The sequence below is a fragment of the Poseidonocella sp. HB161398 genome (assembly GCF_005870025.1).
Lineage (GTDB): Bacteria > Pseudomonadota > Alphaproteobacteria > Rhodobacterales > Rhodobacteraceae > Mangrovicoccus.
Map to the genome: position 1 here is coordinate 1 of NZ_VATA01000043.1, position 56,103 is coordinate 56,103.

At 68.8% G+C, this 56,103-nt stretch carries 50 protein-coding genes and 5 pseudogenes (1 of these 55 only partly in view); 21 read left to right on the forward strand and 34 right to left on the reverse strand.

Going from position 1 to position 56,103, the window contains the following annotated elements; translation table 11 throughout:
* Positions 1–355 precede the first annotated feature (355 nt).
* Positions 356–748, forward strand: coding sequence for a hypothetical protein (locus FGX59_RS25485; RefSeq protein WP_138469949.1), 393 nt, complete (start codon positions 356–358; stop codon positions 746–748).
* 216 nt (positions 749–964) lie between these two features.
* Here the strand turns inward: FGX59_RS25485 and FGX59_RS25490 are convergent, their stop codons facing one another.
* A complete protein-coding gene (locus FGX59_RS25490; RefSeq protein ID WP_240722704.1) occupies positions 965–2,299 on the reverse strand; it encodes a type VI secretion protein ImpB in 1,335 nt (444 codons plus the stop codon).
* A 72-nt stretch (positions 2,300–2,371) separates the two neighbouring features.
* The gene (locus tag FGX59_RS25495; protein WP_138469950.1) at positions 2,372–2,581 is read right to left on the reverse strand and encodes a hypothetical protein; all 210 of its coding nucleotides are present in this window, start codon (positions 2,579–2,581) and stop codon (positions 2,372–2,374) included.
* Positions 2,582–3,582: 1,001 nt separating this feature from the next.
* Here FGX59_RS25495 and FGX59_RS25500 point away from each other — a divergent pair.
* Both FGX59_RS25500 and FGX59_RS39805 read left to right on the forward strand, forming a co-directional pair.
* Positions 3,583–4,757 (forward strand): annotated as a pseudogene (locus FGX59_RS25500) (IS110 family transposase); the annotation flags it as partial.
* Positions 4,758–5,285: 528 nt separating this feature from the next.
* Positions 5,286–6,251 (forward strand): annotated as a pseudogene (locus FGX59_RS39805) (hypothetical protein); the annotation flags it as partial.
* A gap of 543 nt (positions 6,252–6,794) precedes the next feature.
* Here FGX59_RS39805 and FGX59_RS37775 read toward each other — a convergent pair.
* The 7 genes from FGX59_RS37775 to ltnD form a co-directional block, all read right to left on the reverse strand.
* Entirely contained in the window at positions 6,795–7,001 is a 207-nt protein-coding gene (locus tag FGX59_RS37775) for a hypothetical protein (protein WP_171060825.1), read from the reverse strand.
* A 26-nt stretch (positions 7,002–7,027) separates the two neighbouring features.
* Positions 7,028–7,507: a DUF1326 domain-containing protein gene (locus FGX59_RS39810; RefSeq protein ID WP_138469951.1), complete on the reverse strand. Its 480-nt coding sequence runs from the start codon at positions 7,505–7,507 to the stop codon at positions 7,028–7,030.
* A 75-nt stretch (positions 7,508–7,582) separates the two neighbouring features.
* Positions 7,583–8,398 carry a DeoR/GlpR family DNA-binding transcription regulator gene (locus FGX59_RS25515; RefSeq protein ID WP_138469952.1) on the reverse strand — a complete coding sequence of 272 codons (816 nt, stop codon included), beginning with the start codon at positions 8,396–8,398 and terminating at the stop codon, positions 7,583–7,585.
* Positions 8,399–8,401: 3 nt separating this feature from the next.
* Positions 8,402–9,193, reverse strand: coding sequence for a 2-oxo-tetronate isomerase (gene otnI, locus FGX59_RS25520; protein ID WP_138469953.1), 792 nt, complete (start codon positions 9,191–9,193; stop codon positions 8,402–8,404).
* 1 nt (position 9,194) lies between these two features.
* Positions 9,195–9,830 carry an aldolase gene (locus tag FGX59_RS25525; RefSeq protein WP_138469954.1) on the reverse strand — a complete coding sequence of 212 codons (636 nt, stop codon included), beginning with the start codon at positions 9,828–9,830 and terminating at the stop codon, positions 9,195–9,197.
* Positions 9,827–11,128, reverse strand: coding sequence for a 3-oxo-tetronate kinase (gene otnK, locus FGX59_RS25530; RefSeq protein ID WP_138469955.1), 1,302 nt, complete (start codon positions 11,126–11,128; stop codon positions 9,827–9,829). The genes FGX59_RS25525 and otnK overlap by 4 nt, the downstream gene beginning before the upstream one ends.
* Before the next feature lie 4 nt (positions 11,129–11,132).
* A complete protein-coding gene (gene ltnD / locus FGX59_RS25535) occupies positions 11,133–12,038 on the reverse strand; it encodes an L-threonate dehydrogenase (RefSeq protein ID WP_370296297.1) in 906 nt (301 codons plus the stop codon).
* Positions 12,039–12,333: 295 nt separating this feature from the next.
* On the opposite strand from ltnD, the gene FGX59_RS25540 reads away from it, so the two are divergent.
* Positions 12,334–13,275, forward strand: coding sequence for a 2-hydroxyacid dehydrogenase (locus FGX59_RS25540; RefSeq protein ID WP_370296287.1), 942 nt, complete (start codon positions 12,334–12,336; stop codon positions 13,273–13,275).
* Between the two features lie 380 nt (positions 13,276–13,655).
* Here FGX59_RS25540 and FGX59_RS25545 read toward each other — a convergent pair whose 3' ends face one another.
* From FGX59_RS25545 to FGX59_RS25570, 6 genes are read right to left on the reverse strand one after another with little or no spacing between them, the layout of a single operon-like run.
* Positions 13,656–14,393: an SDR family NAD(P)-dependent oxidoreductase gene (locus FGX59_RS25545; protein ID WP_240722706.1), complete on the reverse strand. Its 738-nt coding sequence runs from the start codon at positions 14,391–14,393 to the stop codon at positions 13,656–13,658.
* Positions 14,390–15,538, reverse strand: a complete 1,149-nt coding sequence (locus FGX59_RS25550; protein WP_138469958.1) for a fumarylacetoacetate hydrolase family protein — start codon at positions 15,536–15,538, stop codon at positions 14,390–14,392. Before FGX59_RS25550 ends, FGX59_RS25545 begins: the two co-directional genes overlap by 4 nt.
* Before the next feature lie 10 nt (positions 15,539–15,548).
* Positions 15,549–16,925 (reverse strand): FAD-binding oxidoreductase, encoded by a 1,377-nt coding sequence (locus tag FGX59_RS25555; RefSeq protein ID WP_138469959.1) that lies wholly within the window; start codon positions 16,923–16,925, stop codon positions 15,549–15,551.
* Positions 16,925–17,842, reverse strand: coding sequence for a dihydrodipicolinate synthase family protein (locus FGX59_RS25560; RefSeq protein ID WP_138469960.1), 918 nt, complete (start codon positions 17,840–17,842; stop codon positions 16,925–16,927). Before FGX59_RS25560 ends, FGX59_RS25555 begins: the two co-directional genes overlap by 1 nt.
* Positions 17,839–18,462 carry a LysE family translocator gene (locus tag FGX59_RS25565; RefSeq protein WP_138469961.1) on the reverse strand — a complete coding sequence of 208 codons (624 nt, stop codon included), beginning with the start codon at positions 18,460–18,462 and terminating at the stop codon, positions 17,839–17,841. The genes FGX59_RS25560 and FGX59_RS25565 overlap by 4 nt, the downstream gene beginning before the upstream one ends.
* Complete coding sequence (locus FGX59_RS25570) at positions 18,462–19,493, reverse strand: L-idonate 5-dehydrogenase (protein ID WP_138469962.1); 1,032 nt, start codon at positions 19,491–19,493, stop codon at positions 18,462–18,464. Before FGX59_RS25570 ends, FGX59_RS25565 begins: the two co-directional genes overlap by 1 nt.
* 124 nt (positions 19,494–19,617) lie before the next feature.
* Between FGX59_RS25570 and FGX59_RS25575 the strand changes: the two genes are divergently transcribed.
* Positions 19,618–20,379, forward strand: a complete 762-nt coding sequence (locus FGX59_RS25575; protein ID WP_138469963.1) for an SDR family oxidoreductase — start codon at positions 19,618–19,620, stop codon at positions 20,377–20,379.
* A gap of 22 nt (positions 20,380–20,401) precedes the next feature.
* Positions 20,402–21,325: an NAD(P)-dependent oxidoreductase gene (locus FGX59_RS25580; RefSeq protein WP_138469964.1), complete on the forward strand. Its 924-nt coding sequence runs from the start codon at positions 20,402–20,404 to the stop codon at positions 21,323–21,325.
* 1,745 nt (positions 21,326–23,070) lie between these two features.
* On the opposite strand, the gene FGX59_RS25590 is transcribed toward FGX59_RS25580, so the two are convergent.
* The 3 genes from FGX59_RS25590 to FGX59_RS25600 all read right to left on the reverse strand — a co-directional run bounded on the left by FGX59_RS25590 (position 23,071) and on the right by FGX59_RS25600 (position 25,403).
* A complete protein-coding gene (locus tag FGX59_RS25590; RefSeq protein ID WP_138469966.1) occupies positions 23,071–23,478 on the reverse strand; it encodes a hypothetical protein in 408 nt (135 codons plus the stop codon).
* 370 nt (positions 23,479–23,848) lie between these two features.
* On the reverse strand, positions 23,849–24,694 hold the full coding sequence (locus FGX59_RS25595; RefSeq protein WP_138469967.1) for a fumarylacetoacetate hydrolase family protein: 846 nt from the start codon (positions 24,692–24,694) through the stop codon (positions 23,849–23,851).
* Between the two features lie 46 nt (positions 24,695–24,740).
* On the reverse strand, positions 24,741–25,403 hold the full coding sequence (locus tag FGX59_RS25600; RefSeq protein WP_138469968.1) for a GntR family transcriptional regulator: 663 nt from the start codon (positions 25,401–25,403) through the stop codon (positions 24,741–24,743).
* Positions 25,404–25,592: 189 nt separating this feature from the next.
* On the opposite strand from FGX59_RS25600, the gene FGX59_RS25605 reads away from it, so the two are divergent.
* The 6 genes from FGX59_RS25605 to FGX59_RS25630 all read left to right on the forward strand — a co-directional run bounded on the left by FGX59_RS25605 (position 25,593) and on the right by FGX59_RS25630 (position 32,295).
* Positions 25,593–26,609 carry a TRAP transporter substrate-binding protein gene (locus FGX59_RS25605; RefSeq protein WP_138469969.1) on the forward strand — a complete coding sequence of 339 codons (1,017 nt, stop codon included), beginning with the start codon at positions 25,593–25,595 and terminating at the stop codon, positions 26,607–26,609.
* A 60-nt stretch (positions 26,610–26,669) separates the two neighbouring features.
* A complete protein-coding gene (locus FGX59_RS25610; protein ID WP_138469970.1) occupies positions 26,670–27,479 on the forward strand; it encodes a TRAP transporter small permease subunit in 810 nt (269 codons plus the stop codon).
* 1 nt (position 27,480) lies between these two features.
* A complete protein-coding gene (locus tag FGX59_RS25615; protein ID WP_206078432.1) occupies positions 27,481–29,109 on the forward strand; it encodes a TRAP transporter large permease subunit in 1,629 nt (542 codons plus the stop codon).
* 66 nt (positions 29,110–29,175) lie between these two features.
* A complete protein-coding gene (locus tag FGX59_RS25620; RefSeq protein ID WP_138469971.1) occupies positions 29,176–30,666 on the forward strand; it encodes a UxaA family hydrolase in 1,491 nt (496 codons plus the stop codon).
* A gap of 10 nt (positions 30,667–30,676) precedes the next feature.
* A complete protein-coding gene (locus FGX59_RS25625; protein ID WP_138469972.1) occupies positions 30,677–31,402 on the forward strand; it encodes an SDR family oxidoreductase in 726 nt (241 codons plus the stop codon).
* Positions 31,399–32,295, forward strand: a complete 897-nt coding sequence (locus FGX59_RS25630; protein ID WP_240722708.1) for a DMT family transporter — start codon at positions 31,399–31,401, stop codon at positions 32,293–32,295. The genes FGX59_RS25625 and FGX59_RS25630 overlap by 4 nt, the downstream gene beginning before the upstream one ends.
* 33 nt (positions 32,296–32,328) lie before the next feature.
* Here the strand turns inward: FGX59_RS25630 and FGX59_RS25635 are convergent, their stop codons facing one another.
* Entirely contained in the window at positions 32,329–33,063 is a 735-nt protein-coding gene (locus FGX59_RS25635) for an SDR family oxidoreductase (protein WP_138469973.1), read from the reverse strand.
* Positions 33,064–33,073: 10 nt separating this feature from the next.
* Entirely contained in the window at positions 33,074–34,855 is a 1,782-nt protein-coding gene (locus FGX59_RS25640) for an IlvD/Edd family dehydratase (protein ID WP_138469974.1), read from the reverse strand.
* Positions 34,856–34,990: 135 nt separating this feature from the next.
* On the opposite strand from FGX59_RS25640, the gene FGX59_RS25645 reads away from it, so the two are divergent.
* Positions 34,991–35,719: an AzlC family ABC transporter permease gene (locus FGX59_RS25645; RefSeq protein ID WP_138469975.1), complete on the forward strand. Its 729-nt coding sequence runs from the start codon at positions 34,991–34,993 to the stop codon at positions 35,717–35,719.
* Positions 35,716–36,045, forward strand: a complete 330-nt coding sequence (locus FGX59_RS25650; RefSeq protein ID WP_138469976.1) for an AzlD domain-containing protein — start codon at positions 35,716–35,718, stop codon at positions 36,043–36,045. Before FGX59_RS25645 ends, FGX59_RS25650 begins: the two co-directional genes overlap by 4 nt.
* 115 nt (positions 36,046–36,160) lie before the next feature.
* On the opposite strand, the pseudogene FGX59_RS38880 reads toward FGX59_RS25650, so the two are convergent.
* Positions 36,161–36,436: pseudogene (locus FGX59_RS38880) on the reverse strand (IS5/IS1182 family transposase); the annotation flags it as partial.
* 134 nt (positions 36,437–36,570) lie between these two features.
* Positions 36,571–36,954 carry a hypothetical protein gene (locus tag FGX59_RS25655; RefSeq protein WP_138469977.1) on the reverse strand — a complete coding sequence of 128 codons (384 nt, stop codon included), beginning with the start codon at positions 36,952–36,954 and terminating at the stop codon, positions 36,571–36,573.
* A gap of 283 nt (positions 36,955–37,237) precedes the next feature.
* Here FGX59_RS25655 and FGX59_RS25660 point away from each other — a divergent pair, with 283 nt between their 5' ends.
* Entirely contained in the window at positions 37,238–38,251 is a 1,014-nt protein-coding gene (locus tag FGX59_RS25660; protein WP_240722710.1) for a YcjF family protein, read from the forward strand.
* Positions 38,238–39,806 carry a GTPase gene (locus FGX59_RS39475; protein WP_171060828.1) on the forward strand — a complete coding sequence of 523 codons (1,569 nt, stop codon included), beginning with the start codon at positions 38,238–38,240 and terminating at the stop codon, positions 39,804–39,806. Before FGX59_RS25660 ends, FGX59_RS39475 begins: the two co-directional genes overlap by 14 nt.
* Positions 39,807–40,327: 521 nt before the next feature.
* On the opposite strand, the pseudogene FGX59_RS39815 reads toward FGX59_RS39475, so the two are convergent.
* From FGX59_RS39815 to FGX59_RS25720, 12 genes and pseudogenes are all read right to left on the reverse strand, one after another.
* A pseudogene (locus FGX59_RS39815) lies at positions 40,328–41,239 on the reverse strand (ATP-binding protein); the annotation flags it as partial.
* Positions 41,240–41,426: 187 nt separating this feature from the next.
* Positions 41,427–41,904 (reverse strand): annotated as a pseudogene (locus tag FGX59_RS25675) (IS21 family transposase); the annotation flags it as partial.
* A gap of 160 nt (positions 41,905–42,064) precedes the next feature.
* A complete protein-coding gene (locus tag FGX59_RS25680; protein WP_138469980.1) occupies positions 42,065–42,466 on the reverse strand; it encodes a hypothetical protein in 402 nt (133 codons plus the stop codon).
* A 192-nt stretch (positions 42,467–42,658) separates the two neighbouring features.
* On the reverse strand, positions 42,659–42,811 hold the full coding sequence (locus tag FGX59_RS37785; RefSeq protein ID WP_171060829.1) for a hypothetical protein: 153 nt from the start codon (positions 42,809–42,811) through the stop codon (positions 42,659–42,661).
* Between the two features lie 403 nt (positions 42,812–43,214).
* Complete coding sequence (locus FGX59_RS25685; RefSeq protein WP_138469981.1) at positions 43,215–43,916, reverse strand: GntR family transcriptional regulator; 702 nt, start codon at positions 43,914–43,916, stop codon at positions 43,215–43,217.
* Between the two features lie 46 nt (positions 43,917–43,962).
* Positions 43,963–44,796 (reverse strand): alpha/beta fold hydrolase, encoded by an 834-nt coding sequence (locus FGX59_RS25690; protein ID WP_171060830.1) that lies wholly within the window; start codon positions 44,794–44,796, stop codon positions 43,963–43,965.
* A complete protein-coding gene (locus FGX59_RS25695; RefSeq protein WP_138469983.1) occupies positions 44,793–46,073 on the reverse strand; it encodes an LLM class flavin-dependent oxidoreductase in 1,281 nt (426 codons plus the stop codon). The genes FGX59_RS25690 and FGX59_RS25695 overlap by 4 nt, the downstream gene beginning before the upstream one ends.
* Positions 46,070–46,843 (reverse strand): class II aldolase/adducin family protein, encoded by a 774-nt coding sequence (locus tag FGX59_RS25700; RefSeq protein WP_138469984.1) that lies wholly within the window; start codon positions 46,841–46,843, stop codon positions 46,070–46,072. Before FGX59_RS25700 ends, FGX59_RS25695 begins: the two co-directional genes overlap by 4 nt.
* A 33-nt stretch (positions 46,844–46,876) precedes the next feature.
* Positions 46,877–47,716, reverse strand: a complete 840-nt coding sequence (locus FGX59_RS25705; protein WP_138469985.1) for a carbohydrate ABC transporter permease — start codon at positions 47,714–47,716, stop codon at positions 46,877–46,879.
* Positions 47,716–48,645 (reverse strand): carbohydrate ABC transporter permease, encoded by a 930-nt coding sequence (locus tag FGX59_RS25710; RefSeq protein WP_138469986.1) that lies wholly within the window; start codon positions 48,643–48,645, stop codon positions 47,716–47,718. Before FGX59_RS25710 ends, FGX59_RS25705 begins: the two co-directional genes overlap by 1 nt.
* Positions 48,646–48,702: 57 nt before the next feature.
* Positions 48,703–49,998 carry an extracellular solute-binding protein gene (locus tag FGX59_RS25715; RefSeq protein ID WP_138469987.1) on the reverse strand — a complete coding sequence of 432 codons (1,296 nt, stop codon included), beginning with the start codon at positions 49,996–49,998 and terminating at the stop codon, positions 48,703–48,705.
* 37 nt (positions 49,999–50,035) lie between these two features.
* On the reverse strand, positions 50,036–51,103 hold the full coding sequence (locus tag FGX59_RS25720; protein WP_138469988.1) for an ABC transporter ATP-binding protein: 1,068 nt from the start codon (positions 51,101–51,103) through the stop codon (positions 50,036–50,038).
* Between the two features lie 337 nt (positions 51,104–51,440).
* On the opposite strand from FGX59_RS25720, the gene FGX59_RS25725 reads away from it, so the two are divergent.
* The 5 genes in view from FGX59_RS25725 to FGX59_RS25745 are tightly spaced (at most 11 nt apart) and all read left to right on the forward strand, a layout consistent with a single transcriptional unit that may run on beyond the window.
* Complete coding sequence (locus FGX59_RS25725) at positions 51,441–52,223, forward strand: SDR family oxidoreductase (protein ID WP_138469989.1); 783 nt, start codon at positions 51,441–51,443, stop codon at positions 52,221–52,223.
* Positions 52,223–53,347 carry a pyridoxal phosphate-dependent aminotransferase gene (locus tag FGX59_RS25730; RefSeq protein WP_138469990.1) on the forward strand — a complete coding sequence of 375 codons (1,125 nt, stop codon included), beginning with the start codon at positions 52,223–52,225 and terminating at the stop codon, positions 53,345–53,347. Before FGX59_RS25725 ends, FGX59_RS25730 begins: the two co-directional genes overlap by 1 nt.
* Positions 53,348–53,358: 11 nt before the next feature.
* A complete protein-coding gene (locus FGX59_RS25735; protein ID WP_138469991.1) occupies positions 53,359–54,237 on the forward strand; it encodes an alpha/beta fold hydrolase in 879 nt (292 codons plus the stop codon).
* 3 nt (positions 54,238–54,240) lie between these two features.
* Entirely contained in the window at positions 54,241–55,497 is a 1,257-nt protein-coding gene (locus FGX59_RS25740; RefSeq protein ID WP_138469992.1) for a hydantoinase/carbamoylase family amidase, read from the forward strand.
* Positions 55,494–56,103: the 5' portion of a cupin domain-containing protein gene (locus tag FGX59_RS25745; protein ID WP_171060831.1), read on the forward strand. It continues 317 nt past the right edge of the window; 610 of the gene's 927 nt are visible here — the first part of the coding sequence; the start codon lies at positions 55,494–55,496; the stop codon falls past the right edge of the window. Before FGX59_RS25740 ends, FGX59_RS25745 begins: the two co-directional genes overlap by 4 nt.

Below are 56,103 nucleotides of genomic sequence, written 5' to 3' on the forward strand. Positions count from 1 at the left end.
GTTCCCTGAGGTCGAGCTCGACATGCGCCATCTGGCAATCTCCTGTTTTCACGAAGAATAGTGGAGATGTCGCAAGCCAGGATAGAATGTACCGCTGCCTTGAGATGCACCTTGATATAGAAAGTTATGGGCAACCGAGGTCGCCATGAGCCTTTCCGACAAGCGGAGTTCCCAAGCGGCCCCGCCAGTGACCACGCAGCCGGAGCAGGTCGAGGGGGCCTGCTACGGCGCTCGAAGCCCGTCCTGGCAGGGCCGCCAGGCTGCTTCTGCAGGCCTCCGGCCAGAAGGCCGTGCTGGCGGCCCTGGCTGCGCCCAGTGATTTCGGGCCCTTGCATCGCTGCTCAATTCGGCGCCGGTGCCGGACGACGTCCTGGCGCTCGATCCGCTTGCCGGGCCGATGCCCCGCGCCATCGCGCACAGGCGGGAAATATGCGAGGCCGCGGGCGAAAGGCCGAGCAGCGGACAGCTCGAGGAGCTGCTCGGCATCAGCCGGCAGGGGATCGACAAGCGCCGCAGAGCCAGCCGGGTCCTCGGGATCAGGACCGTCCCGGACGGGATCTGTCCCGCCCTGCAGTTCCTGGACGGCCAGGTCCCCGCGCTTCTGGGGGACCGTCTCCGGGCCCATGCCGGGGACGATCCCTGGCACGTCCTCGACGCTCTCATGGCCAGGCACGGCACCTTCGGCGGGAGGAGCCTTCTCGACCTCGCCAGGGAGGAGGGCCGATCGGGCGCTCCTTCGCGCAGCTGAACGCAGACGGCTTTGCCTGGGGCGGACAACCGGCGCTGCAGATGCGCCGCCATTGCCTTCACTGCGCCGGAAAGCGCCCGTGATCAGCGGCGACAGGCAGGGTCTGTCTCCGAGCCCGGGCTCTCGAGCACCCGCAAGCGACCGGCCCCCGGGGACGCCCCCGCCCCTTTCGGGCGATGCCCGACGGCAGCCTCTCTCGGAGGCGCAGTTCCGCCGTCAATGCGAGAGGAACCTGGTGTCCCCGTCCGCCACCGGCGTTTCGGTGAAATCCTCCTCCTCCGGGATCCGCCCAAAGGCGATCTTGGCGCCGACATAGCCGCCCGGAATGTCCTCCTGCAGGCCGAAGGACAGCGCCTTCGCGCCATGCGTCCGGCGCAGGCCGTCGAGCAGCTCGCTGACCCGTTCCCATTTCGCGCGGGTCGCGTCATCCTCGCCTCCCGGACCGACCGCGCCGCCGAACAGGTCGCCGGTGATCTCGCGCTCCGCCTTCAGTCCGTGGATCACGACGCCGACGGCGCGCGGCGCGAACCGCGCCTCCCGGCGCGCCGCCGACAGCCCCTCGGCCAGCGACCGCAGGAAGGTGCGGTCGTCGCGCGCCGGCGGGAAGGCGCCCTCCCAGCTCCAGGCCTGACCGCCCCCATCGCGCGGGCCGTCGCCGCGCAGCGACAGGGTCAGCCTGGTCGCGCGGAGGCCCTCCCGCCGCAGCCTGCGCGCGGCGCTGAGCGCCAGCTGCCGGGCGCAGGCCGCGACCCGGTCGGGCGTGCGCCAGTCCCGCGGCAGGTTCCGGCTGTGGCCGAACATGCTCTTCGCGGCTTCGGGGCGCTCCGAGGGGTGGCCGTGGAGCCCGTTCCAGAACCGCTCGCCCTCGACACTGCCCCAGATCGCGCGGGCCTGCTTGGGCGCGAGCCGCCAGAGCGCCGTGAAATCCGCAACCCCGGCCGCGGCAAGCCGGGCCTGCATGCCCTTCGAGATGCCCGGCAGCGCGGCGAGGTCCAGCCCCGCCAGCCGCTCCGGCAGCTCGGCGCTCCGGATCAGCGCGATGCCGTCGGGCTTGTTCATCTCGGCCCCGATCTTCGCCAGGAGCTCGGTCGGGGCCATGCCGATCGAGCAGGTCAGGCCGGGGCTGAAGGCCTCCGCCAGCCCCGCCTTGATCCGCAGCGCCAGCGCCTCGCCCTGCCGCGCCTCCTCGGGCAGCAGCGCGCAGACCATCTCGTCGATCGAGCGGACCTGGGCGACCGGCAGGATGGTGTCGATCACCGCGAGGATGCGCTTGTGCAGGCGGACATAGACGTCGTGGCGCGCCAGAACGAAGACCATGTCCGGGATGACCTGCCGCGCGGCGCGGACCGAGAAGCCGGACTTCACGCCGCGCGCCTTGGCCTCCCGGCTGACGGCGATGCAGCTGGTATGGGGCGAGTCGAGCGGCACGACGCCCACCGGCCTGCCCCGGAGCGACGGGTTGAAATGCTGCTCGGCCGAGGCGAAGAAGCTGTCGAAATCCAGGTAGAGACGTTCGATCCCCGGGGACTTGTCCTCGTCGATGGGTGTCACGACCTTCCTCCGGAAACTGCTGGTCCGCTCAATATAGAGCGAGAGGGTCCGGGCCGCATCCCGGTCGGCCGATTACCTTGGACGGCAATAGCCCGGCATGTCGCCGGGATAGCGACCAGCTTGCTTCTGCGCGGGAACATAGTGCCCTTGGGCATCATAGCGCGCGCAGCGGCCGCAATAGCCTTCGGCGATCAGGATTTCGGCAATGTCGCGGCCGTCCGGAAGGAAGCAGCGGCCGACATGGCGGTCATAAGTCGTGTCGCCGGTCAGGCTGCAGGTCAAGTGCCGCTTGCCGACGATGTCTCAAAGCCTCGCTGTCGCCCGGTCGCTCATCCTGCTGCCCCGCTCGTCACAGGTCAGACCGCCTAGGCGGACCGGCACGCCGCCGACGACGGGCGTATCTCCGTCCCTGAGCCGCACCGCACCGGAGATCTTGGACGGTCCTGCGGCAAGGGCCGGAGAAGTAGCCGTTGCCAGGACAAGAGCAACGATCGGCAGCAGGTTCAATCGCAGGCGCATCCGGCCCCCTTGTGGCAGCTCTTGTCCCGCGAAATGCAGCTGTCTCCGCAGGCCTTTCCCGTCTTGCACCGCTTGCAGCAGGCAGCCGCGACCTCGACCCCGCCGGGCATCAGCGCATGGATGCGGTCGAGAATGGCCGCGGACCCGGCTGCAGCGGGTGCGACCGGACCGGCAGGCCAGGTGCCTCCCGTGCCGGACAGCTGCGGCGCTGGCGATGCCGCCGACGCCAGAACGAGAAAAAGACCCGCGGATAGCGGTGCGAACTTGGCAAAATGCATTCGGAAATCCCCCACTGGCGGACTGCGTAGCTGGAGCGGTTCACCCCGGCAACCGCTTTCCCGGGAATACCAGTCCGCCCCCCTGCGAATGCCCGGAGATAGCCGCATGCTCCCGTGCCTGGACCGCCACGGCAAGCGCGGGAACTGCCCTTCCGGCCGGGACGCCGCAGCAGCCGGTTCCCGGAAGACCGGATTGCGGCTAGACTGAGCGATGCCACGCCCCGCGGACTGTGCCGGTTCACGAATGGAGACCATGATGCCAATCGACCCGATCGCCATCGCAGGCGCCGCACTTGCCGGCGTCGCGCTGGTCCTTGGCTGAGCGGGCCGAAGGGCCGCGCAGAAAGCGGAAGCCGAGGCTGAGAGCCGCAGTTTCGCCGGGCTCGGCGAGGCCCTGGCGGATCCGGGGCCCTGATCCGGTCCCCGCCCCCCGACGGCATCACTGTGCCAAGGCGGGATCGCGACAATCCGAATTGGGAGGCGGTCATGCCGGAGATTGGCACGGTCGGGCTCGATCCGCTGGCCGAAAGGCGAAGAATGCGTTCCAGGTCCATGACGCTGAGGCCAGGGGCGCAACGGTCCTGCGCAGGAAGCTCCGACGGGCCGAGGTGCCGGAGGTCTTCGCGAGGCTGCCGGCCTGTCTGGTGGCGATGGAAGCCTGCGGCGGCGCGCGTTTCCGGGGCCGCGACCTGTCCGGGCTCGGCCACGATGCCAGGCTCATACCGCCCGCCTACGTCAAGCCCTTCGTAAAGCGGCAGAGTGAGGCGGGGTCCGGAACAGTCCGGGGGACTGTTCCGCCGCCGAACGGATGCGGCCGACGCGGAGGCGATCTGCGAGGGTCCGAAGCCGCTCGCGCAGCGATCCGGCGATCCGGGGATCGATGGATGGCGGAAGCCGCAGCGGCCCGGCACGCGCTTCGTTCCGGTGAAGAGCGGGGAAACACAGGGGGCGGCGAGCGTCTTCCGGGTCCGGGAGCTGCTGATCCGGCAGCGCACCCAGGCGATCAATGCGCTGCGCGGTCACCTGGGCGAGTGCGGCTGGGTCGTGCCGCAGGGGGCTGCGAATGTCCGGCGCCTGGTTGCGGTCGTCGCCGACGAAGACTTGGACCTGCCAGAAGCGGCACGAGCCTCCCTGCAGGTCCTGACTGCAACGCTCGCGCAACTCGACGGGCAGATCGAGACCCTGGATGCCGGGATCGACCGGCGCGCCAGGGAAAATAAGGTCGCCCGCCGCCTGATGGGCTCCGCCCGTCGGTGCCTCAAAACCTCCACCGGAGGATTTGCCGCTGGCGCGGACCGTCCCGAACTCCCCGGCATCGGCCCGCTGACTGCCACGGCCATCGCCACGCTTGCGCCGCCGCCTGGACTTTTCCGCAAGGGCCGGGACTTCGCGGCGGCGTGACGCTTGGCCTCGCGCCAAGGCAGCACTCGACAGGCGGCAAGCGAGGGCCCGGCGCCACGACGACCCTCTCGGGACATTGCGTTCGGCAATGCCCTGCCGGGCAGCGGATGGGCGAGCGCTCTTTGCGGCTGCTGCTGATCATCGGCGCCAGCAGTGTCATCATCAAGCAGCACTGCCATGCATCTGCACGTCCGGGCACCTGGCTGGCCGGGATGCTGGAGCGCAGACCGCCGACGCTGGTCCGCGTGGCCCTTGCGAACAGCGAGCGGTGACGCGCCACCGGTCCGAGCGCATCGCGAGCGGCGCGCGTTCGCCCGCTCACGCGAACCATGGCGTTCGCGGGCTCGCTCTGGGCGCTGATGGAGAGTGCAGAGACCTGCCGGGCTCCGGCCATGGCGGCGCAAGCCCGGCCATCGGCCGCGAGACGTCGGAGCGCAAGGGGGCAAGGAGAAGTTTGGCGCAACGGTCGCGAGACGGGATCGGCAGACCCAGAGTGCAGCAATGTGCCTGCGAGCACGCGGCTTCGATCTGGACGTTCGGCATCTCTCTCGGACCGTCGCCCATCGGGCTCGAACCAATGGCGCCACGATGAGCAACCGTTCGATGCCTCGCTCCGCGAACACCATGCGGGCCCGCGGCATTCCATGGCCGCACCATGAGGCCGGATGCATGTCAGCCCCCGACAGCGCACCAAATTGCTCCACCCCCCCTAGCGCAAGGGGCGGTTATACATGTTGCGCAAAGGCTCCGGGATTCATCTCGGGACTCCAATGTAGTCGCCGGAAGGCATGAGCAGGCCTCCGAAGCCGGCCTGCAAGACCGCCCACTGGCATGCGTATGATCAGCCGCTGACGCAGCGCGGATCGCTGACGGCCTGGTTCGATCCCTCCCTGCAGCCGGCACGCGATGCCGTCCGGACGGCGTGGCCGCCAGCGGGCCCTTAGCAGGATGCTGAAAAAGCATTTCAGCGTGTCGTCGTGGAGGAAATCGTTCCGCATATGGTCAGGGCCACTCCCTGATTTAAGCAGATCGGGCCATCCTCAGGACAATTTTCCCAATTTTACTGCCAATTTTCACGGCCGAAGGGACTTTTTCAGCATCTTGTTAGTGGATGAGGCGGATCAGGAAACCGTCCGGGGGTCAGGTTCCCGTGACGAACGTGGCGGTCCGGGCGGCCGAGGTCGCCTCCGGCATTGTCGGCGATGTCGAGCCGGTGAACGCTACCGGTCCGGACGAGCCGGCGAGGGCTGCTGCCGGCCTGCCGGTGCAGATCCCGGCGGGCGAGGAAATCACCACCGTCACGGCCGAGTTGCCGCCGGTTCGAGCACCGCCGGCGACGCCCATGACACGCGCGCCTGCCACGATGTCTTCGCTGCCCGCGGTGCGGTGGCGGTCCGTCCGGCAAAAGGGCCCCCGGACCTCTTGCTCGTCCTCCTTGCTTCCGCCCCGCCGCAAGGCCAGGCCATGGAAGCCGCATAGCGCCGGAGCCCGGGCGCGCGGCGAGACCCTGCGGGCCTCGAAGCACCTTGGGCGGCGACCCTGGCGGAACTGGAGCGGCGACCACCGCGGCAGAAGGGTCGAAACGAAAATGACCTGCATGAAGCTGCCCTGACATCGGCTGATGGCGGGTCGGCCTCGGACCGATGGCGGCGCGATGCCTCGCCTTCGACCGCCAAGTGGCAGGGGTCCAGATCCGCGTAGCAGTTCCGAACCGCTTCCCGGCCCTTGGCATCCCGGTCACCGGGGCCCTGGGAGAACTGCGGCCGGGGAAAGCGGGACTGCGGCCGCCCGCTGATCTTCGCGACAATGGCCTTGAGACCGGAGAACCCGAACAGTCCCGCTGCGGCGAAAACCACGGCGCCGACCGCCCTGCCGGTGAAGACCAGCCACTCGATCCGCCTCGCGCCAGAAGCCAGAGCCAGAGCCAGACCGGCCAGATGCCGAAGCCGAGCCACGCCGCGAGGCATCCCGGGATGTCCGACGCCATCAGCGGGCCCCGGCCGCTCAATGCGCGGGTCCTGCAGGCATCGACCTGGAGGATCGGCAGGGCCGCGGGAACCATCATCGCGCCCGGCATGAGGACGCAGCCCCCGGCATGCAGGCCCATCGGACCAGGCGCCCCATGGCACCGCGGAGCGGATCGACCCCATCGGGCCGATCCGGGTCCGGCCCCCGTGATCCAGGCACCGCCCATGCGGGCTCTGCGCCGGGGCAGGAGCCACGCCAGGGCGGACAAGCCCGGCCCGAGCGCCAGGACCACGCGGCGGTGCGTTCCCCTGTCCATCCGCCAGCCCCGGTCAGGCGCGCCGGAAACGGAAGCCTGCATGGATCACGTTGTGCGCATCGATGGCGACATCGAGCCTGATGCCGTCATCCTTCCGCTTGACGCATTCCGCCTCCGGCACGCGGGCGGACGTTCCGGGGATCGCGGCCAAGATGTTCTCGTTCCAGGCCGCAACCTCGCCCGCCGGACCGCGATAGGCCTCCGTCTCGGCTTCCAGCACGCAGTCCCCCTTTGGGGGCCCCTGCCCTAGAAAAGGTTGAACGCGATGCTGGCGCGCTTGGCGCCGCGATACTGGCGGGCCAGCGGCGCCAGATCGGCCAGAGGACCGCCCGTCCTGCCCATCAGCAGGTCGATCGCGGCGCCCGCCTGGGCCGTATTCGCCCCGCAGAGCTGCCGCGTCCAGTTGCCGTGCAGCCCATTTCCGGGGATCTGCACGGTGCCGCCGATGATGATGCCGGCCATGTCAGCGCCGTCCACTTGGTCGGAACGGGTCCCGTCGAAAAGAGCGTGCATCACAAGCGCCGCCGTCGGTGTCTTCGCCGATCCTCCAAGGACACAGGGCGCGGCAGGTCCAGGCCTCCGGCAGGTCGCCTTCCATTCAGCGCGCCACATCCTGGCTTCCAGATCAGCGCTCGTCCGAAAGACCACCAATCTGCATGTGGCCCGGATGCCCCCCCTGCCATGCCCGGGATGACGATGCCGCGGTGCGCTATCGGGAAGCACCATGGCTCCAGAGTGCGGCGGCCGGCAGGCTGCCGTTGCCGGACACGCAGAGACCCGCCCCGCCGGTCACGACGGGGTTCATCCCCGCGGTCCATCGCGTGCCACGGCACTGGCGGCCTCCCCCGCCAACGGCACATCGGCGAGGATGACCTCCGGTCCCATCGTCCGGATGGCCTCGGCCACGCCGGAATCGATCAGCCGGTCGGTCACGACGATGTCGAAGACCTCCATCGGCAGGATGTTGATCGCGGCGATCATCCCGTATTTCGACGAGTCCGACACGAAGACCGACCGGCGGGCGCGCCCGGCCACGGTCTTCTTGACCGGCCGCTTGCCCTCGGAGGGCGAGGACAGGCCGGTGATCGTCCAGGAAGAGGTCGAGATGAAGGCGATGTCGTAGTTGAAGCGCGCCAGCGTCTCGGAGGCGGCCTCGCCGATGCAGGACTGGTTGTCCCGCTCGACAAGCCCGCCTGAATGGTAGAGCGTGCAGCGCGAATGCTGCGAGAGATAGGCGCAGATGACGAAGTCGTTCGTCACGACCGTCAGCCCCTCGCGCTCGGCGATGGAGCGCGCGATTTCCAGCGTGGTGGTCCCGGCATCGAGATAGACCACCATGCCGTCGGTCACCAGCTGCGCGGCCGCGCGGCCGACCGCCTGTTTCGCGCCCGTGTTGATGCCGCTTTTCTGCAGATGCGGCAGCTCGACATCAAGCCGCTGGCTGAGCCGCACGCCCCCCGAAACCGAGGTGACCCGGCCCGAGCGTTCCAGCGTCTGGATGTCCCGCCGCACGGTCATGTGCGACACGCCCAGCCGCTCGGTCAGCTCGGCGATGCTCGCCACGTCCCTCTCGGCGAGGCAGGACAGGATGAAATGCTGGCGCTCGGCGGGGATCATGGCTCAGGCGGCCTTCTTCGCCAGGTAGGGCGCCGCCCAGCCGAGACCGTCCTCGGTCCGCCCGCGCGGGTTGTACTCGCAGCCGAGGAAGCCCTCGAAACCGGTCCGGTCGAAGGCCTCGAAGATCGCGCCGTAGTTCAGCTCGCCCTCGTCGGGTTCGTGGCGGTCGGGCACCCCCGCGATCTGGACATGGCCATAGGCGCCCTTCAGCCGCTCGATCCGGCGGATGATGTCGCCGTCCATGATCTGCGCGTGGTAGACGTCGAACTGCAGGAAGACGTTCCGGCGGCCGAGCCTGCCGATCAGCTCCAGCGCCGGGTCCTGGTGCGCGATGAAATAGCCTGGCATGTCGCGCGTGTTGAGCGGCTCGATCGAGATGTCGAGCCCGGCACTGGCGGCCTGGTCGGCGGCCTTGCGCATGTTCGCGATCCAGACCGCCTCGCATTTCGCCCTATCGGGCTCGTCCTTCGTGATCCCGGACATGACATGGATGCGCGGGCAGCCGAGGCCGGTCGCATAGTCGATCGCCTGGGTGATCGAGGCGTCGAACTCGGCGGTCTTCGACGGGCGGGCGGCAAAGCCGCGCTCGCCCCCGGCCCAGTCGCCCGCGAAGGCGTTGATCAGCGTCAGCCGCAGCGCGTTGCGGTCGAGCCGCGCCTTCACCTCGGCGATGGAATGGTCATAGGGGAAGAGGAACTCGACGGCTTCGAACCCCGCGGCGCCGGCCCGGTCGAACCGGTCGAGGAAGGGGGCGTCGGCGAAGAGCATCGACAGGTTGGCGGCAAGGCGCGTCATCTCAGTATCCTCCGCCCAGTTCGGCGATCTCGTCGTCGGTCAGGTAGTGCAGCTTCTCGCCCTTGAGCAGGAACAGCAGCTTGGCCGTCTCCTCCAGCTCCTCGGCATTGTTCACCGCGTCGTCGATGTCCCTGCCCAGCACGACGACCCCGTGGGACGCCAGCAGGAAGGCCTGCACCTTGTGCCTGGCGGCGGCCTCGGCGAGGTCCTCGCCGATCTGCGCGGAGCCGGGGCGGTAGTACGGGATCACCGGCATGTAGCCGATGCGCATCACGTAGTACGGCGTGAATGGGCGCATCGCGTTGTCGCGCGGCAGGTCCTCGAGGCAGCTCAGCGCGGTGAGGTAGGTCGAATGCAGGTGCACGATGGCCCCGGCATCCGGGCGGACCTCGTAGAGCTTGCGGTGGAAGGCGAATTCCTTCGAGGGCTTCGGGCCCGGCTCCGGCTCGCCATCCGGGCCGATCACCGTCAGGTTTCCGGCATCGAGCCGCCCGAGACAGCTGCCGGTCGGCGTCACGAGGAAGCCGCCCGCGTCCGAGCGGACCGAGACATTGCCCGCCCCGCCGACCGAGTATCCCCGGTCGAACAGGCTCTTGCACAGCAGCACCATGCGCTCTGCCTTCTGTGCGTCGGTCATGCGGTGGCCTCCAGAGCGGCGCGGACATGCGCGGGCTGGCAGTCGAGGAAGAACCCCTCGGCGCCGAAATTCCCGGATTTCAGCGCCAGAGACAGCGGCCGGTCGACGGCGCGCACCCAGGGCACGCCCGGCGCGATCTGCGGCCCGATGGCGAAGCCCTTCACCTCGAGCGCCTGGGTGACGGAGCCGGAGGTCTCGCCGCCTGCAACGACGAAGCGGGTGATGCCGCCCTCGGCCAGCTTGCGCGTGGCCGCGGCAAAGGCCTGTTCCACTGCCTCGGAGGCTGCCGAGCCGTGCCTGGCCTGAACCGCCTTCAGCACATCCGGGCTGGCGGTCGCGGTGATCAGCGGCGCGGGGAGGCCGTCGCCTTGCGGCTGCGCCAGCGCCCAGGCGGCCATATCGGCGCCATAGCCTTCGGCATCGGCAAGGCAGCGTTCCACGTCCACGTCGAAGGTGGGCGCGATCTTGCGGTAGGCCGCGACCTGGCTGTTGGTCATCACCGAGCAGGAGCCCGAGATCACCACGCCCCGGCCCGGCAGCGGCGCGCCCGCCTCGGCGGCCGCCCTGCCCAGTTCCTCGATCCGGCCGGGCGCATCCGATGCCACGGCCCGCGCGATCCCGGCGCACAGGCCCGAGCCGCCGGTGACCAGCGTCATGTCGGCCACCGCCTCGCCCAGCACGTCGAGATGCGCGTCCGTGACGGCATCGAGCACGACATAGGAGATGCCAGAGGCGCGCAGCCGCCCGATCTCGGCCTTCACGGCCTCCGCGCCCTGCTCGATCGTGGTCACGGTGACGACGCCGGACCTGCCCTTCGACTGCCGGTCCATCAGGCGCATCAGGTTCGAGTCGGTCATCGGCGTGATCGGATGGTTCTTCATCCCCGACTCTTGCAAGAGCTCGTCGCCGACGAAGAGGTAGCCCTTGTAGATCGACCGGCCGTTCACCGGCAGCGCCGGGCAGATGACGGTGATGTCCGTCCCCAGCGCCTCCATCAGCGCATCCGCGACCGGGCCGATATTGCCCTTGGCGGTAGAGTCGAAGGTGGAGCAGTATTTCTGGAAGATCTGCCTGCAGCCGATCGACTGCAGCCAGTCCAGCGCGGCGAGGCTGTCGGCGACGGCCTCCGCCGCCGGGTTCGACCGCGATTTCAGCGACACGACCACCGCGTCGCCCTCGATCCTCGTGCCCGCCCCGGGCACGCCGATCATCTGCGTGGTCGCGAGGCCGTTCGCGACCAGGAAGCCCGCGATGTCGGTCGCGCCGGTGAAATCATCCGCGATGACGCCGATCTGCATGGGGTCAGCCCTCCTTCCTGGCGGGCAACTCGATGCCCGAGAAGGTCTTGATCACCGCGCTGTCGTCCTCGCCGCCATGGCCCATGTTCGACGCCTCCTGGAACATCGCGAAGGCGGTGGAGGCCAGCGGCAGCGGGAATTTCAGGCTGCGGCCGGTCTCGGTGACGAGCCCGAGGTCCTTGACGAAGATGTCCACCGCCGAGGTCGGCGTGTAGTCGCCGTCGACCACGTGCTTCATGCGGTTCTCGAACATCCAGGAATTGCCCGCCGCGTTGGTGACGACGTCGTACATCTTGTCGAGCGGGATGCCCGCCCGCGCCGCCAGTGCCATCGCCTCGGCGCCCGCCGCGATATGCACGCCGGCCAGAAGCTGGTGGATGACCTTGACGGTCGCGCCCTGGCCGATCTCCGGTCCGATATTGTAGACCTTGGAGGCCACCGCCTCGAGCACGGGCCGCAGCGCGGCGAAGGCCGCGTCGGAGCCGGAGGCCATGACGGTCATCTCGCCCGCCGCCGCCTTGGCCGCGCCGCCCGAGACCGGCGCGTCGAGCATGGTGACGCCCATCGCCTCCAGATCGGCGGCAAGCGCCCTGGCATCCCCGGCGGACTGGGTGCAGCTGACCATGACGGCCCCGCCGGTCTTGATCCGGGCCGCCGCGCCGTTCCCGCCCAGCAGCACGGCCCGGGCCTGGGCGGCAGTCACGACGAGCACGATCATCGCGTCGAACGCGCCCTCGAATTCGGCGGCCGAGGCCGCCACTGCCTCGGCGCCCGCGGCCAGGAACTCGGCGCGGCGGGCCTCCGACAGGTCGATCCCGCAGGTCGGGATCCCCGCCTTGACGCAGGACAGCGCGGCGCCCATCCCCATCGATCCCAGGCCGACGACGCAAGCGCGGTATCCGGAAGGCACGTCCATGTCGATTTCTCCTCCGTTGGCGGTCCGGTCCGGCACAGCAAGTCGCACGAGAATCCCGGCCGCGAGGACTGACTAACAAATATTTACACCAAATCACATCTTTTTTCACATCAGCACGGCGAACATCGGACAATGGCGGGATTCCGCAGGATCACGTGAATATCTGTGACCTCACTGACACCCCCACCCGCGACACGCCGACGGGAGAAGGCTTGAAGGTGGTATACCATTATGGCTAGGTCTGGCGCAGACCCGCCGCAGGCGGGCCATGGCAACGGAGGAAATGACCATGAGCGACGCCGTCCTGCTGATCTGCGGGCCGTTCTCGGCGGAAGAGCGCAGCCGCCTCGAGGCCGCCCATCCCTCGGCCCATGCCGCGGGCCCCGAGGAAATCGCCGACCTGCCCGAGGCGGTCCGCGCCGGCCTGCGCGCCGTTGCCTACAAGGGGCATGCGCCCTTCGGCGGCGGCGTGATGGACGCGCTTCCGGCGCTCGGGGTGATCGCCAATTACGGCGTCGGCTATGACGCGATCGACGTGGCCGCCGCCGATGCGCGCGGCGTGAAGGTGACGAACACGCCAGGCGTGCTGAATGACGACGTCGCCGACCTGGCGCTCGGCATGATGCTGTCGCTGTCGCGCAACCTGGAGGCCGGGTCGCAGCTGGTACGCTCGGGCGAATGGGCCGAACGCGCGCTGCCGCTGAACCGCAAGTTCTCCGGCGGCAAGGCGGGGATCGTCGGGCTCGGCCGGATCGGGCGCGAGATCGCCGACCGGCTGGCCGCGTTCAAGATGGAGATCCACTACACGTCGCGCAGCGAGAAGGACACGCCGGGCTGGACCTGGCATGCCGATCCGGTGTCGCTGGCACGCGAGGTCGACTGGATGGTGATCGCGCTGGTCGGCGGCAAGGAGACCGAGAACCATGTCGGCACCGAGGCACTGGCCGCGCTCGGGCCCGATGGCGTGCTGGTCAACATCTCGCGCGGCTCGACGGTGGACGAGGCCGCGCTGCTCGACGCGCTGGAACAGGGCACGATCGGCGGCGCCGCGCTTGACGTGTTCCTGAACGAGCCCGATATCGACCCGCGCTTCCGCGCCCTGGAAAACGCCGTGTTGCAGCCGCACCAGGGCTCGGGCACGGTCCAGACGCGCCGCGCCATGGCGGAGCTGCAGCTTGCCAATGTCACCGCCTTCCTCGAGGGCCGGGCTCTGGAAACTCCGGTGAACTGACCCGCCGCCGGCACCGGGCTCTGCCACGGTGCCGGCTCCCGGCGGCGGTCCCCCTGGCAGACCGGCAAGTCCGGATGACGCATCTCCAGGCGCCGCCCTGCCCCGACGCTGCCGGACACGGAGTTCCGGACCGGTCGCGGGCTGCCGCCTCGGGAGGGCCCCGGCAGGCAGAGCCTGCCAGGCACCGCGGGGCCGTTCCCCCGGCAGCCCCGCGCGACCCGGCCGGGCGCTGAAAAAGCCCGTCCGGCGACGGAGTGCAGGGCAGGACCGGAAAATTTGTCCGGAATGCGGCTGTACGTGATCCCCTCTGGGGGATGCTTCAGCCGGATACGGAACAGTTTCCTCCATGGCGACGCCCCAGAGCCATTTTCCGCACCCTGCTAGAGCGCGCCCGCATCCACCACCAGCTCGGCGGCGGTGATCATCTTGGCCGCGTCCGAGGCCAGGAACAGCACCGCATCGGCCAGGTCGCCGGCCTGCAGCAGATCCGGCAGGCACTGGCGCGCGCGCAGCCCGTCCAGCTTCTCCGGCGTCACCCACAGCTCCTGCTGCCGTTCGGTCATCACCCAGCCGGGGATCACGACATTGACCCGGATCCGGTGCGGCCCGAGCTCTCGCGCCATCATCCGCGTCAGTCCCTGCACCCCGGCCTTGGCCGTGCCGTAGACCGGCAGCTGCGGCGTGCCCTGCAGCCACGATCCCGAGCCCATGTTGACGATCGACCCGCCGCCCGCCGCGATCATCCCCGGCGCCACCGCCTGGATGGCGAAGAACTGGTGGCGCAGGTTGGTGGCCATGCGCTCGTCCCAGTCGTCCGGCGCGACGTCGCGCCAGTCGTGGCGGTCGTCGCGCGCGGCGTTGTTGACCAGCACCGTGGCCGGTCCGCAGCGCTCGGCCAGCCGCGCGACGGCAGCCCTGAGCGCCCCGATGTCGCGCAGGTCGCAGGGCTCGAAGGCGGCGCCGGTCTCTGCCGCCATCGCCGCGCCGGCCTCGCGGTCGAGATCGAGGAATCCGGTCCGGGCGCCCGCCGCCGCGAAGGCGCGCACGATCGCGCCGCCGATCCCCGAGGCGCCGCCCGAGACCAGGACGGACCGGCCCTCCAGCCCCGGCGCGCTCACAGCAGCGCCCTGGCCGCGAGGTTGCGCATCAGCGCCGCCGTGCCGAAGGTCCATTCCGCGCATTCGGTCGAGAGCTGCACGGTGTTCCGGAGCGCGCCGAGCTTCGGCTCGGTGATCGTCACCACGTCCCCGGTCCTGTGGGTGAAGCCCTGCCCGGGCGCGTCGCGGTCCTGCACCGGCGCGAAGAGCGTGCCGAGGAACAGGAAGACCCCGTCGGGATACTGGTGGTGGCGCCCGATGGTCTGCGCGACGAGGTCCGCCGGCTTGCGGCTGATCTTCGACATCGAGGACCGGCCGTCCAGCACGAAGCCGTCCTCGCCCTCGACCTTCAGCTCCAGCTCGGCGGTCTCGACATCGGCCATCGAGAAGCCCCCGTCGAAGAGCCGCAGGAACGGGCCGATCGAGCAGGAGGCGTTGTTGTCCTTGGCCTTGCCCAGGAGCAGCGCCGAGCGGCCCTCGACGTCGCGCAGGTTCACGTCATTGCCGAGCGTCGCGCCGAGGATGCGGCCGCGGCTCGACACGGCCAGCACGATCTCGGGTTCGGGGTTGTTCCAGGTGGAGACCGGATGCAGGCCGACATCGGCGCCCCAGCCCACCGCGCTCATCGGCTGCGCCTTGGAGAAAACCTCGGCATCTGGGCCGATGCCGACCTCCAGGTACTGCGACCAGAGCCCCTCGGCCTGCAGGACGCGCTTGACCTCCATGGCCGCGGGCGAGCCCGGCTCGATCCCCGAGAGGCTGTCGCCGATCACCGCGCCGACCCTGGCGCGGATTTCCTGGGCGCGGTCGGGGTTGCCCGCCGCCTGCTCCTCGATCACGCGTTCGACCATGGACTCGGCGAAGGTCACGCCGCAGGCCTTGACCGCCTGGAGATCGCAGGGCGCCAGGAACCGCAGGTCCTCGGGCCCGGCCGCCGCCGAGACCTCGGCCAGATGCGCCGCCGTGCAGACGGTCTCGCCCGGCGCGGTGCGGACATGGCCCGCGGGATCGTCGAGCTCGAGCAGGTCGCGCATCGTCGGCACCTCGCGCGAGGTGATGTCGACCACGTCGCCGCCGCGCAGAACCACCAGCGCCGGACCGGTGCCCGGGCGCCAGATCCGGCCTGCCAGCGTTGCGGAAGGATCGGGATTGGAAAAGGGCAGCATGGAGCCTCCGTCAGCAGTCTTCCGGCAGCAGCTTGCCGGGATTGAGGATGTTCTTCGGGTCGAAGCCCGTCTTGATGGCGCGCATGAAGCCGAGCGCGGGCCCGTGCTCGGCCGCCATGAACTTGATCTTGCCCTGGCCGATGCCGTGCTCGCCCGAGACCGTGCCGCCAAGCGCCAGCGCCTGGCGCGCCAGCCCGTCGGTGAAGGCGTGGACGCGGGCGACTTCGTCGGCATCGCCGGGATCGAAGCGGACCGAACAGTGGAAATTGCCGTCGCCGACATGGCCGACGATCGTGGCCACGAGGCCGAGCCGCGCCAGCTCAGCCTGCGCGCCGGTCACGGCTTCGGCCAGGCGCGAGATCGGCACGCAGGCATCGGTGCTGACCGTGCGCTTGCCGGGTTCGAGCGTGCCGGTCGCGTAATGGGCGTTGTGGCGCATCTTCCACAGGGCGTTGCGCTCTTCGGCCAGATCGGTCCAGCGGAAAGCCTCGGCGCCGAACTCCGCGGCGATCTCGCCGAAGCTCTCGGCCTGTTCGCGCACGCCTGCCGGCGAGCCGTGGAACTCGACGAAGAGATGCGGCATCTCGGGCAGCCCGGCCTCCATCAGGTTGTTGAAGCCGCGCACCATCATCCCGTCGGCGAATTCGATGCGGGCCATCGGAATGCCCGACTGGATGGTCAGGATCACGCAATTGACCGCATCCTCGACCGTGTCGAAGCGGCAGGTGGCGGCCGAGACCGCCTCGGGGATGCCCTGCAGCCGCAGGGTCAGCTCGGTGATGATGCCGAGCGTGCCCTCGGAACCGATCAGCAGATGCGCCAGGTCGTAGCCGGTGGAGGATTTCCGCGCCCGGCTGCCCGCGCGGATCACGGTGCCGTCGGCCATGACGGCCTCCAGCGCCAGCACGTTTTCGCGCATCGTGCCGTAGCGCACGGCGGTCGTGCCCGAGGCCCGCGTTGCCGCCATGCCGCCCAGGCTTGCATTGGCGCCCGGATCGACCGGGAAGAACAGGCCGGTCGCGCGCAGCTCCTCGTTCAGCCCCTCGCGGGTCAGGCCGGGCTGCACCACCGCGTTCAGGTCCTCGGCATTGACCGCGAGCACCCGGTTCATCCGCCCCATGTCGAGGCTGATGCCGCCCCGCACCGCCAGGTGATGGCCTTCGAGCGAGGTGCCCGCGCCATGGGCGACGACCGGACAGCCATGGGCATTGCAGGCCCTCAGGATGGCCGCGACCTCCTCGGTGCTCTCGGGAAAGGCCACCGCGTCGGGCAGGGTTTCGGGAAACCAGGTCTCGTTGCCGCCATGCGCCGCGCGCAGCGCCTGCGCGGTCGTGAGCCGGTCGCCAAGCAGCGGCGCCAGGTCGGCGATTGCCCCGGAAACGCCCATCACCTGCCCCAGCTCAGGACCATGGGATCGAGCGGGCGCAGCAGCTCGATCAGCATGGCGCGGGTATCTGGATGCAGCGGCGCGATCGGGTGGCGCGAGAAATCCGACTTGATCACCCCGCCCTCGACCATCGCGGCCTTGCACGAGCGGAAGCCGCATTGCCGGTTCTCGTGGTTCACCGCCGGCAGGACGCGGGCATAGCCCTCGATGGCCGCCTGCCGGTTGCCTGCCAGGAAATTGCGCACGACCGGTCCGATCAGGTCGGGGATCATCCCCGAGGTCATCGTGCCGGTGCAGCCCGCGTCGAGATCGGCGAGCAGGGTGATCGCCTCCTCACCGTCGAACGGGCCCTCGATCGCGTCGCCGCCCTCGGCGATCAGCGCGCGCAGCTTGGCCGCGGCCTGCGGGCATTCGATCTTGAAGAGCTTCAGCATCTCGATCTCGCGCGCCATCTTCACCAGCAGCGGCACCGGCAGCTCGACCCCCGAAAGCGGCGCGTCCTGCACCATGATCGGGATGCCGACCTCGCCCACCGCGGCGAACTGCTCATAGGTCTGCTGGGCCGTGCCCTTCATCAGCGCGCCATGATAGGGCGGCATCATCATCACGATGGCCGCGCCGCAGTCCTTGGCCAGCCGCGCCCGCTCAACGGCGATCCGGGTGGCGTAGTGGCTGATCGTGACGATCACGGGCACCCGGCCGGCGACATGGTCGAGGCAGAGCCGGGTCAGGGTCTCGCGCTCGGCATCCGAGATCAGGAACTGCTCGGAGAAGTTCGCGAGGATGCAGATGCCGTCGACGCCCATGTCGATCTGGCAGTCGAGCACGCGCTTCATGCCCTCGAGGTCGAGGATGCCATCCTCGTGGAACGGCGTCGGCGCCACCGGCCAGATGCCGGTATAGGCAGTTGCGGTCATGGGGTTCCTCCGGGTTTGGCGGACAGGGTGCCGCCCATCGACAGGAGCGCCAGGGCGACGACCGCGATCATCGCCCCGGCCATGGCAAGGTTGATCCGGCGGTGCATCCGCTCGGGCAGGTCGAGACCGTGGAGCACGCCGCCCGCCCAGAGCCAGCCCAGATGCAGCGGCAGCCAGATCGCGTTCAGGATCAGCAGCTTCGACAGCGTCTCTACGGCGAGGCTGGCAGGGAAGAAGGGAAAGCCGGTGAAGAGCGCGGCACTGACCGCATAGGCCTTGGGGTTCACCGCCTGCAGGATCACCCCGTCGCGGATCCCCGGCGCGCGTGCGGCCGCGCCGAAGGCCAGCCGCCCGCCCGCCGTGGCGATGCGGACGGCCAGCCACATCAGATAGGCCACCGAGGCCGCAAGCAGGACGATGCGCACCATCGGCGCGGCCAGGACCACCGCGGCAAGCCCCGAGATCACCGCGAGGATGACGAGGTTGTTGCCGAGGTTCAGCCCCGCGACATAGCGCAGCCCGGTGCGGAAGCCGAAGCCCGCGCCGACGCCCGCGCAGGACAGCACCCCCGGCCCGGGCGTCGCGATCAGCAGGAACACGGCGGCGGCGAAGGCGAGCATCAGGCGAAATCCAGCTGCACCTTCATGGCGCGGCTCTTGTCCGAGGCGGTCTCGAAGGCCTCGGCATGGCGCTCGAGCGGCAGCGTGTGGGTCAGCAGGAAGCCGGGGTCGATCCGCCCGTCCCGCATCATCGCCACCGCGACGGCGAATTCCTCGTGGAAGCGGAAGGAACCTCTCAGCTCCAGCTCCTTGGCGATGACCGGAAGGATCGGCAGCGCCATCTCGCCCGACATGCCCAGCTGGACGATCACGCCCCGGGGCGCCAGCGCACCGATCCCGGCGGCCAGCGCCGGCGCCGCGCCGGAGCATTCGAAGAGCACGTCGAAACTGCCCTTGCCGCGGCTGTCCTCCGCCAGCGCCTGCGGGTCTGCGGCGGTGTTCAGCCGCCGCGACGCCCCGGCCTCTTCCGCAAAGCCGAGCGCCCGGTCAGCGATATCGACGGCGGTGATCTCTCCGGCCCCCGCCGCCCGCGCCGCGAGGATGGCGAGCACGCCGATCGGCCCGCAGCCGGTCACCAGCACGCGGCGGCCCAGGAGGTCCCCCGCCCGCCGCATGGCATGGAGCGCCACCGACAGCGGCTCCGCCATCGCCGCCCGCGCCGGGTCGAGTCCGGCGGCCGGAACGCATTGCGAGGCAAGCGCGACGATCTCCTGCCGGAAGGCTCCCTGGATATGCGGGAAGGGCATGGCGGAGCCGTAGAAGCGCATGGTCTCGCACTGGTTCGGCAGGCCCTTCAGGCAGTAGCGGCAGGCGCCGCAGGGCCGCGAAGGCGAGACAGCGACCAGATCGCCGACCGCCAGCCCGGAGACGCCCGCCCCCAGCTCGGCCACCTCGCCCGCGATCTCGTGGCCGAGGATCATCGGCTCGCGCAGCGTCACCGTGCCGAACCCGCCATGGCTGTAGTAATGCAGGTCCGACCCGCAGATGCCGCCGCGCGCCACGCGGACGCGCACCTCTCCGGGTCCGGGCCCCGCGCAATCCTCGTCGGCCAGCCGCAGATCCCTTGCCCCGTGGGCATAGAGCGCCTTCATCTTCGTCCTCCCCCGGCCCGCCCCTCCGCAGGCCGCCTTCCGCGCTTGCATCGCGCGACAAATGGTATACCATTTTCTAGGCACAATCGCCGCGGCTTGTCAAAAGGCCATTACGGGAGGGGACATGAAACTCTTTGATCTGAGCGGGCGCCGGGCGCTCGTGACCGGTTCCTCGATGGGGATCGGGCTGGCGCTGGCGCGCGGGCTCGGCGAGGCGGGCGCCGCGCTGGTGCTGAACGCGCGCAACGCGGCACGGCTGGAGGAGGCCGCGGAGACGCTGCGCGCCGAAGGCCATGACGTCGCCACCCTGCCCTTCGACGTGACCGATCACGACGCAGTCCGCGCCGCCATCGACAGCTTCGAGGAGACCGCCGGGTCGATCGACATCCTGGTCAACAACGCCGGCATGCAGCACCGCGCCCCCCTGCAGGATTTCCCGGCCGATGCCTTCGAGCGGCTGCTGCAGACCAACATCGCCTCGGTCTTCCATGCCGGCCAGGCCTGCGCGCGGCACATGATCGCCCGCGGCGAGGGCCGGATCATCAACATCGCCAGCGTGCAGACCGCGCTCGCCCGTCCGGGCATCGCGCCCTACACGGCGACCAAGGGGGCGGTGGCGAACCTGACCAAGGGCATGGCGACCGACTGGGCGCCGCTGGGGCTGAACTGCAACGCCATTGCGCCGGGCTATTTCGACACGCCGCTGAACGCCGCGCTGGTCGCCGACCCGGATTTCAGCGCCTGGCTGGGCAAGCGCACGCCGCAGGGCCGCTGGGGAAAGATCGAGGAGCTGGCCGGCGCCGCGGTGTTCCTGGCCTCGCCCGCCTCGAGCTTCGTGAACGGACACACGCTTTTCGTCGATGGCGGCATCACCGCCAGCCTGTGACGCGACAACGGGAGGAGACCGCATGAGCGGCAAGGACACGATCGGCTTCATCGGCGTCGGACCGATGGGCCACGGCATGGCAGCCAACATCCTGAAGGCGGGACACCCGCTGGTGGTCAAGGGCAACCGCAACCGCGCGCCGGTCGAGGACCTGCTGGCGCAGGGCGCCACCGAGGCCGCCACCCCGCGCGAGATGGCCGGGGCCTGCAGCATGATCCATCTCTGCCTGTCCAACAGCGACCAGGTCGAGGCGGCAGTCCGCGGCGGGGACGGAATCCTCGCCTCCGGGAAGGCCGGGCTGGTGGTGATCGACTGCTCGACGTCGAATCCGGTCTCCACCGCGGCGCTCGCCGCCGAGCTGGAAGCGGCGGGCATGATGCTGGCCGATGCGCCGCTCGGGCGGACGCCGAAGGAGGCCGAGGCCGGCACGCTCGACGCGATGGTGGGCGCGCCGCCAGACCTTTTCGCGCGGATCAGGCCGGTGATCGAGTGCTGGGCCGGGAACATCACCCATGTCGGCCCGACGGGTGCAGGCCACAAGATGAAGCTGATCATGAACTTCATCTCGATGGGCTATGCCGCGCTCTATGGCGAGGCGGTGGTGCTGGGCGCCAAGGTCGGGCTGCCGCCCGAGGCGGTGCGCCAGGTGATCGGCGCGTCGCGGCTGTCGAACGGATTCTTCGATACCTTCATGAAATACGCCGTCGACCGCGACCGCAACGCCCATGTCTTCTCGATCGCGAATGCCTCGAAGGACGTGCGCTACGCGGCGGCGATGGCGGCGGATGCCAATGTGGTCAACATCATGGGCGCGGCGGTGAAGCACTATTTCACCCATGCCGAAGCCACCGGGAAGGGCGGCGACTACGTGCCGATGCTTACCGATATCATCGGCGCCCTGAACGGCCTCGACATGGCGGCCGAGGCGGCGAAGGGCCGGTCCTGAGGGGCCGCCGACCGGAACGGCCTCCGGCACGGCGACCGCCTTGCCGAGGCATCGGCAGCAGCGGCCATTCCGGCCGCAGCGCGGGACGGGATCACGGCCCGGGCGGGCAATTCGGGCAAGCAGCCCAGCCGGCCCGCCCCGCGGCTGCGGCTCTTGCCAGATCCCATGACCGCGGAGGGAGCTGACTGGGCCGGGGGTCGCTCCCGCGGCATTCTCCCTCCGAGCCGCGCGCCGGATGATCCGGTGCCGAGCGTCGGGGATGGGGCAAGAGACCGGATGCAGGATGGCGTGTTCACCGGGCCGGATGTCCGCAGGGCAACGGTTCCGGCGGCCGCGGCAGCCGACGAGCGTGGAGGCGAGGTCCGCCATTCGGGCACGGGTCCGCACCGGCCGGACGATGCACGAACACTGGTCGAGACGCTGGGCGCTGGGGGCAGCAAGCTTCGTTTCCGCTAGAAGCCCGGGCCCCGTGGCCATCGTCTCCGCCGCCAGCTTGTCGAGCCGTGGCACGACTGCACGCTCCTCGCGCCGCCGCTGATCGCGGCCAAGGCAGGAGACTGCGCGAAGACCGACCGCCGCGATGCCGTCATGCTGGCGAAGCGGCGCCCCGTGCGGGCGAGCTGACGCCGGTCGGGTCCCGGATGCGGCGCAGGAAGCCGGCCGGGCAGATCGCCGGGCCGCTGCCGGGCCGGAGGCGGTGCAGGCCATGCGCGGTGCCGCATTCATTGTCGCCGCCACCGTCCTGGCACAGGTCGGCGACGTCCGCCGCTTCGGCAATCCGCGTCGGCTGATGGCCCTGTCCCGGCCTGACGCTGTCGGAGCAGTCCAGTGGAGACGTCCGCCGTGGCGGGATCGTCAAGGCGGGCGCGCGCCACGGGTCTCGACCGCGCCGGCACGGCAGGCCCTGATCGAGCGGCCGGGAGCTACCGCATGCAGCCCCGGGGCCGCCGCGAGCTGCATGACCGGCTCGAGGGCCTGCCGGCGCCTGTCCGGGACATCGCCCTGAAGGGGCGGCAGCGGAGGCGCCGGCGCTATCGCCGCCTGGCCGCGGCCGGGGCATCGCCCGCGAGATGGCGGGTTTGAACCGGTCTATCGCACGGACGGCGACGGCCGCCCCGGCCCGGGCGGCCGTAAAGGCAGCCTGGAAGGAAGGCCCCCTCCGGCCCGCCGATGCGCAAGGCCGGGGACGGAACGCAGAGGCAGATCCGCATGCCCTGTCATGGGCCGGAAACCACGCCCGATCCTTGGCAGAGCGCTGAAAAAGAACTCCAGGACGTCGTCGTGGAGGAAATGGTTCCGAGTTTGACCCAGACCGCTCCCAGGATCGGGCGGGTCCAGCGGCCTTCGGGACCATTTTTCCAGCAAGCTCCGTGGCCTGGCGGACTTTTCCAGCATCCTGCCAGAACGAGGCCGCTGCCGGCAAAAGGCCAGGGTCACGCGACAGCCAAGCCGTCTGTGCGTGGCGGGATGCGCCCGCTCCCGCCGGAGTCATGGCGCCATGCTGTCAATGCGGGACGTGCGCCTGCGCCGGCGGACCGGGCGGCGGCGTCGAAGGCCACGGCAACCGCTAGTGCGGGGATCCGCTGCCCGGCAGGCGATCTGGCAAAGGCAAATCTTCCGGGAGGGGGCCGCCGCCGCGGCCGTCATCGGCAAGCGAACCGTCGCATGGCGTCCGCCAATTGCCCGGCTCCGGCGGCGAGCACGGCAATCCGGGCCAGGATGTCGTGCCCGGCCTGCATGAGTGCCTAGATGATCGGGACGGGCTCGGGGGCCACGGCCAGGTCGCCCGGGATGATCTCCTCGGCCCGGCTGAAGCTGCCGACCTGCTTGCCGAACATTGCGCCGGAGGTCTTCAGCAGATCGCGGCGTCCGCTCTCCAGCCTGGCGCGCAGACCCGCCAGCGCCTCGCATGCCGTCGGCATCGCCCGGCCAAGATTGGCGCCGCAGCCCATGATTTGCGCCGCCTTGAAGCTGCCTGTGCGCAGGATCTGGACCTGTCCGCGCGGAGCAGGCCGATCGGTTCGACGGCGCACCGCCTCAAGGACCGGCGCGTCTTCCGCCCTACTCTCCGGCATGCCGCCGGCGTGGCGTGCATCCATGCAAACGACGGGTGCCTGTCGCGCCTCGGCCGCGTTCCCGAGCCGGATGGCCAATGCCCCTTTCTCCGTGCAGGGCCGCTCGGGGTCCTCGGCCCGTTCCGCCAGCCAGTCTGCAATTGCGTCCGGACGGGCCGGAGCCCCGCCCCCGTCCAGGAGGGCTCCGTCCTGATCGACCACGCAAACTGCCGTCGCTTCCTGAGACACGTCCAGCGCCGCAAAGACGCATCGCATTCTCCAGGCTCGGGATTGGGCAACGACGAAAGCGGCAACCTGCCTTGCACGGCCAGTCGCGGCATCCGGGCATGGCGATCGCCCGAGGCGGCTGCCGGAAAGCCTTCATGATCGCATGCCTGCCGCAGTTTCCGGGCCGGCGGAACCGGATGCCGGCGGCGCGCAGGGCGCCACCGGCAGGGCCCCGGCCGTCTCAGGCGGCGGCGACGGCGGTCTGGCGCTGGCGGCCGAGGCCCTGGACCTCGATCTCCATCACGTCGCCGGGTTTCAGGAAGCGCTGCGGCTTCATGCCCATGCCGACGCCCGAGGGAGTGCCGGTGGAGATGATGTCGCCCGGCACCAGCTTCATGAACTGCGACAGGTGCGAGACGATCTGCGCGACAGTGAAGATCATGTCGGCGGTGGACTCGTCCTGCACGGTCTCGCCGTTCAGGTCGAGCGTGACGCGCAGCGCCTGCGGATCCGGCACCTCGTCGGCGGTGACGAGATACGGCCCGATCGGCCCGAAGGTCGGCGCCGACTTGCCCTTGACCCACTGGCCGGAGCGCTCGATCTGGAAGGACCGCTCGGACAGGTCGTTGATCGTGCAGTAGCCCGCGACATGGGCCAGCGCGTCCTCCTCGGAGACATAGAGCGCCTCCTTGCCGATGACCACGCCAAGCTCCACCTCCCAGTCGGACTTCTTCGAGCCGCGCGGGATGATGACATCGTCATAGGGGCCCGAGAGGCAGGAGGTCGCCTTGTTGAAGACCACCGGATGCGCGGGCACGGCCAGGCCGGACTCGGCGGCGTGCTTGGCGTAGTTCAGGCCGATGCAGTAGAAATTCGGCACCGAGGCCAGGCAGGCGCCAATGCGGCCGGGCGCCTCGACGACCGGAAGCGTCTCGATGTCGAGATCGCGCAGCGCCGCGAGCGCCTCCAGCGAAACGGCCTTGCCGCCCAGCTCGCCCACATGGGCGCCAAGGTCGCGGACCTTGCCTTCGGCATCGAGAATGCCGGTCCGTTCCTTGCCCTCGGGGCCGAAGCGCAGAAGTTTCATGGGGAGTCCTCCCTTGGAATGATCGTCACTGATTTGCGGGAATGGGTCAGGCGCCGGACCCTTCGGCGTCCTGTTCGTACCTGGCGCGGATATTTTCCTCGAGCGCCTCGAGATGGGCGCGCATCGCGGCGGCGACCATCGCGGGATCGCGGGCCTGCAGCCCGGCCACGATATCGCCATGCTGGCGCAGCACCCGGTCGCGGCTGCGGCGCTGGCTGGCCGACAGGTAGCGGGCCCGCCAGAGACGCTCCAGATAGGCGCGGTAGGTGCCCAGCAGCGCCTCGTTCCGGGCAGCCTCGACGATGGCGGTGTGGAAGCCCATGTCGAGCTCGAACAGGTCGAGCGTGTCGAGCGCGTCATAGCGGGCGGCCATGTCGCCCTGCATCGCAGCGATCCGCTCCAGGTCCTCGTCGGTGGCACGGCGGCAGGCCAGCTCGCCGGAGAGCAGCTCCAGCGCGCGCAGGACGTCGATCGCGTCGATGATCTCCTCCAGCGAGGGGTCGGCGATGACCGGGCTGCGCGCGGGGCGCAGGAGCACGAGCCCCTCCTTGGCGAGGATGCGAATCGCCTCGCGCATCGGGGTTCGGGACACGTCCATCTCCAGCGCCGTCTCGCGTTCCTTGAGCGGCGATCCCGGGGCGAAACGGCCCCTGAGAATGTCCCGCCGGATCTGGTCCGCGATCTTCTCCGGCAGCGTCCTGTCGGTCATGTCCCTGTCTTTCCTCGTCCTGCAGGACAACCGGAGCGCCCCGCCGTTTTGGTATACCAAAAAGAGTTGATTGTCGAGCGCCGCCGCGCTAGCGTGTTTCCAGAATGGTATACCATTCACGGCGGGCGAGGAGGTCCGCCGAAAAAAAACGGCTAAAGGCGGCCCTGGGCCGTCCGGGAGGAACAACACATGACCCTGTCCAGGATTCTGGGAACGACGGCGCTTGCCCTTACGGCAGCCGGAGCGGTACAAGCCCAGGACGTGACGCTTCGCATCCAGACGCATTACAATCCCGAGCAGACCTCGGGCCAGCTTGCCACCCAGTTCGTCGACGACGTGGAGACCATGTCCGGCGGGGCCATCGATATCGAGATGTTCTACGCCTCCTCCGTGGTGGCGACGGTGGAGACCTTCGACGCGGCCGCCAACGGCATCATCGACTGCGACATGACCGGCGGCGCCTACCAGACCGGCAAGAACGCGGCCTTCCAGTTCGTCGGCGACATCATGGGCGGCTACGACACGCCCTACCAGCAGCTCAGCTGGCTCTACTACGGCGGCGGCATGGAGAAGGCCCAGAAACTCTACAACGAATTCGGCATGCAGCTGATCGGCTGGTGGGTCTACGGCCAGGAGTCGCTCGTCTCCTCGACCCCGATCGCGGGTCCCGACGACCTGAAGGACTGGAAATTCCGCTCGCCGCCGGGGATGGAGACCGAGATCTTCGCCAATCTCGGCGCCTCGCCGATCGTGATGGACTTCACCGAGGTCTTCACCGCGATGGAGACCGGGATCATCGAGGGCACCGACTATTCGGGCCTGGCCAATGACGAGTCCATCGGGCTCTTCGACCTGGCCAAGCATGCCACCTATCCGGGGTTCCACTCGATGCCGTCGGACCACCTGGCGTGCAACCAGGCCGTCTGGGAAGGCCTGACCGACCAGCAGCGCCGGATCATCGAAGTGGCGATGGAGAAGCTGGCGCTGCGCTCGGCTCTCTATTTCGAGAAGGCCAATGCCGAGGCCTCGGCGCGGCTGACCGAAGCGGGCGTCACGCTGCATGACTGGTCCGCAGAGGACCGTGCGACCTTCCGCAAGGCGGCGCAGGCGGCCTGGGACGTCTGGGCCGAGAAGTCGCCCGAAGCCAAGGAGCTGGTGGAAAGCCACAAGGCCTATCTGACCCAGCTGGGCCTGATCGCGAAGTAATCCCGTCCATCCCCGGCAGGGCGGGCGCCGTCCGTCCTGCCGCCAGCGGAGAATACTGCCATGACGCAAGACAGCATCTGGCTGGGTCCCCTGCGGAGACCGGTCGGCCTCGGCGCGCTCGCCGCCTGCGCCGTCGCCGCGATCACCTTCCTTTGGCTCGTCCTCCGGCATTTCACCGCCGCCGAGCCCATCGGCATGTACGACATGCTGCGCCCGGCGGGCCGGCTGTCCGTGCTGCTGATGCTCTGGTCGCTCTTTGCGGCGGTGCTGCTCGGAGCGGCCTGGCTGTCGGACACGGTGGCGCCGCTCGAGACCCGGCCCACCGGGCCCTTCGACATCCTGTCCCTCATCTGCGCCCGCGTCGCGATGATCGGCATCACCGGCATCGTGGTGTCGATGTTCTACGAGGTCGTGGCGCGCTACGTCTTCGAGAAGCCGACGCTCTGGGCCAACGAGCTTTCCCTGTGGATCGCGGGCTTCGTCTTCCTGCTGGCGGGGCTCTATGCCATGCAGCAGCGCACGCATATCCGCATCTTCGTGATCTACGACCTGCTGCCGCGCCCGGTGCAGAGGGCCTCGGACGTGCTGTCGGTCTTCCTGGTCTGCTTCTTCGCCTTCTGCCTGGTCTGGGGCGGCTGGAACGAGGCGGTCAGCAAGCTGGCGCGGATGGAGACTTTCGGCACCGCCTGGGACCCGCCCATCCCCGCCACGATCAAGGCCGCGATCCTGATCACCGTCGTGATGGTTGCCGTGCAGTCCGTGTCGAACCTGATCGCCGACTGGAACAAGACGGCCGGGCATCATTCGCCCATGGACGACATCGACGAGGCGGAGATCGAGAACATCCGCCGGACCCTGAAGGAAGACTGAGATGGAATTCCTCGACTTCTTCGCCTGGATGAAGGTGGCCGATGTCGGCACGCTGTCGCTGGTGACGCTGGGCATGATGTTCGTGCTGCTCGCGCTCGGCATGCCCCTGGGCTTCGCCTCTGCCTTCCTTGCCGTTGCCGTGCTGGTGATGAAATTCGGCCCCGAGCTGCTGTTCTCGAATTTCGGCCGCGGGCCCTTCGCGGTGCTGGGCCAGGCGATCTACCGGCAGATGACGAACTACGTCCTGATATCGATCCCGCTCTTCATCTTCATGGCGGCGCTCCTGGAACGCTCCGGCATCGCTCGGGACATGTATTCCTCGCTGAACGTGTGGCTGTCGCGGACCCGCGGCGGCATCGCCATCGTGACCTCGATCATGGCCGTCATCATGGCCGCCATGTCCGGGATCATCGGCGGCGAGGTGGTGCTGCTGGGCCTGATCGCCCTGCCGCAGATGCTGCGGCTGGGCTACAACCAGAACCTCGCCATCGGCACGATCTGCGCGAGCGGCAGCCTCGGCACGATGATCCCGCCCTCGATCGTGCTGATCTTCTACGGGCTGATCACCGAGACCTCGATCAAGGCGCTGTTCACCGCATCCTTCCTGCCGGGCTTCATGCTGGCCTCGTTCTTCGTGATCTACATCCTGGTGCGGACCCGGCTGAACCCCGAGATGGCGCCCTTGCCGCCCGAGGATCCGGACGCGCCTGCGGGCGGCGAGAAGGCGCTGATGTTCCTCGGCTTCCTCTGCCGCCTGGGCATCTGGATCGGCGGCGTGCTGTTCCTGCGCGCGGTGTTCTTCACGCTGACCGGCGCCAACGAGATCCGCGAGGGCGTCGACCCGATCTTCCTCGGGATGGTGTCGCACCTGCCCTGGCTCGGCGGTTTCGCGATCCTCGCCGCGGTGGTCATGCTCTTCGTGGTCGGCCGCGAGCGCACCGCCGCCGGCTGGGAGATGGGCAAGGGCCTCGTCGCGCCGATCATCGTCATCGGCGTGGTGCTGGGCTCGATCTACGGCGGCATCACCGGCATCACCGAGGCGGCCGGCATGGGCGTGATCGCGGTCTTCGTGCTGGGGCTGGTGCGCCGCGAGATGACCTTCGAGATCGTCTGGGACAGCCTGCTGCGCACGCTGCGCTCCACCGGCACGATCATCTGGGTGACGATCGGCGCCGCGGCGCTGGCGGCGGCCTATACGCTGGCGGGCGGACCGACATACGTGGCGAACGCGATCGTCGGCGCCGACCTGCCCACGATGGGGATCATCCTGGTGATGATGGCGATCTTCCTGGTCATGGGGATGTTCATGGACTGGGTCGGCATCGTGCTGCTGATCATGCCGGTCTTCCTGCCGATCGTGCTGAAGCTGCCGGTGGAGGAGCTGGGCCTCCTGGGCGGGCTCGACCCGGCGCATGTGGCGATCTGGTTCGGCGTGGTCTTCTGCATGAACATGCAGGTGAGCTTCCTGTCGCCGCCCTTCGGGCCTGCCGCCTTCTACCTGAAATCGGTGGCGCCTGCGCATATCTCGCTGACCGACATCTTCAAGGGGTTCCTGCCCTTCATCGCGCTCCAGCTGGCCGCGCTCGCCGTGCTGCTGATCTGGCCGCCGATGGTGTCGATCTTCCTGTGACCGAGGCAAGGGGGGAGGGCCCTCCCCCCTTGCACCCCCCTCCCCCCGTTCCGGAGCCAATTGCCAATGAGTACCGTCCGCTTGTCCGAAGCCGACAACGTGGTCACCGCCATCCGCCCGCTCGCGCCGGGCGAGCATGGCGCGGCCGAACCCGTCCCGCGCGGCCACAAGCTGGCGGCCCGGCCGATCGCCAAAGGCGAGCCGGTGGTGAAATACGCCCAGGTGATCGGCTATGCCGCCGGGGACATCGCGGCAGGCGCCCATGTCCACACCCACAACTGCGAATTCCGCAATGTCGATCACGCGCATGATTTCGCGTCGAACCTGCAGCCGGCCCCGGCGCCCGCGGCGCAGGACACGTTCCTGGGATACCGCCGGGCGAACGGCAGGGTCGGCACGCGCAACTACATCGCCATCCTGACCTCGGTGAACTGCTCGGCCACCGCCGCGCGCCGCATCGCCGAGCACTTCACCCCCGAGAGGCTGGCGGCCTATCCCAATGTCGACGGCGTCACCGCCTTCGTCCACGGCACCGGCTGCGCGATGGGCGGCGACGGCACCGGCTTCGAGATCCTGCAGCGGGTGCTCTGGGGCTATGCGAGGAACCCCAATGTCGGCGGCGTCCTGATGGCCGGGCTCGGGTGCGAGGGCATGCAGATCGGCTGGCTGCTCGAGGCCTACGGGATCACGCCCGGGCCGCAGTTCCGGGTGATGACCATCCAGGAGGAAGGCGGGCTGCAGAACACCATCCGCCACGGAATCGAGATGATCGAGGAGATGCTGCCCGACGTCGACAGGGCGCGGCGCGAGGCGTGCCCCGTCTCGGAACTGACCGTGGCGCTGCAATGCGGCGGCTCGGATGCCTGGTCGGGGATCACCGCGAACCCGGCCCTGGGCCATGCCTGCGACCTGCTGGTGGCGCAGGGCGGCACCGGCGTGCTGGCCGAGACGCCCGAGATCTACGGCGCCGAGCACCTGCTGACCGCGCGCGCGGTGGACGAGGCGACCGGGCGGAGGCTGCTAGGGCTGATCGACTGGTGGCAGGACTACACCGCGCGCGCCGGCGGCAACATGGACAACAATCCCAGCCCCGGCAACAAGAAGGGCGGCCTGACCACGATCCTCGAGAAGTCGCTGGGCGCCGCCGCCAAGGGCGGGACGACGCCGCTGACCGGGGTCTACCGCTATGCCGAGCAGGTCGACCGGAAGGGCTTCGCCTTCATGGACAGCCCGGGCTACGATCCGGCCTCGGTGACCGGGCAGATCGCGGGCGGCTGCAACCTGGTGTGCTTCACCACGGGGCGCGGCTCGGCCTTCGGATCGAAGCCCTCGCCGACGGTGAAGATCGCGTCCAACACGGAGATGTTCCAGCGGATGCAGGGCGACATGGACATCAATGCCGGGCGCATCCTGAGCGAGGGCGTGCCGGTCGAGGAGGTCGGCCGGGAGATCTACGAAATGTGGCTGCGCGTGGCCTCGGGCGAGATGTCCAAGTCCGAAGCCCAGGGCCTGGGCGACTACGAGTTCGTGCCCTGGCTGGTCGGCGCGGTAATGTGAGGAGAACGACATGAGACTGCAGGGAAAGCGCGCCTTCGTGACGGCGGCCGGACAGGGGATCGGCCGGGCGGTGGCGCAGGCCTTCGCGGCGGAAGGCGCCGAGGTGACGGCGACCGATCTGAAGCCGGAGCTTCTGGACGGGCTGGAGGTCGCCCATGCCTTCGCGCTCGACGTGCTCGACAAGGCGGCGCTGAGCGCGGCGATCGAGGCGGCGCAGCCCGACATCCTGATGAACTGCGCGGGGGTGGTCCATGCCGGCACCATCGCCGAGGCGACGGATGCGGAGTTCAATTTCGCCTTCGCGCTGAATGTCCGCGCGCAGTTCCACGCGATCCAGGCGGCGCTGCCGGGGATGGTGGAGCGCGGCGGCGGCTCGGTGATCAACATCGCCTCGGTGGCCAGCTCGGTGATCGCGGCGCCGGGGCGCTGCATCTATGGCGCCTCGAAGGCGGCGGTGATCGGCCTGACCAAATCGGTGGCGGTGGACTACGTGACCAGGGGGGTGCGGGTGAACTGCATCTGCCCGGGCACCGTGGACAGCCCGTCGCTGCACGAGCGCCTGCGCGCCACCGGCGACTACGACGCGGCGATGAAGGCCTTCATCGCCCGCCAGCCGATGGGCCGGATCGGCGCGCCCGAGGAGATCGCGCATCTGGCGGTCTACCTGGCCTCGGACGAGTCGAAATTCACCACCGGGCAGGCGCATATCATCGACGGCGGCTGGGCGGCGGCGTGAGCCACGCCCCGGTCGCCCCGAAAGAGGAGCGCACCGCGCTCGGGCTGGGGCTGATGGCGCTCGGCGTGACCTTCATGACGTGCATCGACACCTCGGCGAAGTGGCTTCTGCTCGCCGGGGTGCCGGTGGTGCAGATCGTCTTCATGCGCTACGCGGTGGCGCTGGTCCTCGCGCTCGGCTGGTTCCTGCCGCGCGAGGGGGTGCCGGTGCTGCGCTCGCGCCGTCCGCTGCTGCAGCTGCTGCGCTCCTTCGCGCTCCTGGGCAGCACGGCGTGCAACTTCGCCGCGCTGCAGTTCCTGCCGATCACCATGACCACGACGATCATGTTCGCCGGTCCCATTGCGGTGACGCTGCTGTCGATCCCGGTGCTCGGGGAGACCGTCGGGATCCGGCGCGTGGCCGCGGTCTGCACCGGATTCTTCGGCGTGATGGTGGTGGTCCAGCCCTGGGGGGCGGAGTTCGATCCGGCGGTATTGCTGTCGGTGGGCGCGATGCTCTCGGCCTCGGTCTACTACATCGTCACGCGGATGATCGCCGGGTCGGAAAGCATCTCGACCAGCCAGGTCTGGAGCACGGGGCTGGCGACGCTGGCCTTCGCGCCGGTCGCGCTGGCGCAATGGACCTGGCCCGAGAGCCTCGGCACCGGGCTGGTCCTGCTGCTGGTCGGCGTCTTCGGCGGCACGGCGCATACGCTGGCCACGATGGCGCACCGCTATGCCGACGCCTCGATCCTGGCGCCGGTCGTCTATGTGCAGATCGTCCAGGCCGCGATCGCGGGCATCCTGGTCTTCGGCACCTGGCCGACGCAATGGACGCTGCTCGGCGGGGCGATCATCGCGGGCTCGAGCTGGTACATCATCCAGCGCGAGCGCGCGGCACGGCGGGGGCTCTGAAGCGCCCCCGCGGGGCCTTTCCGGGACGGCGCGTCAGCCGCGGCCGACATAGGGCATGGCGGTGGCCATCACCGTCATGACCTGCACATTCGCCTCGAGCGGCAGCGACGCCATGTGCAGCACCGATTTCGCCACGTTCGACACGTCCATCACCGGTTCCACCGCGATCGAGCCGTCGGCCTGCGGCACGCCCCTGGTCATCTTCTCGGCCATGTCGGTCAGCGTGTTGCCGATGTCGATCTGGCCGCAGGCGATGTTGAAGGGCCGCCCGTCCAGCGACACGGTCTTGGTCAGGCCCAGCACCGCGTGCTTCGACGCCGTATAGGCGGCCGAGCCCCAGCGCGGCACATAGGCCGAGACCGATCCGTTGTTGATGATCCGCCCGCCCTGCGGGTCCTGGCGGCGCATGATCCGGAAGGCGGCGCGCGCCGCGATGAAGGCGCCGGTCACGTTCACGTCGATCAGGTTGCGCCAGTCGGCGACGGAGATCTCGTCGATCGGCGCGCCCTTCAGCGAGACGCCCGCATTGTTGAAGAGCGCGTCGAGATGGCCCCATTCGGCCGCGGCCTTGTCGAAGGCCGCGTCGGTGGAGGCCTCGTCGGTGACGTCGCAGGGCAGGATCAGCGCCTTCGCATGGCCCTGGGCGGTCTCTTCCAGCGTGTCCCGGCGGCGCCCGGCCAGCGCCACGTCCCATCCTGCCTCCAGGAAGGTGCGGGCCGTTGCGCGGCCGATGCCGCTTCCGGCGCCGGTGATGATGATGGTCGGCATGGCAGTCCTCTCAGTGGTTGTCGCGCGGCAGGTCGTTCCCGATCTTCTGGTAGGCGGTGGCCAGCTCGAGGCAGCCGCCATCGGAAAGCTGGCCGACATGGCGGCGGTAGATCTCCTGCCAGGGCGTCTGGTTGCGGATTTCGGGCGCCTCCCAGGCGTCGATGCGCGCCTGCCATTCGGCCGGGTCGACCAGCGCGTCCATCCGGCTCGCGTTCAGGTCGAGCCGCACCGTGTCGCCGGTCTTCAGATGCGCCAGCCCGCCGCCGACCACCGCCTCGGGCGAGGCGTTGAGGATCGAGGGGCTTTCCGAGGTGCCCGACTGCCGCCCGTCGCCGACGGTGGGCAGGTGGTTGATGCCCTGCTTGAGCACCGCATCCGGCGGCTGCATGTTCACCACCTCGGCCGAGCCGGGATAGCCGACGCAGCCCACGCCGCGGATGAACAGGATCGTCCGGTCGTCGATCCCGAGGGACGCGTCGTTGATCCGCTCGTGATAGTCCTCGGGGCCCTCGAAGACCACGGCACGGGCCTCGTAGATGCCCTCGCGCCCCGGCTCCGACAGGTAGCGGGCGCGGAAATCCTCGGAGATCACGCTGGTCTTCATCAGGGCCGAGTCGAAGAGATTGCCCGAGAGCACCTTGAACCCGGCATGCGGGCGCAGCGGCTCCGCCACGGTGCGGATCACGTCCGCGTCCCGGCTTTCCCAGCCCTCCAGCGCCTCGGCCAGGGTCTTTCCGCTCGCGGTCATCGCGCCCTCGTGCAGCAGCCCGGCCTTCCTCATCTCGCCCATCACCGCAGGCACGCCGCCCGCGCGGAAGAAGCTCTCGCCCAAGTATGTCCCGGCGGGCTGCATGTTGACCAGCAGCGGCACGTCATAGCCGACTTTCTGCCAGTCGGTCACGTCGAGCTCGACGCCGACATGGCGCGCGACGGCCTGCAGATGCGGCGGCGCGTTGGTGGACCCGCCGATGGCGGAGTTGACCTTGATGGCGTTCTCGAAGGCCTCGCGGGTCATGATGTCCGAGGGCTTCAGGTCCTCCAGCACCATGCCGACGATCCGCTTGCCGGTCTCGTAGGCCATGTTCATCCGCTCGCGGAACGGCGCCGGGATCGCCGAGCTGCCGGTCAGCGTCATCCCCAGCGCCTCGGCCATCGCGTTCATCGTCGAGGCCGTGCCCATCGTGTTGCAGTGCCCCAGCGAGGGGGCGGAGGCGCAGACGCGGTCCATGAATTCGTCATAGCCGATCTCGCCCTCGGCCAGCAGGCGGCGGCTTTCCCAGATGATGGTGCCCGAGCCCGCGCGCTTGCCCTTCCACCAGCCGTCGAGCATCGGCCCGCCATTGAGCGCGATTGCCGGAATGTCGACGGTGGCGGCCCCCATCAGCATCGCGGGCGTGGTCTTGTCGCAGCCGGTGGTCAGCACGACGCCGTCGATCGGATAGCCGTGCAGCACCTCGACGAGGCCCAGATAGGACAGGTTGCGGTCGAGCGCGGCCGTCGGACGCTTGCCGGTCTCCTGGATCGGGTGGACCGGGAATTCCATCGGGATGCCGCCCGCGTCGCGGATGCCGACCTTGATCCGGTCCATCAGGAAGATGTGGATCTTGTTGCACGGCGCCAGGTCGCTGCCGGTCTGCGCAATGCCGATGACCGGGCGGTCGCCCTGCAGCTCTCCCTGGGTGTAGCCCTGGTTCTGGTAGCGCTCGACATAGAGCGCCGTCATGCCGGGGTTGTTGGGATTGTCGAACCATTCCTGCGAGCGGAATCGCTTGTTGGCGCGGGTGTCGCCCATGTCGCTGTCTCCTCCGGACCGGCGGGGGCCGACGCATTTTCCGCGCGCCGGCACCTCTCCGCCTTTGACAGTCATGCGAAATGGTATACCAAAAAGCAAGGGACAATATTCGCCTTTGGGAGGAGCGCCGAATCCATGACCCAATCCGCTGCCGGCGGGCAGCCCGGCCGTGCCTTCTGGCGCGGCTACCGGGATTGCGCGCCCTTCATCCTGATCGTCGTGCCGTTCTCGATGCTCTTCGGCGTGGTCGCCCGGGACGCTGGGCTGGACCTGGTCCAGACCATGACGATGGCCGTGCTGGTCATTGCCGGGGCCTCGCAGTTCACCGCCGTCGCGCTGCTGCAGGAGCAGGCGCCGGTCTTCGTCGCGCTCGCTGCCGCGCTGGTGGTCAACCTGCGCATGGCGATGTACTCTGCTGCGCTGGTGCCGCATCTGGGCCATGCGCCGCTGGGGATGCGCGCGCTGATGGCCTATCTGATGGTCGATCAGGCCTTCGCGGTCGCGGTGCGCACCTACGAGGACGAGCCCGCCATGACCCGGCCCGAGAAGGTCGCCTACTACATGGGCTGCATGATGCTGATCTGCCCGATGTGGTACGGCTTCACCCTGGTCGGCGCGCTGGCAGGGAACCTGATCCCCGCTTCGCTGGAGCTGGATTTCGCCGCGCCCGTCTGCTTCATCGCGCTGTCCGCGCCCTTGCTGCGCAGCGCTGCGCATGTCGTGGCGGCAGGCGTGTCGGTCGCAGCGGCGATCCTGTTCCACGGGCTGCCGTGGAATCTCGGCCTCTTCGCCGCCGCGCTGACCGCGATGGTGGCCGGAGCGCAGACCGAGCTCTGGCAGAAGCGCCGGAGGGCCGCGGCATGATTGATCCCGGCAATTTCTGGCTGCTGACGATCCTTCTGGCGATCGGCACCTTCCTGATCCGCTTTTCCTTCCTCGGCTTCCTCGGCGGGCGCGAGCTGCCCGGCTGGCTGCTGCTGCACCTGCGCTATGTCGGCATCTCGGTCTTTCCCGCGCTGGTGACGCCGATGCTGCTCTGGCCGGCCGCGACCGGCGGCCAGACCGACTGGATCCGCGTCGCCGCCGGGGCGATCGCCTTCGCTGCCGGGATGCGGATCAGCGTGATCGGCGCCATCCTGGCCGGGATGGGCGCCTTCTACGGCCTGCGCCTGCTCGCAGCACTGCTCTAGCAGCGTGCTGAAATCGCCGGGCTGCCGGAACGGTGTTCCGTCTTGCCGGGCGCGGCGGCGCGGTCTGCCGGCCGTTCCTTGCCTCCTGGCGCGGCGGGCGCCGCCTTCGGATGGCCAGCAGCCGCGGCAGCCGGGCAAGGCTTGCGGCCGCCAGCGCGAGGAGGAAGCGGGGGCGCCCCTGCTCGACCCCGCGATGGACGGCCTGCGCTGCTTCGCCGACCGTTCTGAACCAGCCGAAATGCTCATCGATGCGCTTCCGGTGCCATTTCGACAGCGCATAGCCCGCGTGCCCCGCCGTTCGTCCGTCGATCGCCGAGAACCGCGCCTTCTGCGCGATATGGGGCGTGATGCAGGCCTGCCGGCAATCGGCCACGAAGCCTGCGGCGTCATGGGGCGTCATGGGGCGTCGCCAGTGGGGTCCGGACCTTTGGCGCATCACACGGGCGTTGATGATGGGTTTCCTACTGCTCGCCGATCCGGTCCCGCACCGCGGATTCCCGCAGCCGCACCGGGTCGCGCATCGCCTCATGGGCCGGATCCGGCGTCCAGGGTCTGGGCGAGCCCGCCCGCCCGCAGCAATCGCGCCAGACGCTCGGCGTTCCGCCGGCTGGTCTTCGCGAGGGCACCGGGACGGCGGGGGGAGAGCGACAGCGCGATACCGGCACAGCCATGCCCGAACGTCCCGGTCAGGCGCTTCAGGCCGTAGCCGCTCGGGCCTGCCTCGCAGCGGACATGCAGCCTGGTGCCCGGGCAGGCCAGCGTCTTCGCAAGCCACCGCACGGGCGCGCCGTCCGAGCCTATCTCGCCCGGATAGCGCATGTCCCCGTCTCGGCCATTCCCGGCAACGGCAACCGCATGGCGCTCCTTCGACACCTCCAGACCGGCAAGGAGGGTGCTGTGCTTTTCCATGGTTCGGCCTCCTGGCATGAGGACCCGCTGCTGGAGCAACCCTCGTTCAAACGCCGCCAGTGCAGGACGAACCACCCTCGCCTGTCCGCCCCAAAAGCACAGACGGTCCCACCGCCGGGCCGCCGGGCCTCCGGACCGGCCGATCGGTCATGTTGAACTGGGCGGCTTTTTGATCGAACGTGCTGCAAGGGGAGAAAGAGGCTGGCCACAGATCGGACACAAGATGCGGAACCCGATATTCACACGCTTCAAGCGTCCGCCGCCCGAAGCGGCGGGAGAGGTCGTGCTGCCCGTCGTCTGGCTCCTCGGCAAGACCGGCGCGGGAAAGTCCTCCCTGATCTGCGCCCTGACCGGGAAATCCGATGCCGAGATCGGAAACGGCTTCAAGCCCTGCACGCGCTCGGCGCGCAGCTATGATTTCCCCGCCGGGGAACCGCTCCTGCGCTTTCTCGACACGCGTGGCCTGGGCGAGGCCGGCTATGATCCCGCCGAGGATATCGCGGCCTGCCAGGACCGCAGCCACGTGCTGCTGGCCGTCTGCCGGCTTGACGATCCCGTCCAGGGCGCGGTCGCCGATGCCCTATCGGACATCGTCCGGGCGGACGGGCGCAGGCGCGCCATCCTCGTGCTGACCGGCAGGGACCTCGTATCCGGCCACGATGCCCGCGATCGCGCGGAACGGACGATCTCTGCCCGGATGAACCGCGCCGCCGGACGGGAACTTCCCCGGGTCACGCTGTCGCTGGCGCCGGGCCTGGCCACCGATGCCGGCGGGCTCGATGCGCTGCGGCAGCAGCTGCTCGAAGTGCTTCCGCCGGTGGGCCTCGCGCTGGAGAAATCCCGCAGCGGCGACGCCGAACATCTCGAATTCCAGAAGCACAAGCGCTGTGTCCTGTCCTATGCCGGGGTGGCGCTGACAGGCGATCTCGCCCCGGTGGTCGGCATGGTCACGGTGCCCGCGACGCAGCTCAAGATGCTGCACGAGCTGGGGCAGCGCTATGGGGTGGCATGGGACCGCAAGGTCGGCGCGGCATTTCTCGGCACCATGGGGCTCAGCGTCGGTGCGCGCTATGCCGCGAATTTCGGCCTGCGCCAGCTGGCCAAGCTGGTCCCGGTCTACGGTCAGACCGTGGGAGCCGCCACCGCGGGCGCGATCAGCTTCGCCTCCACCTACGCGCTCGGCCGGGCCGCAGCCTATTTCCTGTTCGGCAGCGCGCATGGCAGGCCGCCGAGCGAAGAAGAGCTGCGCAGCGTCTACCAGCGCGCCTTCAGGAGGTCCTCGGATGAAGCTGGCTGAGCGCCTCCGCCCTGCCCTCCTTCGATGGGACCGGCTGCTCGCCGTGGCCGCCCTTGCGCTGCCCTTCCTGGCGGCGATGCTCGCCGGTTTCGCCTGGATGATCGAGCACGGCTGGCTCGTCGAATTCATCGTGGCCTCGATCTCGCTCGGCGGGCTGGTCGCGCTCATCCGCCTCCTGCGGATCTGGATGCGCAGCCGCGAGACCGCGCCCGCGCAGCGGCCCGGACAGTTGCACGCGCGGATCGATCCGTCATGGAGCGAGCGCGAGGCCGCCGCCTTCACGGCGGCGCAGGTCTTCATCCACGAGAAGACGGCGAGCCCCCTGCCATGGGAGGACCTGCAGCCCGTCGCGCAGGAAGTCGTGCGGCGGGTCGCGGCGGCCTCGGGCAAGGGCGACAAGGGAATGCTCGACTTCACCGTTCCAGAGGCCCTGCTGCTCATCGACCGCGTCGCGGTGCGCCTGCGCTCGGATATCCGCGACAAGGTTCCCTTTTCCGACAGCATCTCGCTGCGCACCCTGCTCTGGCTCTGGGACCGCCGCGACCTGGCCCGGAAGGTCACGAAGCATGGCTGGAACGCCTGGCGCGTGATCCGCGCGTTCAAGTCCCTGCCCACCGCCGTCCTGCGCGAGATCGAGGGGGCCATCGCCGAGGGCCATTCCTCCTTCATCACCGGCGAAGGCACCGGCATCCTGCAGGGGCTGCTGCTCGAGGAGGTCGCTGCCTCCGCCGTCGAACTCTATTCGGGACGGCTGCGCTTTTCGGATTCCGAGCTGCTCGATCTCGGCCTTGCCGCAAGCGATCTCGACCGGGCACGGCTGGCGGCCGGCGACATGCCGCTGCGCATCGCCGTCGCCGGCCAGATCAGCGCCGGCAAGTCGAGCCTCGTCAATGCGCTGCTCGGCGCCAGCCTGGCCGAAGTCGACGTGATCCCGACCACCGAGGCGCCGACGACCTATCCCGCCGATTTCGACGGGGTGGCGGCGATGCTGCTCGACATGCCGGGGCTCGACGGCTCGTCCCGGCTGGCCCGGAAGATCGCCGGGGAACTGGCACGCGCCGACCTCGTCATCTGGACCGTCCGCGCCAACCGTCCGGCGCGGGAGATCGACCGCGCCACCATCGCCATGCTGCGCGAGATCATCTCGGGCGACGCGCGCCGGCGGATGCCGCCGGTGGTGGTGGCCGTGTCCTGCATCGACGAGCTGCTTCCCGCCTGGCCCTTCCCCGAAGGCCACCTCCCCCCGGAGGCAATGGAACGCGTCACCGCGGTCGTCGCGGCCGTTCAACAGGACCTCGCCGACCCGGGCGTCACCGCCAGCACGATCCCCGTCGTGCTTGCCGAGCCCGACTGGAATATCGACCGCCTTCGGGCCCGCATCGACAGCCTCGTCGGCCCGGCGCTCGACACGCAGAGAAACCGGTTGCGGATCGAGGCCCGGACCAGCGGCGTGCGGAAGGAGGCAGGGCGCGCCGGGCGCGGCCTCCGCGGCGCGCTCTCGGCAATCGGTCGGAAATATGCGCAAGACGAAGGATCTGCAGACGGCGACGCCTAGCAGGGTGCCGGAAAAGCCCGTCCGGCGACAGAGTGCAGGGCAAGACCGGAAAATTTGTCCGGAATGCGGCTGTACGTGATCTTCTCTCGGGGATGCTTCAGCCGAATACGGAACAGTTTCCGCCCTGGCGACGCCTCAGAGCCATTTTTCTGCACCCTGCTAGGTGCTTCGTCCCGGGGCGTGGCGGTCTGCTGTTGTGTGACCATCGGAAGGATGCCCTACGGGACAGGTTCTTCACGGCAGCGCCACTGGCCCTCCCCCCTTTATCCGGGCCGGTTTGACCTGCAAACCTCCGGTTGGGGTTGAGTGCCGAGAGGTGGCGGCGAGACCGCGAGGCTCTCGGGAGCCGCAGCGCCGGTTCCCGGCGGCCAGCTCCTTCGAACGCTTCGCTGAAGCTGCGCCTGGCCTCGGTGTCGCGATATTGCGGTGTTGGTTTCCGTTGAGAACTGACCCGGGTTTTCCATCGAGAATTGACCCGCCTGCAGACTATGGTGCCCGGTTCATGCGGCGGTCAATGCCGGTCATTTCTCCTTCCTGGTTCTTGCCGCCTCGGAGCTGGCCTTGAAGCGGTAGCTGTCGTTGCCGGTCTCGAGGAACGAGCCATTGTCCGCCATTGGTCCGAGGAGTTGCCAGCGGATGCGCCATCGGTCCGAGCGCCGCTGGCGACGGCGAGTGCAGCGGTGGGTGAGCCGGTCGAGGAGCGCGGTGGTCATCTTGGCATCGCCGAACAGTGAGCCCGTGAAGGCGCCACTGGTTCGAGCCCACTGGCGAACGCCCATTCACTGAAGCTGAGGTTGGTCGTGATGATGACGCTGGTGCGCTCGTAGAGCTCGGCTCGAGCAGATGGAACAGCAGGGCGCCGCCGGTGGCGCTGATCGGCAGGTGTCCAAGCTCGTCCAGGATCACCAGATCTGCGCGCACGAGGGCCTCGGCGATTTTGCCCGTCTTGCCCTGCGCCTTCTCCTGCTCGAGCGTGTTGACGAGGTCGACTGTCGAGAAGAACCGGACCTTCTTGCGGTGGTGCTCCACCGCCTGGACGCCCAGTGCGGTCGCCACATGCGTCTTTCCCGTGCCGGGCCCGCCCCCTCTCGGGCATTGCTACGCAATACCCTGCCGGGCAGCGGATCAGGACGACATTGCGGGCGCCATCGAGGATCGAGCCAGCGTGTCGCCATCGGTCCGAGACCGCTGGCGAGGGCAGCGGTGGAGCTGTCGCACCAGCGCCTCGCCGATTTCGTCGTCCACCGGGCTCGGACCGATGGCGCCTCGATGGACGACCTTCGAAGCGGAACCCGGCCATGTCCTTGTCGGCCGGGAGTTCGCCACGATGCCGCCACCGGTCCGAGGCTCGTGGCGGACGCGGCCTTCATGTGGCAGGCGATGGAGCGGACCTCGCGTTCCGCGAGCTCTGCCTTGAGCAGCTGCGACAGGATCGGGGTTCAATCGTCGGGGAAACGATCCCCCGGATCGTTGCCTGATCCTCCTCATGCCTCGAAGGCTGGCGCGTCCTGGCTCATCAGGTCGTCCACCGGTCACGCCGGAGGCGTGCTTGCCGCACGACGCCATGCCGTACATCTTCAGGCTGCGCGAACCATGATGACAATCGCGCCGCTGGCCGGATCATGACGCATTGCGGCTCGCCTGCTCCCTGCCGCGCAGGCCGTCATAGCGCCCGACATCCGCCTTGGGCTCCTTCGACAGCGCCAGCGCCTCCGGAGGCGTGACCTCGGGCAGGCTGGGCGCGGTACCGGTCAGCCGGTGCAGGAGGTTCAGGACATGGGTCTTGGCAGGGACGCCTGCCTTCAGGGCCATTTCCACCGCGCGGAGCACGGCAGCCTCGTCGTGCTGCAGCACCAGGGCCAGGATATCGACCATCTCCCGGTCGCCGCCCGACCGCTTCAGCAGCTGATGCTGGAGGGTCCGGAAGGCGTCGGGCAATTCCGCGAAGGGAGCGTTCGCCATGGGTCTCGGACCGATGGCGACCACATGGCTCACTCCGGAGCGCGCCCGGGTTCCTCTGGATGACGGCGAGGTAATGCCGCCAGTCGTAGATCGTCCGGTTCGGCAGATGGTGGGAGCGCTGGATCACGGGCCTATGTCGCCCGGCGTGTCGCCGAGGGGAACTCGAAGCTCGAGGCATTGCGCAGCCTCAAGCGCTACATCGCCCGCGAAGTCTTCGCCATCCTCCGGAAGGGCAATGCCCGCATCAGCCAGTCCCAGATCGCGCCTTGGCTCTTAGAAGGGCATCAGCTGCAGCATCAGGCCGCCCTCAGGGCGCGGATGAATTTCGACAATGTGCCCTCGTCCAGGTCCGCCGGTACCTCCATCCGGACGTCCCCGAACGAAATGCAGATGCTTGCCGCCCGTCTGCGGGCTGCTTCCGCCTCGCGCAGGACGTCCGGCGCGGCCGCTCCGGCGTCCTCGACGATGACCTCGGCAAATCCGCCCGCCGGACGCCGGGCCGAGGCACGCCGCAGGCGTTCCTCATTGAGCCATTCGCGGACCAGGAAGTCATTGGCGCCGATCTCGCGCGCAAGCTCGGCGGGCGGCCGGTTCTCCTCCAGCATCCTCCGGGCGGCTTCGCGTTTCAACTCCGGGCGCCAGATATTGCGGCCGCCCTTGCTGCGCGCCACTCGGAAGCCCCAGACAGTTCTGCTCATCGATCATCGCATCCTGTTCAGTGTATCGGGCCTGGCGCGATGGCGCCACCGGATGGCGGCTGGCACAGAACGGCCCGGCACGCAGGATCCTATAGAAAAAGCCGACGCCTCCAATCGCAGTTCAGGGGATTGGACGCACCGCTTACGAACAAGCGTCCTGAAAGCGGATGGACTTGCCCATCCCTGAAGAAATCACCTGACCAGATCCGGACCGAATTCCTCCACGCCGAGGCCCTGGATTCCTTTTTCAGCAGCCTGCCAGGCGAGACGGGACAAGGCGACCGCGAAACGGCTTCCGGTCGTTCTTTTGAAACGGAGCGGCGTCGTCCCGAAGCGGATCGTCACCGGCTAGCTCCGCTCCTGCGACGCGGCGAAGCGCGAGGTTGCGCTCGGCTTCGGCCGCTGGCCGCACAAGGGCCTCAACAACCGGGCCGAAAACAGCCATCTGCGTTTACCGAAGCGGGAGCGCGCAATGCAGGGCTCCCGATCACCCGGCGCCCTGCAACCTGTCGTCTCCATCCACGCGGCCATCCGCAACTGCTTCTCCGTTCCGGTACGCCGCCGGAATGCGCTGGCCATCCGCTGCCACCGGATGGAAGCCTTCGATGCCTGGAAATAGGCAGCCGGCATCGCCTGAACCGAGCTGCGGGACCCGCGGGCCAACGCGCACAAGCTCGCGTGACAACTCCTGGAAAAATCCCGCAAAAAAGGGGCTGCCCACAAATGGCAACTCCCCGGGGGACGCGGCTCAGCCCAGAAGGTGCGGCGGAATGGTGGCGATGAAATCCGACAGATGGTCGCCGAGAAGCCGGACATGCTCGCTGGCGGCCACCATGGCGCGGTCGCTGTCCCCGGCATCTATCGCATCGATGATCCCGCGGTGCTCGCTGAGCGTCGCGCGCATCTTGCCCGGCTGGTAGGTGACCTGCCGCCGGTAGGGCGAGAGCCGCAGGCGCAACGCGATGGTCTGCGAGGCGAGGAAATGGGTGTGCGCCGCCTCGTAGAGCAGGTCGTGGAATTCCTCGTTGATCCGGTAGAAGGCATCCGGATCGCCCGCTTCGAAGGCAGCCTCCAGCCGTTCCTGGATCGCCAGCATCCCGGCTTTCTCCTCGCGCGAGGCGCGCCGGGCCGCCAGCCGCGCGCAGAGCCCTTCGAGCGCGGCCATCAGGTCGAACATCTCGATCAGCATCGGAATCGACAGCTGGGTCACGACCGTGCCCTGCCGCCCGCGGACCTCGACCAGCCCGGTCGCGACCAGTCCCTTGATCGCCTCGCGCACCGGCGTGCGCGACACCGAGAAGCGCGCCGCAATTTCGGTCTCGTCCAGCCGGTCGCCGGGCTTGAGCTCGCCCTCGACGATCAGCCGCTCCAGGTCCTGGCGGAGTTCCTCGGCGCGCGTCAACGGGCGGCGGGCCGGTTTCCCGGGACTTGTCTCGGCGATCTGTGACATGGGCTCTCCTCTCCCTCCGGCGGCAAGGATGCCGTCCGGGGCGGTGTCATGGTATATGCGGAAGGTCGGTTGCTGTATACTGGAATGGCGTTTCGGCATCGGTTTCAGCCAGTTCTGCCAATTCGGCGAGCAGGATCGGAAGCAGCAACGCCGGAGCTTCGATCTGCGGAAAATGCCCGGCGCCGTAGATCCGGCGCGGCACCTTGCCAAGGCAGGGCAGCGGGTCCTGCGCATGGGCCACCTCCACGGCGGCGGAGTTCAGCAGCCTGAGCGGACAGGAGAGGCCGGGCAGCCGCGCGGCGATGTCCCAGGCGAAGAGCGCGTCGCGCAGCTCCAGCAGGTCCGCCGGGCGGGCACGCAGGACCTCCGCGGCAATCGCATTGCATCGGGCTGCTCCGGTGGCGGGATTTGCGATGGCTGCCACCATGCGCCGGGTCGCTCCGGCAATGTCGGCACCGAAAGCGGCACGGCGGCGGGCGATCTCCAACGCATCGGAGCCGCCATAGAAGGTCCGGTCGGCCAATGTGTCGAGCCCGAGGAGCCCGCGCACGTGTCCATGGGCCGCCAGGGCGGCCTCGACCACCACCGGCCCGCCCATGGAATGGCCGAGGAGCACGGCCTCCCCGATGCCTGCCGCATCGAGAAGCGCGGCGACCCCCTGCCCCAGCGTGGCCATCGAGACCGAACCTTCCAGCGGATGGACCGGCCCGCCGGGCAGATCGGCGGCGAAGACCCGCCACTGCGCGACAAGACCCGGCAGCAGGGCCTGCCATTGCGCGGCCGAGCCGCCCCAGCCATGGACCAGCACCAGCGGCGGGCCGGAGCCCCCCGCCTCCGACAGGGTGAACCGCCCTGCCCGGCTGGAATGCTGCCATGTCACGCGGGCAGGCCCAGCTTGGCGCGCAGGGTGCCCGGCGCGTAGGCGGTCTTGTAGAACCCCCGCTCCTGCAGGATCGGCACCACGAGGTCGATGAAGTCGGTGAAGCCCTCCATCAGCCAGCCCGGCATGATGTTGAACCCGTCGGCGGCGCCAGTTTCGAACCACTCCTGCAGCGTGTCCGCCACCTGCTCGGCCGAACCGCAGAGCACCCAGTGGCCGCGCGCCGCCGCGACCAGCGCATAGAGGTCGCGCAGGGTCATGTTCTCGCGCTTGGCCTTCGACAGCATGGCACGGGCGAAGGCGTGATAGGCGTCGTTCTCGCCCAGATCCGGGATCGGCCCGTCGAGATCGGCGCCCGAGAGGTCGGTGTTGAACCGCTCCGACAGCATCCCCAGCGCCGTCTTGTCGTCGACGAAGCCCATCAGCCGCGCGAGCTTCTCCCGCGCCTCGGCCTCGGTCCGGCCGACGACCGGCATCACGCCGGGCAGAACGACCAGCTCCTCCGGCTTGCGGCCGTTCTTCTCCAGCCGCGCCTTCAGCCCCTTGTAGAAGGCGGCGGACTCGGCGCGGTCCTGGGTCACGGTGAAAACGACATCTGCATGTTTCGCCGCCAGCTCCTGTCCCGGTTCCGAACCGCCGGCCTGCAGGATCAGCGGCCGTCCCTGCGGGCTGCGCGGGATGTTGACCGGGCCCTTCACCTTGAAGAACGTGCCCTCGTGGTCGATCGGATGGATTTTCGCCGGGTCGAAATAGGCGCCGCTCTCGCGGTCCTTCGGCACGGCGTCCGGCTCCCAGGCCTCCCAGAGCTTGCGGACCACCTCGATGAATTCCGCCGACATCTCGTAGCGCCGGGCATGGTCTGGATGGGTGGTGCCGAAATTCGCCGCCGCCTGCGGGTTCGAGGTGGTCACCGAGTTCCAGGCTGCGCGGCCGCCCGAGATGTGGTCGAGCGAGGCGAAGGAGCGGGCAAGGCTCCAGGGATCGCCATAGGTGGTCGAGGCCGTGGCGCCGAGGCCGATATGCGAGGTCGACATCGCGATGGCCGACAGCAGCGTAAGCGGCTCCAGCCGCGAGCAGTAGGAGGGATGCGCGGACGGGTCGGCATTGAGGTTGTCGCCCATGAAGATCAGGTCGAAGAGCCCGCGCTCCGCCTCGCGGCAGATCGCCTGGACCTGGGACAGATCGGCAAAGTCGTCGCAGGCGCCGTCCATCCGCCAGCCCGAGATATGGCTGCCGGTGGCCATCAGGAAGAGGCCGAGGCGCATCTCGCGGCTCATGCCCGGTACCCCGCATCGACACGGTCGAGATCGCGCATCAGGGCCGGCCATTCGCGCTCGCCCGGGATCAGGATGTCGCCCTTGAGTTCCCAGAACTGGCGGGCGGCCTTCTCGCAGACCTCGTGCTCGGGGATCACCAGCCCGATGCCCGAGGCGCAGGCGGCCTGCATCTGCAGCTGGATCTTCGCGGCGCGCTCGAAATAGTAGAGCAGCATGAAGGCTTCGCCCGGCGTGCGCCCGACGGTCAGGATGCCGTGGTTGCGCATCAGCATCACCGGGTGGTCGCCCAGATGGGCGATGATGCGCTGCTGCTCGGCCTCGTCGATGGCCACGCCCTCGTATTCGTGGAATCCCTGCCGGTTGTAGAACCGCATCGCGAATTGCGTCAGGGGCAGCAGCCCGTCCGGCTGGCCCGAGACGGCGGTCGAGGCATCCGAATGGGTGTGCAGCACGCAATGCGCGTCCCCGCGCGCCTTGTGCACGGCGGCATGGATGACGAAGGCGGCCACGTTCACCGTATGCGGCGTGTCCTCGATGACATTGCCCGAGGTGTCGATCTTGACCAGCGAAGACGCGGTGATCTCGCTGAAGAGATGGCCGTAGGGATTGATCAGGAACTGGTCCGTGGTCCCCGGCACGCGCATCGAGATGTGGTTGTAGATCAGGTCGTCCAGCCCCAGCTTCGCCACCATGCGGTAGGCGGCGGCGAGGCTGATCCGTGCGTCCCATTCCTCGTCGGAATAGCGGTCGGGCTTGGGATAGTCGGTCATTTCAGGTCCCTTTTGAGGTCTTGCGGGAATGTCTCAGCCCTTGATGCCGCTCATCGCCATGCCCTGCGTGAAGTATTTCTGCAGCAGGAGGAACAGCAGGATCAGGGGAAGCGTGGCGACGGTGGCACCGGCGAAGGTCTCGCCCCAGTTGGGCAGCTGCGTGGGCGACCCCTGCTGGGCGATGGCGACCTGGATCACCTGCGCATCCGGGCTCTGCGCGATGACGAGCGGCCAGAGGAAGCTGTTCCAGGAAAAGAGGAAGGTGACGAGCCCCAGCGTCAGCAGCGGCACCTTGACGTTGGGCAGGATCACCGAAACGAAGATGCGCACATGCCCGGCGCCGTCGATGCGGGCCGCGTCCTCGAGGTCGCGCGGCAGCTCCTCGAAGGCCTGCTTCAAGAGGAACAGCCCGAAGGGCGAGGCGATCCAGGGGATCATGATGCCCGTGAGCGTGTTCGACAGGCCCAGGCCGGAAACCACCTGGTAGAGCGGCACCAGCAGCGCCTCCACCGGCAGCAGGAAGGTCAGCAGGATCAGCACGAAGACCGCCTTTGCGCCGCGGAACGTGATGCGGGTCAGCGCATAGGCCGCCATCGAGCACAGCAGCAGCGTCAGCGCCACCTGCCCGGCCGCGACGATCGCGGTGTTCAGGAGCGCGTGCAGGATGTTTGTGCGGGCGAAGAGCGAGCGGTAGTTTTCCGCCACCGGGTCCAGCGGCAGGAAGGTCCGCCAGCTGATCGGCGTCACGTCGGAGAAGATGCCGAGCTGCGGCTTGAAGCTGTTCGACACGATCCACAGGAAGGGCGCGAAGAAGCAGACGAGGATCAGCGCCAGCACGGCGGCCAGAAGGAGGGGCTTGCGGAAACGGGTCATCAGTAGTTCCACCTTGCGCGCAGGAGCCACATCTGCAGGAGCGAAATGCCCAGCACGATGACCAGCAGCAGCACCGACAGCGCCGAGGCATAGCCTGCGTTCTGCATGACGAAGGCGGTCTTGTAGATGTGGTAGACGATCAGGTTGGTGCTGTCCTGCGGCCCCCCGTCGGTCATCAGGAAGGCGGGCGCGAAGGCCTGCAGCGAGAAGACCGTCATGATCACCACGACGAAAAGCGTGGTCCGCGACAGCAGCGGAATGGTGATGTTCCACAGCACCTGGCGCGCGGTCGCGCCGTCGATGCGGGCGGCCTCGGCCAGCTCCTTCGGCACGCCCTGAAGCCCGCCGAGGAACAGGATCGCGGCGAAGCCCACCTGCTGCCAGGCGGTCATGACCGCGATCATGACGAGCGCCTGGTCGGGAGACGTGAGGAAGGGCTGGCGCGGCAGGCCCATGGCGGTGACGACGCCGTTGATCAGCCCGTTCGACGGGTCGAGCAGGAAGTTCCACATGGTGGCGACGACCACGGCAGAGGTGACGACGGGCAGCATGATGATGGTACGCACGATGCCGCGCGCGGGCAGCTTGCTATCGAGGAACAGCGCCAGCACGAAGCCGAGCGGAATGACGATCGCCACGACGCCGAGGGCGAAGAGGAAGGTCGCGGCCAGGCTCTCGCGGGCATCGTCGAAATACAGCATGTCCGAGAAGTTCAGGAGCCCGACGAATTTCGCGGCGTCCGGGTTCAGCAGCGAATAGTCCATGAAGGCGTTCTTCGCCATCATCGCCAGCGGGACGTACTGGAATAGCAGGAGCAGGAACAGGAAGGGCGCGAGGAAGGCATAGGCCACGCGCGCGTCCCGCTTCTGCCGCGGCGTGCGGCGTGCCCTCGCGGCGGCAACTGTACCTTGGGCGTCGATCGCGGTCATGGAAACTCCGGGAAAGGGGCCGGGCCGCCCGCGGGAGGCCCGGCAAGGGGGATCAGGTCAGCGGCGCATCGCGCGGGCGACCTCGCGCTCGGCATCGGCCATCGCTTCCTCGGGATCGCCGCCGAAGGCGACCGAGCGGATGGCATCGGTCACGATGCGGTCATACTGGGCGAAATACGGGCTCGGCGGGCGCGGCTGGCCCCACTGCTCCAGCTGGTCGGTGAAGACCTTCATCGGATAGTCCTGGTAGGCCGGGAAGCGCGGGAAGAGCGATTTCAGCGTCGGCAAGTTGCCGCGCTGGCTGACATTCATGTAGGCGTATTCGCCCCATTCCATGTCCACCGCGAATTGCGCCGCGATCTCGGGATGCTTCGAGCGCGCGGTGACGCCGATGGTGGTCGAGCCGGTATGCACGACGGGCGTCTTGAAATACGGGACCGGGGTGATGCCCCAGTCGATCACCGGATCCTTCAGGAGCGCGTTCCCGGCCGCGGGCGTGTCGATGTAGAAGCAGGCCTTGCCGTCGAAGAAGGCGTTGGGGATCCCGGCCTTCGGCGCGACGCCCTCCTCGTTGAAGAGGCTGCGGTAGAAGGTCAGTGCCTCGATCGCCTCGGGCGTGTCGAGATAGCCCTCGACCGTCGAGCCGTCCGGCGCCATTGCCCAGAAGGTCTTGTAGGCGGAGCTGTCGGGATCGGCGTCCGGATCGCCCGCCGAGCGCTGGTAGATCAGATCCTGGTAGACCAGGCCCGGCTGGCCGTTGCCGAAGCGGGTCGGCCCCAGCCCCCAGACCTCCGGCGCGCCCGGCTCGCCCTGCTGGCAGGCCTTGAACGCCTCCAGCGCCTCCGGCCAGGTCCAGGCCTCGTCCAGCGTCTGCGGCGGCTCGATCCCGGCAGCATCGGTCAGCGCCTTGTTGTAGTACATCGCGACCGTGGTCTGCTCGATGCCCGGGGAATAGACCTCGCCCTCGTAGCTGTGCTCGGCCTTGGTGGCGGGCAGGATGTCTTCGTCCCAGCCTTCCGGCAGGTATTTCGTCACCGGCAGCAGAATGCCGGCCTTGGCATAGGACTGGGTGTTCGGCCCGTCATAGACCAGGATGTCGGGCGGGTCGTCCGAGGCCGCCTGGACCGAGATCGTGTCGCCGAGCTGGGCGAAGGGCACCTCGTTGATCTCGAAGGAGACGCAGGGATGCTCCTTCTGCCAGGCCTCCATCGGCGCCGGATAGGGATAGTTGCCGGGGGTGCGCAGGATGCGCAGCGTCACCGGCTCGCCGTCGCAGGCGGCCTCCTGCGCAAGCGCGGGCAGGGCGGCAAGCGCGCTGCCCCCGAGCAGGGTGGCGAACAGCACTCGTTTCATCGTCAAATCCTTCCTGTCGGGGTCTTCTTCTTGGCGTTCAGACGGCGCGGCCCGAATCCGCGTCGAAAAGCGAAAGCCGCGCCGGATCGGCCGATAGATGGACCGGCTGCCCGGCCCGCGGCGCGCGGGCGGGCTCCATCAGCGCGGCGCAGTCCTGACCGGCATGGGAGAAATGCACCAGCGAGGTCGCGCCCAGATGCTCGACCATCGTCGCCGTGGCATGGAAGGCGGCGTCCTCCGGCGCGGCCGCGGCGAAAGCCTCGGGCCGGATGCCGGCATCAAGGCGCCGCCCCTCGGGAAGCGGACGGCCGGACGGCAGCGGGAGAACCGCGCCCCCGCCGAGATCCAGCGCCCCGTTCCGCACCGTGGCGGCAAGGAAGTTCATCTGCGGCGAGCCGAGGAAGCCCGCCACGAAGCGCGTCGCGGGGCGGTCATACAGTTCCTGCGGGCTGCCCTGCTGCTCGATCCTGCCGTCCTTCAGCACAACCACCCGGTCGGCAAGCGTCATCGCCTCGACCTGGTCATGGGTGACATAGATCGTCGTTGCCGACAGCCGGTCGTGGATGCGCCGGATCTCGGCGCGCATCTGGCCGCGCAGCTGGGCGTCGAGGTTGCTGAGCGGCTCGTCGAACAGGAACACCTCCGGCTCGCGCACGATGGCGCGGCCCATGGCGACGCGCTGGCGCTGCCCGCCCGAAAGCGCCTTCGGGTGGCGGTCGAGATGACCCGACAGGCCCAGCGTCTCCGCCGCGCCCTCGACCCGCCGCCGGATCTCGGCGCGCGGCAGCTTGGCCAGGCGCAGCCCGAAGCTCATGTTCTGCGCCACCGTCATGTGCGGGTAGAGCGCGTAGTTCTGGAACACCATGGCGATGCCGCGCTCGCGCGGTTCCAGCCCGTCAACGCGGCGGCCGCCGATGCGGATCTCGCCCGCCGTCGGTTCCTCCAGACCGGCGATCATCCGCAGCGTCGTCGACTTGCCGCAGCCCGAGGGGCCGACCAGCACGAGGAACTCTCCGTCCTGCACGTCGAGATCGAGACCGGCAATCGTGTTGGCGCCGGCCCCTTCATAGGTCTTGCCGATGCCTGCAAGGCTCACCTGGGCCATGGGGCTCCTTTCCTTCCGCAGCTTTCGCGGATTCGGCCGCCGGGGCATCCGTGCCGCCGGGATCGACTCGAAAGCACATGGATTCTGCGCATCCGTAAATATGTATTCTGCATGCACAGCGTGATTTTGTGTACGCATTTTTCCAATTGATCAGTTTTCCAGCAAAATACCTGCACACGACATGAGTGTTTGCCGTTTTTTCCGGCACCCTCATACTGGCTTGGGGTTGAGTGCCAAATTTCGCTGCATTTCGCACGGTCCGGTGAAATCATCGGTTTACAGGATGCAGGCTCTGTGTATGCAGAAAGCAACTTTATGCATCCAATCGGAGACGTCGATGAAACTGGACCTGACCGGCAAGAGCGCCCTGATCACGGGAGCCTCCAAGGGCATCGGATACAGCTGCGCCAAGACGCTTGCGGCAGAGGGCTGCAACCTGCATCTCGCCGCCCGCAACGGCGAGGCCCTGGCGGCGCTGAAGGCGGAGATCGAGGCCGAGCACGACGTCACCGTCACCATCCACCCGGCCGATCTGGGCTCTGCCGAGGCGATGATCGCGCTCGATGCCGCGGCCGGCGACTACGACATCCTGATCAACAACGCGGGCGACATCCCGGCCGGCCCGCTGGACGAGGTCACCGACGAGGCGATCCGCACCGGCTTCGAGCTGAAGGTCTTCGGCTACATCACCCTGTCGCGGCTGTTCTTCGCCAAGCGCAAGGGCAAGCCGGACAGCGTCATCATCAACGTCATCGGCAATTCCGGCGAGAACTGGGACGCCTCCTATTTCGCGGGCTCGACCGGCAACGCCTCGCTGATGTCCTTCACCAAGGCGATCGGCGGCCGTTCGCTGGATGACGGCATCCGCGTCGTGGGCGTCAACCCGGGCCCGGTGGATACCGACCGCATGCTGAAGATCATGAAGCGCAAGGCGATCGACATGCTGGGCGACGAGAGCCGCTGGGAAGAGCTTTACGCCAAATACCCCGGCAAGCGCCCCGCCACCGCACAGGAAGTCGCCGATCTCTGCACCTTCCTGGCCTCGCCGAAAGCGGGCTACATCACCGGCACCGTGGTCACTATCGACGGCGGCATCGCGGCACGGGGCTCTGTGATCTGATGGCCGACCTCTCCGTCCGCAACCGGTATTTCGACGACCTCTTCTCCACGCCGGACCTGGCGTGGATGGGACAGAACACCAACCACATCCCGGCCCATCCGGCGGTGACGGCGGCGATGACCGCTTCCATCGAGGCCGGAGAGTTCAACGCCTACGCCCCGCCGCTGGGCTTCGAGGAGCTGCGCGCCGCCATCGTCGCGGATGTCGGCGTCCCGGGGCTGGAGGCGCTGGTGACCGAGGGCGGCGTCAACGCGCTGTCCCTGATCTGCCGCGCACGGGCAAAGCCGGGCACGACGCTGGTCACCACCGATCCGACCTGGAAATGGCCCTGCCAGTTCGCCGAGCAGCAAGGCGCCGAGGTCGTGCAGACGCCGATCTACGGGCCGGAGACCGGCTACAAGCTGACCCCGGAGCTCCTGCGCGCCCATATCGACGGGCGCTGCGCCATCCTCTACCTGGTCGACCCCAACAACCCGCTGGGCGTGACCTACACGGCCGGGGAAATCGCCGAATTCGCCGCCATCGCGAAGGAATTCGGCGCGCTGCTGGTGCATGACTGCACGTATCGCGACTTCGCCGAAGCGCATACGCCGGCGGTCTCCGTGGATGCAGACAACGCCGTGTGCACGCTCTCCTTCTCCAAGTGGCTGGGACTTGCCGGCATGCGCATCGGCGCGCTCGTGGGCAACCCGGCGCTGATCGCCGAACTGGCCGCGGTCTCGACCTCGGTGCTGGGCGGCAACGTGGTGGCACAGCGCGGCGCCATCGCCGGGCTGAAGGTCAAGGCCGAGTGGATGGACACCGTCCGCCGCATCGACCTGGCCAACAAGGAGAAGATCAAGGCCGCCGCCGAAGCCATCGGCATGTCCGTCCCGGTCTGGCCGTCGCACGGCAACTTCATCATCGTCGAGACCGCGGGCGTGCGCCCCGAGGCGATCGTCGAGGCCGCGCGGCTGGACGGGGTGATGATCCGCCAGGGCGCGTATCACACCGCCGCCTTCGGCGACCGCTTCATCAAGGTGTCGACCACGGTCCCCAAAGCCTGGGCCGACAAGCTTGCCGCCAATTTCGCAGCCTATGTCGAGACGGCCAAGGGCCTGACCGACGTGCCTGCATTGTTCTGAGGAGACGCCGGATGTACGCAACCGCGAAGGACGGCACCAAGATCTACTACGAGACGGCGGGCGAAACCGGCACGCCGATCCTGTTCATCCACGAATTCGGCGGCAACTACGACGCGTGGGAGCCGCAGATGAGCCATTTCGCGCGCCGCCACCGCTGCATCACCTATGCCGCGCGCGGCTATGCGCCCTCGGACATCCCCGCCGACATGGAGATGTATTCCCAGGCCATCGCCGTCGATGACGCCATCGCGGTGCTGGACGATCTGGGCATCGAAAAGGCACATATCGTCGGGCTGTCGATGGGCGGCTTTGCCACCGTGCATTTCGGGCTGAGCTATCCCGAACGCGCGCTGTCCCTGACCGTCGCCGGCGCCGGCTATGGCTGCGAGAAGGAGACCGAGGAGTATTTCCGCGGCGTCTCTCTGACCGTGGCCGACAAGTTCGAGGCGGACCCGGCCGGCTTCGCCGAGGTCTACGGACGCGGCGCCAGCCGGGTGCAGTTCGAGAACAAGGACCCGCGCGGGCATCTGGACTTCGTCGCCCGCCTCGCGCGCCACGACAAGGTCGGCGCGGCGAACACGATGCGCGGCGTCCAGGCCCGGCGGCCGTCCTTCTGGGATCTGGAAGACAAGCTCAAGGCCTGCACCCTGCCGACGCTGGTCATGGTCGGCGACGAGGACGACCACTGCCTGCAGCCGGGCATCTACCTGAAGAAGACCATGCCCGCCTCGGGCCTGCTGATCCTGCCGAGGACCGGCCACACGCTGAACCTGGAGGAGCCGGTGCTGTTCAACCTGCACCTCGCCGAGTTCATCGCCCAGGCCGAAGCCGGTGCCTGGGGGCTGCGCGATCCGCGCGCCAACCCCGCCCAGGTCATGCGGACGGACTGAGCCATGGATGACCTCCCCCGGATCGACGGCGGCAGGCTCTGGTCGCGGCTGATGGAGATGGCCGCGATCGGCGCCCTGCCCGATGGCAAGGGCGTCAACCGCCAGGCGCTCTCCGCCGAGGACCGCGATGCGATGCGCAAGCTGATCGGCTGGGGGCAGGCCATCGGGCTGGCACCGGGTTTCGACACCGCCGGGAACCTGTTCCTGGAGATGGCGGGGCAGACGCAGGGCGCGCCGGTACTGATCGGCTCGCATCTCGACAGCCAGCCGACCGGCGGCCGCTTCGACGGGGTCTTCGGCGTGCTGGCAGCCTTCGAGGCACTGGAAACGCTGCATGACGCGGGCATCGTCCCGCCGCGCCCCGTGACACTCGTCGCCTGGATGAACGAGGAAGGCAGCCGCTTCGCGCCCGGCATGATGGGCTCGGAGGTCTTCGCCGGGACCCGCAGCCTCGCCGATATCCGCGCCACGGCGGATGCCGGGGGCGTCACGGCGGGTGCGGAGCTGGACCTACTGGCGGAAAGCTTCCCGGATGTGCCTTGCCGCGCGCCGGGCTTCGCGCTCCACGCCTATGTCGAGCCGCATATCGAGCAGGCCGACCTGCTGGAAACCACCGGCATGGTGATCGGAGCGGTCTCGGGCATCCAGGGCAAGAAGACCTACGACCTCACCCTGACGGGCCGCGAGGCCCATGCCGGGACCGAACCCATGGAGCGCCGCCAGGATGCGGTGCAGGCCTTCGCCCGGATCGCCGCTGCCATGCAGTCTGCCGCGCTGGCGGCGGGACCCGATATCCGCTTCACCATCGGCCGGGTCGAGGTGCTGCCCAATGCGCCCTCGGTCGTGCCCGCCGAGGTCCGGTTCCGCATCGACCTGCGCCATCCGGAAAATGCCGTGCTCGACGCCACCGGCCTGGCGCTGGAAGCCGCCGCACGGGACGGGGCCGCGCCCTGCCAGGTTGCCGTCCGCCGCATGGTCGACGCGCCTGCCAACGATTTCTCGCCCGCGCTTCGCGCCGCCATCCGCGAGAGCGCGGCCGCCCATGGCATTCCCGCGGCCGACCTGCTTTCCGCCGCCGGGCATGACGCGCGCCACATGGCGCCGCTCTGCCCCTCGGCGATGATCTTCATCCCCTGCCGCGGCGGGCTGAGCCACCATCCCGACGAATGGGCCGAGCCCGCCCATGTCGCAGCCGGCGCCCAGGTCCTGCTGGACGTCTGCCTCCGCGCCGCCTCTTCCGATCAAGGAGATCTGACATGACGATCAACGATATGGCCGAAATGCCGGTCCAGCATCCGCGCGCGCCCAAGACAGGGGCCGAAGCGCGGGGCCGCTATTTCAACTCCGGCAACGCCTTCAACATCAAGCTGCCCCCGGTGCCGCCGCGCATCCTGCGCGACGAGCCCGCGCAGGCGCTGGCCAAGAACGAAACCGGCTGGGTGCTCTGCGATCTCTCCGCCGAGCTCGGCTGCCCCTTCCCCGCCACCACGCCGCTGATGCTGGCGCGCTATGCCACCGTGCTGGCGGGCGACGGCCTCGATGTGACGCTGACCTGCACCGCCTCGATCTGGTACGTCATCGAAGGCACCGCCAGGATCATCGTCGGCGGCGAGACGGCGGAGCTCGGCAAGGGCGACGTCTTCCTGCTGCCCGGCGGGGTGGAGAGCCGCATCGAGGCGTCGGAAACCGCCGTGTTCTGGGCGGTGGGCAACGATCCGCAGCTTGCCTTCGAGAAGGCCGCGCCGATCACCGGCGAGGAGGCTGCGACCGGCTTCGTGCACTACCCGGCCGACGAGATCACCCATCAGCTCGACGTGGTCTATGGCCGCGACGCGAATGACGGCACCTCCGGCCATGCGCTGATCT

Excerpts from the sequence above, each read along its gene's own strand:
- FGX59_RS25575 (WP_138469963.1), top strand. The coding sequence starts at position 19,618 with ATGAAACTCTTTGATCTGAGCGGGCGCCGGGCGCTCGTGACCGGTTCC.
- FGX59_RS25550 (WP_138469958.1), bottom strand. The coding sequence starts at position 15,538 with ATGCTGCCCTTTTCCAATCCCGATCCTTCCGCAACGCTGGCAGGCCGG.
- FGX59_RS25605 (WP_138469969.1), top strand. The coding sequence starts at position 25,593 with ATGACCCTGTCCAGGATTCTGGGAACGACGGCGCTTGCCCTTACGGCA.
- FGX59_RS25705 (WP_138469985.1), bottom strand. The coding sequence starts at position 47,716 with ATGACCCGTTTCCGCAAGCCCCTCCTTCTGGCCGCCGTGCTGGCGCTG.
- FGX59_RS25645 (WP_138469975.1), top strand. The coding sequence starts at position 34,991 with ATGACCCAATCCGCTGCCGGCGGGCAGCCCGGCCGTGCCTTCTGGCGC.
- FGX59_RS25725 (WP_138469989.1), top strand. The coding sequence starts at position 51,441 with ATGAAACTGGACCTGACCGGCAAGAGCGCCCTGATCACGGGAGCCTCC.
- FGX59_RS25640 (WP_138469974.1), bottom strand. The coding sequence starts at position 34,855 with ATGGGCGACACCCGCGCCAACAAGCGATTCCGCTCGCAGGAATGGTTC.
- FGX59_RS25525 (WP_138469954.1), bottom strand. The coding sequence starts at position 9,830 with ATGACCGACGCACAGAAGGCAGAGCGCATGGTGCTGCTGTGCAAGAGC.
- FGX59_RS25515 (WP_138469952.1), bottom strand. The coding sequence starts at position 8,398 with ATGATCCCCGCCGAGCGCCAGCATTTCATCCTGTCCTGCCTCGCCGAG.
- FGX59_RS25600 (WP_138469968.1), bottom strand. The coding sequence starts at position 25,403 with ATGACCGACAGGACGCTGCCGGAGAAGATCGCGGACCAGATCCGGCGG.
- FGX59_RS25700 (WP_138469984.1), bottom strand. The coding sequence starts at position 46,843 with ATGACCGACTATCCCAAGCCCGACCGCTATTCCGACGAGGAATGGGAC.
- otnK (WP_138469955.1), bottom strand. The coding sequence starts at position 11,128 with ATGCAGATCGGCGTCATCGCGGATGATTTCACCGGCGCGACCGACATC.
- FGX59_RS39810 (WP_138469951.1), bottom strand. The coding sequence starts at position 7,507 with ATGGTGCTTCCCGATAGCGCACCGCGGCATCGTCATCCCGGGCATGGC.
- otnI (WP_138469953.1), bottom strand. The coding sequence starts at position 9,193 with ATGACGCGCCTTGCCGCCAACCTGTCGATGCTCTTCGCCGACGCCCCC.
- FGX59_RS25625 (WP_138469972.1), top strand. The coding sequence starts at position 30,677 with ATGAGACTGCAGGGAAAGCGCGCCTTCGTGACGGCGGCCGGACAGGGG.
- FGX59_RS25740 (WP_138469992.1), top strand. The coding sequence starts at position 54,241 with ATGGATGACCTCCCCCGGATCGACGGCGGCAGGCTCTGGTCGCGGCTG.
- FGX59_RS25710 (WP_138469986.1), bottom strand. The coding sequence starts at position 48,645 with ATGACCGCGATCGACGCCCAAGGTACAGTTGCCGCCGCGAGGGCACGC.
- FGX59_RS25685 (WP_138469981.1), bottom strand. The coding sequence starts at position 43,916 with ATGTCACAGATCGCCGAGACAAGTCCCGGGAAACCGGCCCGCCGCCCG.
- FGX59_RS25610 (WP_138469970.1), top strand. The coding sequence starts at position 26,670 with ATGACGCAAGACAGCATCTGGCTGGGTCCCCTGCGGAGACCGGTCGGC.
- FGX59_RS25655 (WP_138469977.1), bottom strand. The coding sequence starts at position 36,954 with ATGGAAAAGCACAGCACCCTCCTTGCCGGTCTGGAGGTGTCGAAGGAG.
- FGX59_RS25620 (WP_138469971.1), top strand. The coding sequence starts at position 29,176 with ATGAGTACCGTCCGCTTGTCCGAAGCCGACAACGTGGTCACCGCCATC.
- FGX59_RS25580 (WP_138469964.1), top strand. The coding sequence starts at position 20,402 with ATGAGCGGCAAGGACACGATCGGCTTCATCGGCGTCGGACCGATGGGC.
- FGX59_RS25565 (WP_138469961.1), bottom strand. The coding sequence starts at position 18,462 with ATGCTCGCCTTCGCCGCCGCCGTGTTCCTGCTGATCGCGACGCCCGGG.
- FGX59_RS25635 (WP_138469973.1), bottom strand. The coding sequence starts at position 33,063 with ATGCCGACCATCATCATCACCGGCGCCGGAAGCGGCATCGGCCGCGCA.
- FGX59_RS25555 (WP_138469959.1), bottom strand. The coding sequence starts at position 16,925 with ATGGGCGTTTCCGGGGCAATCGCCGACCTGGCGCCGCTGCTTGGCGAC.
- FGX59_RS25730 (WP_138469990.1), top strand. The coding sequence starts at position 52,223 with ATGGCCGACCTCTCCGTCCGCAACCGGTATTTCGACGACCTCTTCTCC.
- FGX59_RS25720 (WP_138469988.1), bottom strand. The coding sequence starts at position 51,103 with ATGGCCCAGGTGAGCCTTGCAGGCATCGGCAAGACCTATGAAGGGGCC.
- FGX59_RS25680 (WP_138469980.1), bottom strand. The coding sequence starts at position 42,466 with ATGAGCAGAACTGTCTGGGGCTTCCGAGTGGCGCGCAGCAAGGGCGGC.
- FGX59_RS25715 (WP_138469987.1), bottom strand. The coding sequence starts at position 49,998 with ATGAAACGAGTGCTGTTCGCCACCCTGCTCGGGGGCAGCGCGCTTGCC.
- FGX59_RS25615 (WP_206078432.1), top strand. The coding sequence starts at position 27,481 with ATGGAATTCCTCGACTTCTTCGCCTGGATGAAGGTGGCCGATGTCGGC.
- FGX59_RS25735 (WP_138469991.1), top strand. The coding sequence starts at position 53,359 with ATGTACGCAACCGCGAAGGACGGCACCAAGATCTACTACGAGACGGCG.
- FGX59_RS25570 (WP_138469962.1), bottom strand. The coding sequence starts at position 19,493 with ATGAAGGCGCTCTATGCCCACGGGGCAAGGGATCTGCGGCTGGCCGAC.
- FGX59_RS25540 (WP_370296287.1), top strand. The coding sequence starts at position 12,334 with ATGAGCGACGCCGTCCTGCTGATCTGCGGGCCGTTCTCGGCGGAAGAG.
- FGX59_RS25595 (WP_138469967.1), bottom strand. The coding sequence starts at position 24,694 with ATGAAACTTCTGCGCTTCGGCCCCGAGGGCAAGGAACGGACCGGCATT.
- FGX59_RS25695 (WP_138469983.1), bottom strand. The coding sequence starts at position 46,073 with ATGAGCCGCGAGATGCGCCTCGGCCTCTTCCTGATGGCCACCGGCAGC.
- FGX59_RS25650 (WP_138469976.1), top strand. The coding sequence starts at position 35,716 with ATGATTGATCCCGGCAATTTCTGGCTGCTGACGATCCTTCTGGCGATC.
- FGX59_RS39475 (WP_171060828.1), top strand. The coding sequence starts at position 38,238 with ATGAAGCTGGCTGAGCGCCTCCGCCCTGCCCTCCTTCGATGGGACCGG.
- FGX59_RS25560 (WP_138469960.1), bottom strand. The coding sequence starts at position 17,842 with ATGACCGCAACTGCCTATACCGGCATCTGGCCGGTGGCGCCGACGCCG.